The sequence below is a fragment of the Streptosporangium sp. NPDC002544 genome (assembly GCF_040295965.1).
Lineage (GTDB): Bacteria > Actinomycetota > Actinomycetes > Streptosporangiales > Streptosporangiaceae > Streptosporangium.
Window position 1 is genome coordinate 1 of record NZ_JBEOWJ010000053.1, and the last position, 47,388, is coordinate 47,388.

Annotated in this window: 42 protein-coding genes; 33 read left to right on the forward strand and 9 right to left on the reverse strand. The window is 70.0% G+C overall.

Translation table 11 applies throughout. The features are described from left to right. Positions 1-70 precede the first annotated feature (70 nt). Positions 71-1,066: a DUF2889 domain-containing protein gene (locus ABT061_RS45145; RefSeq protein WP_350929858.1), complete on the reverse strand. Its 996-nt coding sequence runs from the start codon at positions 1,064-1,066 to the stop codon at positions 71-73. Between the two features lie 27 nt (positions 1,067-1,093). Next, positions 1,094-1,336 carry a hypothetical protein gene (locus ABT061_RS45150; RefSeq protein ID WP_350929859.1) on the reverse strand — a complete coding sequence of 81 codons (243 nt, stop codon included), beginning with the start codon at positions 1,334-1,336 and terminating at the stop codon, positions 1,094-1,096. A 145-nt stretch (positions 1,337-1,481) separates the two neighbouring features. On the opposite strand from ABT061_RS45150, the gene ABT061_RS45155 reads away from it, so the two are divergent. The 3 genes from ABT061_RS45155 (at position 1,482) to ABT061_RS45165 (ending at position 5,996) form a co-directional block, all read left to right on the forward strand. After that, positions 1,482-2,639, forward strand: coding sequence for an amidohydrolase family protein (locus tag ABT061_RS45155; RefSeq protein ID WP_350929860.1), 1,158 nt, complete (start codon positions 1,482-1,484; stop codon positions 2,637-2,639). A 103-nt stretch (positions 2,640-2,742) separates the two neighbouring features. Further along, positions 2,743-5,160, forward strand: a complete 2,418-nt coding sequence (locus ABT061_RS45160) for a CaiB/BaiF CoA transferase family protein (RefSeq protein WP_350929861.1) — start codon at positions 2,743-2,745, stop codon at positions 5,158-5,160. Further along, positions 5,157-5,996: an SDR family NAD(P)-dependent oxidoreductase gene (locus tag ABT061_RS45165; protein WP_350929862.1), complete on the forward strand. Its 840-nt coding sequence runs from the start codon at positions 5,157-5,159 to the stop codon at positions 5,994-5,996. The genes ABT061_RS45160 and ABT061_RS45165 overlap by 4 nt, the downstream gene beginning before the upstream one ends. Here ABT061_RS45165 and ABT061_RS45170 read toward each other — a convergent pair. Beyond that, positions 5,987-7,000 carry an MBL fold metallo-hydrolase gene (locus ABT061_RS45170; RefSeq protein ID WP_350929863.1) on the reverse strand — a complete coding sequence of 338 codons (1,014 nt, stop codon included), beginning with the start codon at positions 6,998-7,000 and terminating at the stop codon, positions 5,987-5,989. The two genes, ABT061_RS45165 and ABT061_RS45170, sit on opposite strands and share 10 nt — an antisense overlap. An 819-nt stretch (positions 7,001-7,819) precedes the next feature. Here ABT061_RS45170 and ABT061_RS45175 point away from each other — a divergent pair. The 17 genes from ABT061_RS45175 to ABT061_RS45255 all read left to right on the forward strand — a co-directional run bounded on the left by ABT061_RS45175 (position 7,820) and on the right by ABT061_RS45255 (position 27,130). After that, positions 7,820-9,232 (forward strand): ABC transporter substrate-binding protein, encoded by a 1,413-nt coding sequence (locus ABT061_RS45175; protein WP_350929864.1) that lies wholly within the window; start codon positions 7,820-7,822, stop codon positions 9,230-9,232. Between the two features lie 459 nt (positions 9,233-9,691). Further along, entirely contained in the window at positions 9,692-10,540 is an 849-nt protein-coding gene (locus tag ABT061_RS45180) for an ABC transporter ATP-binding protein (RefSeq protein ID WP_350929865.1), read from the forward strand. Between the two features lie 9 nt (positions 10,541-10,549). Continuing rightward, complete coding sequence (locus ABT061_RS45185; protein ID WP_350929866.1) at positions 10,550-11,473, forward strand: ABC transporter permease; 924 nt, start codon at positions 10,550-10,552, stop codon at positions 11,471-11,473. Next, positions 11,470-12,363 (forward strand): ABC transporter permease, encoded by an 894-nt coding sequence (locus ABT061_RS45190; protein ID WP_350929867.1) that lies wholly within the window; start codon positions 11,470-11,472, stop codon positions 12,361-12,363. The genes ABT061_RS45185 and ABT061_RS45190 overlap by 4 nt, the downstream gene beginning before the upstream one ends. 1 nt (position 12,364) lies before the next feature. Beyond that, on the forward strand, positions 12,365-13,369 hold the full coding sequence (locus ABT061_RS45195; protein WP_350929868.1) for an ABC transporter ATP-binding protein: 1,005 nt from the start codon (positions 12,365-12,367) through the stop codon (positions 13,367-13,369). Next, a complete protein-coding gene (locus tag ABT061_RS45200) occupies positions 13,366-14,130 on the forward strand; it encodes an enoyl-CoA hydratase/isomerase family protein (protein ID WP_350929869.1) in 765 nt (254 codons plus the stop codon). Before ABT061_RS45195 ends, ABT061_RS45200 begins: the two co-directional genes overlap by 4 nt. 52 nt (positions 14,131-14,182) lie before the next feature. Further along, a complete protein-coding gene (locus ABT061_RS45205) occupies positions 14,183-15,238 on the forward strand; it encodes an LLM class flavin-dependent oxidoreductase (protein WP_350929870.1) in 1,056 nt (351 codons plus the stop codon). Between the two features lie 8 nt (positions 15,239-15,246). Beyond that, a complete protein-coding gene (locus ABT061_RS45210) occupies positions 15,247-16,785 on the forward strand; it encodes a long-chain-fatty-acid--CoA ligase (RefSeq protein ID WP_350929871.1) in 1,539 nt (512 codons plus the stop codon). A gap of 84 nt (positions 16,786-16,869) precedes the next feature. Beyond that, complete coding sequence (locus tag ABT061_RS45215; RefSeq protein WP_350929872.1) at positions 16,870-17,511, forward strand: TetR-type transcription factor C-terminal domain-containing protein; 642 nt, start codon at positions 16,870-16,872, stop codon at positions 17,509-17,511. 302 nt (positions 17,512-17,813) lie between these two features. Next, the gene (locus tag ABT061_RS45220; RefSeq protein ID WP_350929873.1) at positions 17,814-18,860 is read left to right on the forward strand and encodes an LLM class flavin-dependent oxidoreductase; all 1,047 of its coding nucleotides are present in this window, start codon (positions 17,814-17,816) and stop codon (positions 18,858-18,860) included. Between the two features lie 33 nt (positions 18,861-18,893). Continuing rightward, positions 18,894-19,856: an enoyl-CoA hydratase-related protein gene (locus tag ABT061_RS45225; RefSeq protein WP_350929874.1), complete on the forward strand. Its 963-nt coding sequence runs from the start codon at positions 18,894-18,896 to the stop codon at positions 19,854-19,856. Between the two features lie 26 nt (positions 19,857-19,882). Next, entirely contained in the window at positions 19,883-20,413 is a 531-nt protein-coding gene (locus ABT061_RS45230; protein WP_350929875.1) for a VOC family protein, read from the forward strand. Next, positions 20,413-21,411: an LLM class flavin-dependent oxidoreductase gene (locus tag ABT061_RS45235; protein WP_350929876.1), complete on the forward strand. Its 999-nt coding sequence runs from the start codon at positions 20,413-20,415 to the stop codon at positions 21,409-21,411. The genes ABT061_RS45230 and ABT061_RS45235 overlap by 1 nt, the downstream gene beginning before the upstream one ends. Positions 21,412-21,637: 226 nt before the next feature. Next, a complete protein-coding gene (locus ABT061_RS45240) occupies positions 21,638-23,818 on the forward strand; it encodes an acetate--CoA ligase family protein (protein ID WP_350929877.1) in 2,181 nt (726 codons plus the stop codon). 162 nt (positions 23,819-23,980) lie between these two features. After that, entirely contained in the window at positions 23,981-25,561 is a 1,581-nt protein-coding gene (locus ABT061_RS45245) for a class I adenylate-forming enzyme family protein (RefSeq protein ID WP_350929878.1), read from the forward strand. Then, the gene (locus ABT061_RS45250; RefSeq protein WP_350929879.1) at positions 25,558-26,091 is read left to right on the forward strand and encodes a flavin reductase family protein; all 534 of its coding nucleotides are present in this window, start codon (positions 25,558-25,560) and stop codon (positions 26,089-26,091) included. The genes ABT061_RS45245 and ABT061_RS45250 overlap by 4 nt, the downstream gene beginning before the upstream one ends. After that, a complete protein-coding gene (locus ABT061_RS45255; RefSeq protein WP_350929880.1) occupies positions 26,081-27,130 on the forward strand; it encodes an MBL fold metallo-hydrolase in 1,050 nt (349 codons plus the stop codon). The genes ABT061_RS45250 and ABT061_RS45255 overlap by 11 nt, the downstream gene beginning before the upstream one ends. A gap of 48 nt (positions 27,131-27,178) precedes the next feature. Here the strand turns inward: ABT061_RS45255 and ABT061_RS45260 are convergent, their stop codons facing one another. Then, positions 27,179-27,553, reverse strand: coding sequence for a VOC family protein (locus ABT061_RS45260; protein WP_350929881.1), 375 nt, complete (start codon positions 27,551-27,553; stop codon positions 27,179-27,181). 105 nt (positions 27,554-27,658) lie between these two features. On the opposite strand from ABT061_RS45260, the gene ABT061_RS45265 reads away from it, so the two are divergent. The 3 genes from ABT061_RS45265 (at position 27,659) to ABT061_RS45275 (ending at position 30,424) form a co-directional block, all read left to right on the forward strand. Further along, a complete protein-coding gene (locus ABT061_RS45265) occupies positions 27,659-28,852 on the forward strand; it encodes an acyl-CoA dehydrogenase family protein (RefSeq protein ID WP_350929882.1) in 1,194 nt (397 codons plus the stop codon). Next, on the forward strand, positions 28,849-29,115 hold the full coding sequence (locus tag ABT061_RS45270) for a hypothetical protein (RefSeq protein ID WP_350929883.1): 267 nt from the start codon (positions 28,849-28,851) through the stop codon (positions 29,113-29,115). The genes ABT061_RS45265 and ABT061_RS45270 overlap by 4 nt, the downstream gene beginning before the upstream one ends. A gap of 61 nt (positions 29,116-29,176) precedes the next feature. Next, positions 29,177-30,424 carry an MFS transporter gene (locus ABT061_RS45275; RefSeq protein ID WP_350929884.1) on the forward strand — a complete coding sequence of 416 codons (1,248 nt, stop codon included), beginning with the start codon at positions 29,177-29,179 and terminating at the stop codon, positions 30,422-30,424. A 15-nt stretch (positions 30,425-30,439) separates the two neighbouring features. Here the strand turns inward: ABT061_RS45275 and ABT061_RS45280 are convergent, their stop codons facing one another. Together ABT061_RS45280 and ABT061_RS45285 are read right to left on the reverse strand one after the other, a co-directional pair. Beyond that, on the reverse strand, positions 30,440-31,186 hold the full coding sequence (locus tag ABT061_RS45280; protein WP_350929885.1) for an enoyl-CoA hydratase/isomerase family protein: 747 nt from the start codon (positions 31,184-31,186) through the stop codon (positions 30,440-30,442). After that, complete coding sequence (locus ABT061_RS45285; RefSeq protein WP_350929886.1) at positions 31,183-32,151, reverse strand: zinc-binding dehydrogenase; 969 nt, start codon at positions 32,149-32,151, stop codon at positions 31,183-31,185. The genes ABT061_RS45280 and ABT061_RS45285 overlap by 4 nt, the downstream gene beginning before the upstream one ends. Before the next feature lie 140 nt (positions 32,152-32,291). Here ABT061_RS45285 and ABT061_RS45290 point away from each other — a divergent pair, with 140 nt between their 5' ends. From ABT061_RS45290 to ABT061_RS45325, 8 genes are read left to right on the forward strand one after another with little or no spacing between them, the layout of a single operon-like run. Then, positions 32,292-33,491 carry an acyl-CoA dehydrogenase family protein gene (locus ABT061_RS45290; RefSeq protein WP_350929887.1) on the forward strand — a complete coding sequence of 400 codons (1,200 nt, stop codon included), beginning with the start codon at positions 32,292-32,294 and terminating at the stop codon, positions 33,489-33,491. Position 33,492: 1 nt separating this feature from the next. Further along, positions 33,493-35,658 (forward strand): acetate--CoA ligase family protein, encoded by a 2,166-nt coding sequence (locus tag ABT061_RS45295; protein ID WP_350929888.1) that lies wholly within the window; start codon positions 33,493-33,495, stop codon positions 35,656-35,658. 29 nt (positions 35,659-35,687) lie between these two features. Continuing rightward, a complete protein-coding gene (locus tag ABT061_RS45300; RefSeq protein WP_350929889.1) occupies positions 35,688-36,815 on the forward strand; it encodes an acyl-CoA dehydrogenase family protein in 1,128 nt (375 codons plus the stop codon). Between the two features lies 1 nt (position 36,816). Further along, on the forward strand, positions 36,817-37,239 hold the full coding sequence (locus ABT061_RS45305) for a Zn-ribbon domain-containing OB-fold protein (RefSeq protein ID WP_350929890.1): 423 nt from the start codon (positions 36,817-36,819) through the stop codon (positions 37,237-37,239). Next, entirely contained in the window at positions 37,236-38,390 is a 1,155-nt protein-coding gene (locus tag ABT061_RS45310; RefSeq protein WP_350929891.1) for a thiolase C-terminal domain-containing protein, read from the forward strand. Before ABT061_RS45305 ends, ABT061_RS45310 begins: the two co-directional genes overlap by 4 nt. Positions 38,391-38,430: 40 nt before the next feature. Next, entirely contained in the window at positions 38,431-39,333 is a 903-nt protein-coding gene (locus ABT061_RS45315) for an SDR family oxidoreductase (RefSeq protein ID WP_350929892.1), read from the forward strand. Position 39,334: 1 nt separating this feature from the next. Next, on the forward strand, positions 39,335-40,195 hold the full coding sequence (locus ABT061_RS45320) for a MaoC/PaaZ C-terminal domain-containing protein (protein WP_350929893.1): 861 nt from the start codon (positions 39,335-39,337) through the stop codon (positions 40,193-40,195). A 37-nt stretch (positions 40,196-40,232) separates the two neighbouring features. After that, on the forward strand, positions 40,233-41,411 hold the full coding sequence (locus ABT061_RS45325) for an acyl-CoA dehydrogenase family protein (RefSeq protein ID WP_350929894.1): 1,179 nt from the start codon (positions 40,233-40,235) through the stop codon (positions 41,409-41,411). Between the two features lie 345 nt (positions 41,412-41,756). Here ABT061_RS45325 and pruA read toward each other — a convergent pair whose 3' ends face one another. After that, on the reverse strand, positions 41,757-43,382 hold the full coding sequence (gene pruA / locus ABT061_RS45330; RefSeq protein ID WP_350929895.1) for an L-glutamate gamma-semialdehyde dehydrogenase: 1,626 nt from the start codon (positions 43,380-43,382) through the stop codon (positions 41,757-41,759). Further along, the gene (locus ABT061_RS45335; protein ID WP_350929896.1) at positions 43,382-44,308 is read right to left on the reverse strand and encodes a proline dehydrogenase family protein; all 927 of its coding nucleotides are present in this window, start codon (positions 44,306-44,308) and stop codon (positions 43,382-43,384) included. Before ABT061_RS45335 ends, pruA begins: the two co-directional genes overlap by 1 nt. 94 nt (positions 44,309-44,402) lie before the next feature. Here ABT061_RS45335 and ABT061_RS45340 point away from each other — a divergent pair, with 94 nt between their 5' ends. After that, entirely contained in the window at positions 44,403-45,470 is a 1,068-nt protein-coding gene (locus ABT061_RS45340; RefSeq protein ID WP_350929897.1) for a PucR family transcriptional regulator, read from the forward strand. A gap of 15 nt (positions 45,471-45,485) precedes the next feature. On the opposite strand, the gene ABT061_RS45345 is transcribed toward ABT061_RS45340, so the two are convergent. Then, positions 45,486-46,217 (reverse strand): glycoside hydrolase family 16 protein, encoded by a 732-nt coding sequence (locus ABT061_RS45345; RefSeq protein WP_350929898.1) that lies wholly within the window; start codon positions 46,215-46,217, stop codon positions 45,486-45,488. Positions 46,218-46,328: 111 nt separating this feature from the next. Between ABT061_RS45345 and ABT061_RS45350 the strand changes: the two genes are divergently transcribed. After that, complete coding sequence (locus ABT061_RS45350; protein ID WP_350929899.1) at positions 46,329-47,282, forward strand: hypothetical protein; 954 nt, start codon at positions 46,329-46,331, stop codon at positions 47,280-47,282. Positions 47,283-47,388 lie beyond the last annotated feature (106 nt).

Below are 47,388 nucleotides of genomic sequence, written 5' to 3' on the forward strand. Positions count from 1 at the left end.
GCTCCCCACCCCCCGCGGGGGGTGGGGAGCGAGCCGCTTTCGCCGCCCTGCCGGGCACGGAGGCAGGGCCTCAGAGAAGGGATCGGACCAGGACCGGGACCTCGGCGAGGGCCCGCAGGGCGTCGTTGAGGTGGGTGCATCCGTGGACCCCCCTGAGCTCGTCGAGGACGACGCGGCGCAGCTCCGGCAGGGGTGTCCCCACCAGCCGCTGGACATTGGTCGCCGCCAGCGGGCACTCCCGGTAGGGAAGCACCCGAGGGTCGGCGTGGACCGACAGCAGTGCGCCGGTCGACGGATCGGCCGTGGCCTCCAGACGGTACTCGTGGACGGCGACGCGGCCACCCGCCGGGACCGTCGTGCTGTCCTGGAACATCGATTCGATCTCGATCACCTCGCCGACGCGCACGTCGATGCGACGGGCCCGGCGCGTGGAGACCTCGGTGATGTGTTCGAGACGGTGCCAGCTCAGCGGGTCATCGGGACGCTCCAGCGGAGGGACCGGCATGACCTGCTGTGTGTGGTTCACGCCCCCGTCGCGGGACAGCGCGCTGGATCCCGGCTGGAAACCGATGCAGATGCCCTCCATGCGACGCCGGGGCGCCGGCTGTCCCACGACGGGAGCCGCCCACTCCGTCATCCACTGCGAGTATGCGAAGCCGGAGATGAGCGTGGCGCCGGCGAAGTCGTCGAGGAGCAGGTAGAGAGGGGTGCCCGCCGCTCGTTCCTCGGGCATCGCCTCGTCCAGCGCGTTCCGGTAGCCTCCGCCGCCGCGGGCGCCGACCAGCGCACCGATCGACGGCCGAGGCGGTGTGGCCTCGATGTCCTCGATCGCCCGGTCCAGCGCGACGCCGACGCGCAGCTCGTCCTCCGCCAGCACCCGGGGCGGGCCGCCGTCCGAGGGGGTGAGCAGATCCCGGGAGCGTCCGAGCAGGTGCATGCGGGTGCCCCGGCCGCCCGGCCACCGCATGTCGATGGACGCGGTGCGCCGGACCGATCCCGGCCGTCGCGCGGGTGTGGCTCCGGCCGGTCCTCGTGCTCTCAGTCCGGGAGGAAGTTCGACAGCCACTCCGTCTCCTTCTCTCGTGGCCCGATGTCAGTCCCGCATCGGGGTGAGCACGATGTTGACGCGACCGGTGCGGGAGACGCCGTCGGCGTACCACTCGCTGCCGTCCGTCGCCGTGACCAGGAGCCGGTCTTTTTGGGTGTCGTCCCACGCGGCGGCCCGCACCTCGATGACCGGGTGCATGAAGTAGCAGCCGCTCACGAGTGGCTCGCCGTCACGAAGCCTCAGCTCGAAGCTCGGTTCGCCGAAGACCTCTTCTTCGTCGTCGTGCATGAGGACTCCTCTCGCTGGTAGGGGGGCGGTGTGCGCGGTCACCGGCTGTTGCCGTCGCCGCTCAGAAAGAGCTTAATAGGCTAAATAATTATTCACAACAGCCTTGACGCTTCTTTTATACACCGTATAATAAGATCAACTAAGGGTGCTGGACGCCGGCCCCGCAGCACAGAAGGGCAACTCGATGGAGAAGAAGATCTGGGCGAACTCCGGGGACTCGCACTTCCTTGAGCCGGAGAACCTGTTCCAGCAGATCCTTCCGCCGGCTCTCGCGGAGCGGATGCCGCGCTCCGTCAAGGAGGACGGCTGGGAGACCGTTTACATCGACGGCGAGACCATCCGGCGCCCGTTGCCCAAGCCGATCAGGGACGGGGAGTTCGCCGGCGAGACGATCGCGACGCTCTCCTCCCGTCCCCCGGGTGCCGGCAACACGGTCGAGCGGCTGAAGGACCTTGACCAGGAGGGCATCTGGGGTGAGCTGACCTTCCCCTCGCTCGGGATGTGGGCCAACCAGATCAAGGACCCGCTCCTCATCCGTGAAGGTGCCAAGGCACTCAACGACTGGGCTCTGTCGGAGATCCAGCACGTGGCTCCGAACCGCCTCGTCGTCACGGCCACGCTCCCGCTGCTGCGGGTGGAGGACGCCGTCGCCGAGGTGCACCGCGCGGCCGCCGCCGGTTTCTACGCGGTCTTCCTGCCGACCGTTCCCCCGCAGGGCCTGCCCTCCTACAACAACGACGTCTGGGAGCCGCTCTGGCAGGCGATCGAGGAGACCGGCCTCATCCTGACGATCCATATCGGCACCGACGGTGAGACCGCGCCCTTCCGTGGCCCTGGCGGCGCCGTGCTCAACTACGTCGAGACCACCTACGGCGGGCAGCGGGCGGTGACCCAGCTGATCACGGGTGGCGCGCTGGACCGCCACCCGACCATGAAGGTCCTGGTCTCGGAGGGCGGTGCCGCGTGGGCTCCCTTCCTGGGTGACCGGATGAACGAGGGCTACCGCCAGCACTCGATGTTCGTCCGCCCGGTGCTGTCCATGCTGCCCAAGGAGTTCATCTACCGCCAGGTCTACGTCTCCTTCCAGCACGACGAGACGGCCGTGCAGACCGTGGTCGGCATGGGCTACCAGAACGTCATGTTCGGCAGCGACTACCCGCACCTCGAGGGCACCTACGGGCACACCCAGAAGACGCTGCACGAGCTCTTCGACGACGTCGACCCGGCTGTCCGTCATCGCATCACGGTCGGGGCCTTCGCCGAGCTCTTCCCGCACATCGGAGAGCCTCCCGGCAACCTCTGAGGGGCCGGAGGAGCGGCGGATCGCCCACAGGCGGTCCGCCGTTCCGCTTCCAGGACGCGGTGGTGCGCGGGCACCGTTCGACGAGCAGCGTAGGAGAGCACTGATGGCCGTCGGGATCTGTGCGGACCTCACGGTCCTCGAACTGGGCAGCGGCAGCATCGCCACGTCGCTGGCGGGCATGCTGCTCGCCGACAACGGGGCACGTGTCATCAAGGTGGAGCCTCCCTCGGGCGACCGCCTGCGGCGGCTCTCGCCATCCGGTTTCCTGGCCTGGAACCGGGGGAAGGAGAGCGCGGTCGTCGACCTCCGCACGCCGCGGGGCCGCGCGGAGGCGCGTGCCCTCGCCGAGCGAGTCGACGTGCTCGTCGAGGGGTTCGCCGACTCGGTCGCCGCCGGTTTCGGCCTCGGCTATGACGAGTTGTCAGTCGGAAATCCCGGCCTCGTCTACTGCTCGGTCAGGGGCTTCCCACCGGGCAGTCCCCACTCCCGGTTACGGGCGTACGACGCGGTGGTGGCTGCCAAGACGGGGTGGTTCACCCGGCGCCGCAGCGCCCGCCCTGGCCCGCACCTCCTGGCGCCGCCCCTGGCCAGCCACGGGGCGGGGCAGCTGGCGCTGCAGGCGATCGTCGCGGCGCTCATCGTCCGCGACCGGACGGGGGAGGGGCAACGTGTCGAGACCTCGCTGCTGCAGGGGCTCTCACCGCTGGACTACTTCGGGCTGATGATGCGGCAGTACGAACTGGCTCATCCAGAGCGGCCGTCCGGTGACGGGAAGGTCCGGGCGACGGCGGGTGCCCTGTGCAGTGAGGACGGCCGCTGGGTGCTCTGGACGACGATGCTCCGCGCGGAGAGCGAAGGCCTCACGCGGGCGCTGGGTCTGCGGTGGACCTGGGATGACGAGCGCTTCCGGCACGCGCCGGACTTCGAGAGGGAGGAGGACGCGGCGGCCTTTGGTGACCTGCTGAGGGACAGGTTCCGGAAGCGGACCTGGGCAGAGTGGGAGCCGTTGCTGCTGGCCGAGCCCGATGTCGGCTTCGAACTCGTGGCCACCGGAGAGGAGGGCCTGCGCCACGCGCAGGTTCTGCACAACGGGCACGTGATCGAGGTTCAGGACCCGGTCCTCGGCCCGGTCAAGCAGGTGGGCCCGGTCGCGGCGTTCGAGCTGACACCCTCGGTCGTCCGGGGCAGTGCCCCGGCGCTCGACGACCTCAGGCGAGAGATATCGCTACCGGCGCCCGTACGGCGGGCCGGCTCCGAGGCGCCCCGGCATCCGCTCGAGGGCGTGACGATCCTGGAGTTCGGCAACTTCTACGCGATGCCGTTCGCCTGCACCCTGGCCGCCGCCCTCGGCGCGCGGGTGATCAAGATCGAGGGCGTGGGCGGCGACCCGATGCGGCACAGCTTCGGCGCGGACGAGGTCGGCGGGGCCAAGACGACCGAGGGCAAGGAGAGCCTGGCGGTCGACCTGAAGACGGAGGCGGGCCAGGAGATCGTCCGCCGGCTGGTGCGGCGGGCCGACGCCCTGGTACTCGGCTTCCGCCCCGGTGTCGCCGAGAGGCTCGGCATCGGCCGGGAGACCCTCCGCGACCTCAACCCCAGCCTCGTCTACCTGCACGGCGCCGGTTACGGGCCGTCCGGCCCCTACGCGAGCCGGCCGATCTACGCCTCGATCGCGGCGGCCGTCGCCGGGGCGTTCCCCCGGCAGGCGGGAGCGGCCGTTGACCCGAGCCGGGCGGCCGGTGAGGATCTCCCGACCATCCGGGCGCTGGAGGCGAGGATCAGCGGTGTGGCGGACGGCGACGCCAACGCGGCTCTGGCGCTCTGCTCCGCGCTCCTCCTCGCGCTGCGTCACCAGCGGCGAACGGGCCAGGGCCAGTACGCGTTCACCTCCATGATCGGCGGCAACGCCTACGCGTACTCCGATGACTTCGTCGCCTACGACGGGAAGCCTGCCGCGGCCCGGCCCGACCTGGATCAGTACGGTCTGCACGCCCTGTACCGCCTCTACCCGGCCTCGACCGGCTGGGTGTTCCTCGCGGCGCCGCGACGACGGGAGTGGGAGGCGCTGGCCAGAGGGCTCGGGCGGCCGGATCTGCTGGACGACCCGCGCTTCGCCGGCAAGGACGCGCGCTGTGAGCACGACGCCGAGCTGGTCGCGGTTCTCACCGAGTCGTTCTCGCACGCCCCGGCTGAGGTCTGGGAGGAACGGCTGAGCTCGTGCGGGGTCGGTTGCGCCGCGGTGTACGAGGGAACGCCCTCCGAGTTCACTCTGTCCGACCCCTCGTCGCGCGCGGTCGGAGCGGTCGCCGAGGTCGTTCACCCGCTGTTCGGCGCGGTGCTGCGACACGGCCCGCAGGCCCATTTCACCCGGACGCCGGCGCGGGTCGCGGCAGGGTGCCTGATCGGGCAGCACACCGGGACGATCCTCGCCGAGCTCGGCTACACCGAGCACGAGATCGCCCGGTTGATGCGTGACCATGTCGTCTTCGGTAGTCGTTCACCTCGGGAGGTGGCCGGATGAGCTCTCTCGCCGGTCGGGTCGCCCTGGTCACCGGGGCGGGGCGTGGACTGGGGCGTGCCCACGCGCTGGCGTTGAGCCGCGCGGGCGCGGCGGTGGTCGTCAACGATGTGGGCCGCGGGGTGGACGGCTCGGGGGACGCGGAGGACGTGGGCGCCGCGACCGCGGCGGAGCTGGTCGCCGAGGGCGGAACCGCCGTCGCCGACACCTCGGACGTCTCCACCTTCGAGGGCGCGCAGGCCGCCGTGTCCGCCGCGTTGGACGTCTTCGGCCGGATCGACATCCTGGTGAACAACGCCGGGATCACCGGCGGCGGCCGGCTGCACGGGACGGACACGCGGCTCATCGAGCGGATCTTCGCCGTCCATGTGACGGGGACCCTGGGGACGATCAGGGCCGCCCTGCCCCGCATGCTGGAGAACGGCTGGGGACGGATCGTCAACACCGTCTCCGAGGCGGCTCTGACAGCTGCGCCGGGCGGCGGCGTCGCCTACGGGGCAGCCAAGGCCGCGGTCTGGTCGGCCACGTTGAGCCTCGCCCGCGACTGCGAGGGCACCGGGGTGACCGTCAACGGCCTGTCACCTGGCGCGCGTACCAGGATGTCGGCCGCCGCGATCGACGCCGGATACTCCCCTCGGGCACTCGACCTCGACCCGTCCCACGTCGCCAGGGTGGTGGCCTACCTGTCCTCGGAACAGGCGGCCGACATCAACGGCCACGTGATACACGTCGCCGGGCCCCACATCCGGGAGTATTCGAACGTACGCCGCTCGCGGGACACGGAACTCGTGGCTCGCCTCGAGAGGGAGCTCGGATCCGGCGCGCCCCGTCAGCGGTAGTGCCGGACACCGTCCCGCATCGACATGGACAGGCGACCCTGGGCGACGAGTAGCTCCAGGTGGGCCGTCGTCTCGAACACCGCCATCATCCCGCTGAAGGGGGCGAGTTCGGTCAGCCGCAGTCCCCGGCGGGTCCAGCGCATCGCCTGGGCGATCTCCCCGGGGCTGCCGGCGCCGCTGTCGGCCAGGCGGTGGATCTCGTCCAGGCGCTCGTCATGATGGGCGATCAACTCGTCCACGCGGGCATGCGCGCTCGGGGCGACCGGCCCGTGGGCGGCCAGCAGCATCGCGTCCGGGCGTGACCGGACGACCGCCAGCGAGTTCAGGAAGGCGCCGAGCGGGTTGCCTGACAGTGACGCCTCCAGCCCGATGGAGGGGGTGATGGCGGGCAGCACGTGATCGCCCGCGAACAGCAGACGGTTCTCCAGATCGTGGAAGACCAGGTGTCCCGCGGTGTGGCCGGGGGTGGAGACCGCGTGCAGGACCCGGTCTGCGAAGAGCGGGATGGGCCCCTCTTCCAGCCACTCGTCCGGTGTCTCCCACTCGGTGACGTCGCGTCGCTCACCCTGGGTGGCGCCGAGCCGGCGGGCGAGTTCCGGTGCGCCCAGTTCGGGGAGCGTGGCGATCTGGTTCGTGAGCGGGCTTCGATCGGGCTGCCGCATCAGCTCCAGCGTTGCCCGTTCGCCGTGCCCGAGACCCACCCCGGCGCCGAACTCCCGCCGCATGGCCACGGCCTGGGTGTAGTGATCGCGGTGCACATGGGTGACCAGGAACCGGTGGATGTCGTGGGGAGAGGCACCGAGGTGCGCGAGCGCCTTGATCAACGCATTCCGCCCCTCGGGAACGGCCCACCCGCCGTCGATGAGGACCAGGCCGTCGTCGGAGTACAGGACGTAGACGTTCACCGCGTGCAGACTGTCGCTGGGCATGGGCAACGGGATCCGGTAGACGTTCCTCGCCACCTCGAAGGCGCCAGGCTCTGTCCATTCAAGAGAAGGGGGCATCTATATAATTTAACTAATTAGACATAATATCTCCACTCGAACCTCGCTGCGATCGTGGCGTACCCCCACTCCAACTCCCTGCCCCACCCCGGCCCGTCCAGGCCACCATCGCTCCGCCACTCCCGACGCCCACGGACGCCCCGACGCCGCCGACGGAGACTGGTCGTACCCACGCCCGAGCCGACCCCCACGGTGACCGACACCGTGCCTCCCGGTGCGCCCCCACCCCGACTCCCTGAGCACCCGCTGTCGAAATCGGTCGCACTCGCGAGATGGGATCGGGCCGACCAGTCGTGGTGACCGCCGTCCCGGCTCCGCCGGGTCTGTGACGCGAGGCGCGCTCAGCCGATGCGGCTGAGCGTGCGCCTGGCCGGGTCGGAGGAGCGCGGTTCCGGCCGGAGACCTGCGATGATCCGCCTTTGGCGGCCAGGCGGCGAGTCTCCTTCGTCCCGGTCGCGCACTGCTTCATTCTTCCGGCACTGTTAACGGCGGGTAACGATCCCTTGTCGTTGACATGATCTAGATCACGCGGCTACGGTTACATCCCGACCGGTTGGAACTGAAGTCGCGTAGTGGAGAACGCTCCGCGACCCAACGTCTCCGCGAATCACGCGGTAGACGCGCACGTCCTTCTCTCTCCCCCCCAGCGAGTCGTTCTACAGGAGCGCCATGCGATCTCTTCGGCGTTGTACACGGCAGGTACGTCTACTGTCAGTCCTGTCCATGGCGGTCATCATGTTGACCGCGTGTTCGAGTTCAGCGGGGACCAGCTCTGGTCAGGCGACCGGCGGTTCCGCCTCCGGCGCGCACCCACTGAGAGTGGTGCTCCCGGCGGAGCCGGCTACTTTCAACCCGGCACTCGCGCTCTACAGCACCCTGCGCATCGTGGGGCCGGTATTCGACCCGTTGGTCGGTTTCGACAAGGAGACGCTGGAGCCGAACGACTCCGGTCTGCTCACCTCCTGGGAACGGGTCTCGCCGACCGAGTGGCGATTCAAGGTCCGGGAGGGTGTGAAGTTCCACAATGGCGAGGAGTGGAACGCTACAGCGGCCGCTTTCACCATCGAAAAGTATCGGGACGAGCCGAAAAGCGGTTTCGCCCCGTACTACGCGCGGGTCACGGACGTGAAGGCCGAACCGGATGGTTCGCTGCTGGTGACGACGAACGTTCCCTACATCGCGATGCCGAAGGTGCTGACCACCGCGATGGGCCTGCCGCCGAAGTACTACGCGGAGGTGACCGGGGACAATTTCGGGAACAAGCCGATCGGTACCGGGCCCTTTGAGTTCGATTCGCTCCAGGCCGGCCAGAAATTCTCGGTCAAGGCGTTCAAGGGTTACTGGCGGGGTGCGCCCAAGCTGGAGGGAATCACCTACTCGTGGGCCGCGGACGCGTCCACCCGCGCCGCACTGCTGCAGAGCGGTGGCGCCGACCTGGTCTCCGACCTCCCGAACGAGCTCATCGAGGAAGTCGACAGCGCACCCGGCACCAATGTTCTCTCCGCGCCGTCCCTTTACAAGATGGCGCTCAGCATGAACTCGAATGACGGCACGCTGAAGGATCCGAACCTCCGGAAGGCCGTGCAGGCGGCGATCGACTACGACGCCATCGTCAAGACGCTCTTCGGAGACGTCGGAGCACGGAAGTCGCCCTACTTCATCGGAGACCTGCTTCCGGAGAAGCCCGAGATCGGCTACCAGAAGTACGACCAGGCCAAGGCGAAGGCACTGGTCGGCGCCAGTGGCGGGACGCCCAGGCTCCGGTACCTGTACACGACGGGTTTCTACCCGAAGGACAAGCAGGTCGGCGAGGCGGTCTCGGCGATGCTGGAGGCGGTGGGCTTCCAGGTCGAGCAGGTTCCGATGGAGAACGCCGCGCTCCGCAAGGAGCGCAACACCGGGAACTACTCGATGTACATGGTGCAGAACTTCCCCGTCTTCGCCCACCCGGACTCGTTCATCGCCTTCTTCACCGGGAAGAACGCGGCGGTGAAGTACTGCACCGACCCGGCGGGCTATGACGCTCTCACCGCGGAGGCGCTCTCGGCGAAGGAGCAGGAGGCGAGTGACCAGGTTTACGACCGGGTCGAGAAGAAGGTCCTGGACTCCGACGCCTGCAACGCGGTGCTCTACGACCAGGTGATCTCCTACGGCATGACCGACAAGGTCAAGGGGTTCAAGTCCGCGCTCGACGCGGTCCCCTCGATGTACGAGGTCACGCTTGACAGCTGATTCGGGGCACCGGGGGTCTTCCGTCGAAACGGCGGAGGACCCCCACCTTCGCGTGGCGGAGCGGCCGGTGGGGGATTCTGGCGCGAACCCTGGTCTTTGACTGGTCGAGAGTGGATCCGGCCACCGCGCCCTACTGGGAAGGAGATTGGCGGACTCCCGTTCGGGCGCCCAGCCGCAGACGATCCGCTGTACGACTTCGTCCCACGATCGACTGATAGGTAAGTGATTGATGGGACATATGTCTTCTTGTATAAGGAATGTCTTGACCGTCCAGATCGGCTTCACTACGGTAAACATACCGACCGGCCGTTATCCATACCGTGAGTTTGAGATCACCGACCTGAGCCGGAGTGGCGATTCCATGGCCGTCGGGAGTCGGTGCCCGCGCTCACCATCGGGTTCTCACCTTCTCGGGGAACCGTTTTCTGTCACAGGCGCTGTCCGTCAAGGGAGGTCCGGATGACTGAGGAACGACGCATACTCGACGTCGACCGCCTGTCCGTCGTGCACCGCGCTCGGGGCCGCAGAGGCCATCCCGTCGTCGCGGTCGACGACGTCTCACTCGGCGTCGGCGCCGGCGAGATCGTCGGAGTCGTCGGCGAGTCGGGATCGGGGAAGACCTCGCTGGCGATGGCGGTCGCCGGCCTGGGGAAGATCTCCACCGGTAAGGTCACGGTCTCCGGCATCGAGGTCGGCAAGCGGCTCTCGCGGAGCGCCAGGGCGGAGATCCAGGTGATCCTGCAGGATCCGCACGGCTCTCTCGACCCCCGCCAGAGCGTGCGTCGTGGGCTGCGGGAGCTGCGCGGCATCCATTCCGCGCGGACCGCCTGGGTGACGGACGAGGAACTGCTCGCCAAGGTCGGGTTGACCGCCGACCTGCTCGACAGGCTGCCTCATCAGATGAGTGGTGGCCAGGCACAGCGAGTCTCGATCGCCCGCGCTCTGCTGCTCCGCCCGAGCCTGCTGCTCGCCGACGAACCGACGTCGGCTCTCGACGTGTCGGTCCAGGCGCAGATCCTCCGGCTGCTCCTGGAGCTGCGTCGCACCGAGGGACTGGCGATCCTGTTCATCAGTCACGACCTCGCCGTGGTGCGCGCCGTCTGCGATCAGGTGCACGTGATGCTGCGCGGCCAGGTCGTCGAGCACGGGGTCACCGCGGAGGTCTTCGACCGTCCCGCGCACGAGTACACCCGCAGGCTACTGGCGGCGATTCCCGGCAGGCAGACGGTGAACTCGGCGGAGCAGGCTCATGTGTCAGACGACTCGATCCCCGGTGACGGTCATCGATCTCCCACCCCCGTTCTTTGAGAGGCCGACGTGATTAGGTTCCTCGCGGGCAAGGCGGTGCAGGGTATCGCCACCCTGATCATCGCGGTGTCCGTCGCCTTCTTCCTCGCCCGTGGTACCGGCAACCCGGTGAGGGAGATGCTCGGTGATCTCGCCAGCGCCGAGCAGGTCGCCCAGCTCAACGCCCAGCTCGGTCTTGACCGGCCGCTCTCCGTCCAGTACCTCCATTTTCTGGGGGACCTCGTGACCGGGAACCTGGGCGACTCGCTCCGATACGGCTCCAGCAACCTGGAGCTCATCCAGAGCCGGCTGCCGGCGTCGATCCAGCTGGCGGCGGCCGCGATGTTCATCGCAGTGCTCTTCGGCGTGCCCCTGGGTATCTGGGCCGCGCTGCGGGAAGGCCGGCTGGCGGACCGGCTGGCCTCGGCCGTGGCGCTGATAGGCCAGTCGATCCCGCTGTTCTGGCTCGGTCTGATGCTGATCCTGCTGTTCGCGGTGAGCCTCGGCTGGCTACCCGCCGGGCAGTCCACCGGGTTCAGCTCGCTGATCCTGCCCGCCGTGACACTGTCCACGTTACCGATGGCACAGATCGCGCGTCTCACCAGATCGAGCATGTCCGAGGTACTGGGCGAGGCGTTTCTCTCCGCCGCCCAGGCCCGGGGCATTCCCCGGTGGCGGATCGTGCTGATCCACGCCCTCCAGAACGCCTCGCTCCCGGTGATCACGATCATCGCCCTTCAGGCGGGAACCCTGCTCTCCGGGGCGATCACGGTCGAGTTCGTCTTCGCCTGGCCCGGACTCGGCACCCTTGCCACCCAGGCGGTTCAGACGAGGGACTTCTCCCTGATCCAGGCGATCGTGGTCTTTGGAGCCGCGGTGTTCGTGGTCGTGAACCTGATCGTCGACCTCCTCTACGGCGTCCTGGACCCGCGAATTCGGGACGGTGTCGCATGACCACGATCAACACGATCCAGAAGTCCCCGCGGACCACGCGGAAGCCCTCGGTGGCGCGGGCCCGCGGTACGGGCTCCGTGCTGGCCTTCGGGCTGCCGTTGGCGGTGATAGGTCTCATCTGCCTCGCCGCACCGCTGCTGCCGCTGCCGGACCCGGCGCTGCAGACACTCGGAGACGCGCTCCAGCCACCGGTCTGGATGGACGGCGGCAACTGGTCGCATCCGCTGGGCACCGATCACCTCGGGCGTGACGTCCTGTCCCGGATCGTCCACGGCGGCCAGCTCACCTTCGTCATCGCGATCGTCGGCATGCTGGCCGGGGCCATCCCCGGCACGCTGGCCGGACTGGTGAGCGGGTTCTACCGGGGAGCGGCCGACGCGGTGATCTCCCGGTTCGTCGAGGCGCAGCTCGCCCTGCCGTTCATCCTGCTGGCCATCGCGATCATCGCCAGCCGCGGACGTTCTCTCGCCGTTCTGATCCTCGTACTGGCTCTGATCGGCTGGGCGCAGTACGCCCGGGTGGTCCGCGCCGAGACGCTGTCGCTACGGGAGCGTCCGTTCGTACTCGGCCTGCGCTGCGCCGGTGTGCCGACCCTGCGGATCCTGCTCCGGCACATGCTGCCCAACCTCGCCGGCACCGTTCTCGTCCTCACCACCCTGCAGATAGGAACGGTGATCCTGGCGGAGAGCGCGCTCAGCTTCCTGGGCCTGGGCGTGGTGTCACCGCAGATCAGCTGGGGCGCGATGCTCGCGGACGGGCGTGACCAGCTCTCGCACGCCTGGTGGGTCGCGGCCTTCCCCGGCCTGGCGATCACGATCGTCGTACTGCTGGTGAACCTGCTCGGTGACGCCATGCGCTCCTGGCTCGACCCGAAGAAGCGGAGGTACTGACATGGGTACGGTTCTCGAACTCCGTGATCTCACCATTGAGGCGGCGACCGCCCGAGGCACGCAGGTGCTGGTGGACGCCGTGGACCTGACCCTCGAAGGGGGAGAGATCCTCGGTCTCATCGGGGAGTCGGGCAGCGGCAAGACGACCACGGTGCGGAGCGTCCTGGGCCTGCTGGACCGCAATGTCTCGGTGGCCTCAGGCGAGGTCGTCGTGCTGGGTGAGCAGGTCCAGGCGCCGGGAAGGCAGAACGTCGACAAGGTCCGCGGACGTCATGTCGGAATGGTCTTCCAGGGGGCGTCGTTCTCGCTCAACCCCCTGATGAGGGTACGGCGCCAGCTCCGTGAGGTGGTCCGCACCCACCTGCCGAAGCTCTCTCCCGAGGAACGGGACGCGCGGATCGCTCATGTGATCAGCCGGATGGGCTTCACCGAGGTGGATCGGGTGCTCGACTCCTTCCCCCATCAGCTCTCCGGGGGAATGCGCCAGCGGATCGCCATCGCACTCGCGGTGGTCACGGAGCCGGAGGTGCTGATCACCGACGAGTGCACCTCGGCGCTGGACGTGACCACCCAGGCGGAGGTCGTCGGCCTGCTCGGCTCGCTGACAGCCGGATCCGGGATGGGCACGGTGTTCGTGACCCACGACCTCATGCTGGCGAGCGAGATCTGTAACCGGATAGCGGTGATGTACGCCGGTCAGATCGTGGAGATGGGCACGGCGAAGGACGTCGTCCACCGTCCCCGGCACCCCTACACGCGGGCCCTGCTGGCGGCCATCCCGAGCTGGGACGGCGGCGAGATCAAGGCGATCGACGGGGCCGCTCCCAGGATCACCGAGGACTGGACGGGATGCCGGTTCGCCCCGCGCTGCCCCCGCGCCGAGCAGATCTGCACGGCCGGTCAGGTCCCGTGGGTCGAGGTCCCGGGTGGTGACCACGCGCGATGTCACTTCGCGCTGGAGAACGACCGGGGCGAGGCGTTCCTGCCCGCCTCGTCCCAGGCATGAGCGCCCTGACCGCGCCCGAGAGCCGGCCCGAGAGCCGGTTCGTCGTCTCGGTGGTCGACGGCCCGGTGGCGACGGTGACCTGGTCCCGGCCCGAGCGGCGCAACGCCATCGGACAGGAGGTCTGCGACGAACTGGTCGCCGCCCTCGAATGGCTGGCATCCCGGCCGGAGATCGGCGTCGTGGTGCTCCGGGCCGCCGGCCGGCCGTTCTGCGCCGGATGGGACGTCACCGACTTCGAGCGGCTGGCCGGTGCCGGTCCCGAGGCGCTGGCGTCGTTCTTCCGGCATGGCCGACGGCTGCTCGCGGCGATCAGCGCACTGCCACAGGTGACCGTGGCCGCTCCGGCGGGCCTGGTTCTCGGATTCGGCTGCGCCCTGCTGACCCGCTGCGACCTGGTGATAGCGGCGGACGACAGCCGTTTCGGGCTTCCGGAGATCAGGCTCGGCATGCCGCCCGCCACCGTGATCCCGGAACTGCTCTCCGTCATGACGCGCCGCGCGGTGCTGGAGTGGGCGGTGACCGGGGAGCGGTTCGACGCGCGCCGGGCGATGGCGGACGGGCTGGTGACCTCGGTCGTCCCGGCCTCGGAGCACGACGAGGAGACGGTGCGGGTCGCCGGCCTGCTCTCCGGTCATCCGGACGGGGCGATACGCGCCACCAAGGAACTCGTGGGGCGGCTCGCCGCGGCCGACGAGGGGGAGCGGGTGGCACTCGGGGTCGAATCGGCTCTGCGCCGTTTCGCCGGCCAGGCGCCCGCATGACACAGGCAGACGCGGCCGTGCGAACGGCACGGACCGACGAGGAGGAACGACGATGACCGAGACGAGACCCACCCGTCGCATCCGGGTCGGGATGTCACTCTCCGCGCACTACACGCCCGAGGCATCGGTCCGCGAGGGGCTGCGCGACACGATGGAGCAGGTGGCGCTGGCCGAGGAGATGGGCCTCGACACCATCCTGCTCGGGCACCATTACCTGACCCGCTCGCAGTTCCTGCAACCACTGTCGACGGTGGCCTACCTGGCCGCGCGCACCGAGCGGATCCGGCTGGGGTTCGGCGTCTACCTGCTGCCGCTGCACAACCCGCTGGCGCTCGCCGAGGAGTTCGCGACCATCGACCAGCTCTCCGGAGGTCGTCTGATCCTCGGACTCGGCGCGGGCTACCGCAGCGTGGAGTTCCGCGCGTTCGGGATCCCCCTGGAGGAGCGGTTCAAACGGATGGAGGAGTACGTCGAGGTCCTCCGAGCCCTGTGGTCGGGGGAGCCGGTCACCAGGTCGGGCTCCTTCGGCGAACTGGACGGCGCCCGGGTGCTGCTGAAACCGGTCGAGCCCTCGGGGCCGCCGCTCTGGCTGGGGGCCTTCGGCCCGGTGGGCATGCGCCGGGTGGCCAGACTCGACGCCGCCTGGGCCGTCGCCCCCAACGGAACGGTCGAGGAGGTGGCCGAGCGGATGGCGATGTTCCGGGAGGCACTGGTCCAGCACGGGCGCTCCCTCGACCGTGACTACCCGCTGCTGCGAGAGGGTTGTGTCGCCCCGACACGACAGGCCGCCGTCGACGCGGCCGGCGCCTTCCTCGCGGAGCAGTACGAGAACTACCGCGGCTGGAAGCACGGTGCCTCGCTGGACGACCTGATCAGCGGCCATGCCGTGATCGGCTCACCCGAGGACGTCATCGAGAGGCTGAGCCGCTACGCGGAGATCGGCTACACCGACGTGGTGCTCCGGCTGCAGTGGACCGGGATGCCCCAGGCCGACGTGCTGCGCTCGATCCGGCTGCTCGGCGAGGAGGTCATCCCCGCGCTGGCGGAGGTGCCGGTTGGCGAAACTTCTGAAGTCCTCCGGAAATCGATAGGAGAGGTCCGAATTTAATGACCGCGATGAACTTTGGGCGACTGGTCGATCTTCAGAGGGTACGCAGGGAGGCGGAGCCCGCGCTCATCACCGATGAGGACGTCTGGACGTACGGGCGTCTCGCCGACTCGGTCCACGCCACCGCCGCGTTCCTCGCCGAACGCGGTGTCGGGAAGGGCGACCGGGTCGCCGTACTCGGCATGAACTCGCCGGAGTACGTCTGCGCGGTGCTGGCCGTTTACCGGCTCGGGGCCATCGCGGTCCCGCTGAACTACCGGCTCCAGCGGGTGGAGCTCGAGTTCCTGGTTCGCGACTCGGGAGCGGTCGCGGTGATCTGTGAGACCGAGTTCGTGGAGGTCATGCACGAGATCTGCGAGGATCTGCGCCTGCGGGCGTCGGTGCAGCTCGACGGGGACGGTTGCGGTTCTCCCGGCTGGTCGCTCTTCGCCCAGGTGCTGGCGGACTACTCGGGCCGGGAGGTCCCGCCGGCGGAGGTCGCCTTCGACGACCCGCAACGGATCATGTACACCTCGGGAACCACCAGCCGTCCAAAGGGCGTGATCATCACGCACGGCATGGCCGCGCTGAACGTCATCGCCCAGACGAGCGAGCTCGGGCTCTCCTCGGCCGACCGGCTCCTCATCTCGTCCCCGCTGTACCACGTCGCGGCCTGGGACTCACCCGGCGTCGGCGCGCTCTTCAACGGCGGGGCGCTGGTGATAATGCGAAAGTTCGACGCGCCACTGGCACTCAGGCTCATCGAGGAGCACCAGGTCACCGGTGGTATCTTCGTGCAGGCGATTCTGCACAGCCTGCGGTCGGCCTCGGACGGCTCGCGGGACCTCTCCTCGCTCAAGTGGATCGTCTTCGGCGCGGCCGCCGGAGAGCTGTACCGCGAGGTCCGGGAGATGTTGCCGACGACCCGCCTGGTCCAGGCCTACGGCATGACGGAGGCGTGCAGCTCCATCGCCTACATGGACGTCGCACACGTCGTGTCGAAGCGTGGTTCCGTCGGCACGGCCGTGCCCTTCGTGGAGTATCGGGTGGTCGATGAGAACGAGAACGACGCCGGTCCGGGTGTTCAGGGTGAGGTGGTGCTCCGCGGCCCGAAGGTGACGCCCGGCTACTGGGGTGACGAGGAGCTGACCGCTCAGGCGTGGCGGGGTGGCTGGTTCCACACGGGTGACGTCGGAATGGTGGACGAGGACGGTTTCCTCTACATCACGGATCGGCTCAAGGACATGATCCGTTCCGGCGGGGAGAACGTCGCGAGCCAGGAGATCGAGCGGGTGATCTACACTCATCCTCTCGTGTCCGAGACGGCGGTGATCGGTGTGCCGCATCCGCGCTGGCAGGAGGTGCCAAAGGCGTACGTCGTGCTGAAGGCCGGCGCGACGCTGGCGGAGGACGATCTGCTCGGCTACTGCCGTGAACGTCTCGCGTCCTTCAAAACGCCGAAATCCGTGGCTTTCGTGGACAAGCTCCCCCGTAATCCCTCGGGAAAGGTGCTCAAGCGGGTGCTACGGGAATCCTCGGAGAAAACCGACTCGATGCTCCTCTCCTGACCTCGCGCACTGTGACGGCGGACGCCCTACCCTGTGTGGCAGATAACCACTGAGAAACCGTTCTAGGTAAGGGGGACGAGAACCATGGCACGTACCGCATCACGAGGTGGCCCCCGGGGCACCTATTCTCCCGCGGAGACGCGGCGGGCGCTGCTGGCAAGTGCACTGAAGCTGTTCGAGGTCGGCGGTTACCACGCGACGTCCGTGGAGGACATCGTGAAGGAGGCCAACCTGACCAAGGGGGCCTTGTATCATCACTTCTCCGGTAAGGAGGAGATCCTTCAGCAGATACAGGAGGAATACATCGACGACCGGCTCCGGAACTGCCGTCGCATTCTTGAGTCATTCGAGACCCCGGTCGAACGGTTGCGGCAGCTCATCCTTGAGTCATTGGTCGCCATCGACCAGTTCCGCGCCCATGTCACCGTGTTTACTCAGGAGCGCCGCTTCCTTACCGAGGAACGCTTCGCCGCGATAAAGAAAAAGCGCGACGAGCTCGACGCGATGTACGAGTTGGTGATCCGTCAAGGTATCGAAGAAGGGGTTTTCAACTCGGCCCTGCAACCACGTATCGCCAGCTTCGGAGTCCTGGGCATGCTGACCTCGGCGTACAACTGGTACCGCCCTGACGGCCTGCTGGCCGTCTCCGAAGTGGCCGACCAGCTCTCCGAGCTGGTTCTCGGAGGACTGATCTCGCCGACGAGCGGGGCTTCTTCCAGCCAGTAACGTCCCGACCGGTCGGTGTGAGAAAACGGGCACCGTCGCGTGCCCGGTTACTCGCCGGGCCCGGGGTGTCCGTCGTAGGCGGAGAACCTGGGGGCGCGCTCGGACGACCGCGCCTCTGAGGATGCCCTGTGATGCTGCTGACCTCGGCGTTGACGCCGTTCGGTGGAGGCCGTGGAACGGTCCCCGAACGCTGATGCGTCCGCCGGGGAAGTACCGGGAGTCCAGACATCCGGCACCTTGACGATCTCAGTTTGATACCCGTACCATACCTACTGGTCGGAATGTAACGAGGGGGTTGAAGCATGAAATTTGGCGTGATGAATCTGTTTCCGGCCGAGGGTGACGGAGACGACGCGCAGGTGCTGCGAGACACCATCGAGGAAATCCAGATCGCCGACGAACTGGGATTCGACTCGTGCTGGCTGGCGGAGCACCATTTCTCGCGCTACGGGATCCTCGGTAATCCGCTGATGCTGGGCACGGCGATCGCCGAGCGGACGCGCAACATCACCATTGGCACCGCAGTGGTCGTCGTCCCACTGCACGACCCGCTTCGCATCGCCGAGGACGCCGCGCTGCTTGACATCCTGTCCGACGGCCGTCTCGTGCTCGGCATCGGACGCGGCTACCAGCCGAGCGAGTTCCGAGGTTTCGGCAAGGACCGCGACGCCAACAAGGAGCTGTACGCGGAGATCGTCGACATCCTGAAGCTGGCGTGGACTCAGGAGAACTGGTCGTACGAGGGCAAGCACTTCCAGTACAGCGACATGAACGTCTTCCCGAAGCCCGTGACTCCGGGAGGGCCGCCGATCCTGCACGGCACGTCGTCACCGGAGACCTTCCGGCAGCGCGGGCTGGCCGGCGACCACATCATCGTGTCGTCCAGCTTCACGCCCATGCAGCGGATCAAGGAGAACTACGACTCCTACCGTGAGGCGCTCGTCGAAGGCGGGCACGAGAGCGGTGGTTTCGACCTCCCCTTCATGCAGCAGGTGTGGGTCGGCGGGAGTGCGGACGGTCTGCAGGCGGCGGCAGGGGCCGCGCTGAACTACTACCGCAGCGTCGGCAAGGTGATTCCCGGCTCCGACGAGGCGATCGAGTCGGAGCGGGCGTACTACGACAAGGTTCAGCGGAACATCGGTCTGCTCACCGTGGAGAAGACCCTGACCCACGGCGGCACCTTCGGGTCGGTGGACCGGGTGGTCGACACCCTCGGCCGGATCCGGGACGAACTGGGTGTCACCCACTACATCGGCTGGTTCCACATTCCCTCACTTGACCGCAGGCGTGCCATCGAGTCGATGGAGACCTTCGCCGCGAAGGTGATTCCCCAGCTCACCTCGGTCTGACGGTCGGCCCATTCCCAGTTCCTGGAGAGTTTGATGAAGAAGAGCGAGTACGAACTCCTGGCCTCTCAGTGGGACGCCGAAGGCATGGCGATCGACGAGAAGGCCATCGAGAACTCGGTGCTGTACGAGAAGGACCCGGAGAAGGCGGTCGCCTACATCATCTTCAATGTCCCGGAGAAGCTGAACGGCATCCCGGTGGCGGCTTTCGAGAGGGTCGGCGACCTGATCCGGGAGGCCGAGGTGGACGACGACGTGAAGACGATCGTCTTCAAGGGCAACGGCGACTGCTTCGGCTCCGGTGCGGACGCCGCCGAGCTGGGCTACTACATCGGCTACGGCAAGAACAAGAAGGGCGAGCGGGCGGGGCGTCCGGCGCAGCGCCAGCGCATTCTCCCGGACAGGAACCTCCTTTCCGAGAGCCTTGGAAACAAGGTCACGAACTGCCTGAAGGCGACGATCTGCCAGGTGCACGGTTACTGCTACGGCGGCCACATGAAGATCGCACTGGGTGCCGACATGATCGTCGCCTCGCCGGACGCCCAGTTCACCCATCCGGCCTTCCGCTACCTCGGCTCCGCCCCGCAGGACATGTACCTGTGGATCGAGAACCTGGGGCTGAAGAAGATGAAGGAGATCATGCTGACGATGCGGCCCCTCACCGCGGAGGAGGGGGAGCGCATCGGCTTCGTCAACCAGGTGGTGCCCAGAGAGGAGCTGGACGCCGCCGTCGACGAGTACGTCACGGCCATCTCGTTCATGCCGCTGGACGGCCTGATGATCGGCAAGTCGATGATGCGCATCGCCATGGAGGCTCGCGGCAAGGGCGTCGGCGAGGTGGGCAACTGGATCGGGCACGCTTGGGCCACGAACCTTTCGCTGGCGGAGGGCGAGTACAACTTCGTCAAGGAGCGGCGGGACAAGGGCCTTGCCCAGGCGCTCAGGGACCGGGACGCCGCGGTCGCGCCGAGGTTCCGGCTCGGAGGAAAGCTCGGCTGACGTCCACTATCGAAGGAGAGTTGCCGATGGTCGGCGAGATCCACCACATCGCGGTCAGTGTTCGCGATCTTGAGAAGTCCATCCCGTTCTATCGCGACGGGCTCGGGCTGCGCATGACCTTGGACATGCGGGTGGGCAACGAGACGATGCACAAGCGGCTGCGGACACCTCCGGGCGCCGGTGGCAGGGCGGTGTACTTCCAGGGGCCGACGAAGATCGGGCAGCTGGAGCTGATCCAGTGGGACCTGCCGGTGCCGGAGGACTCCCGCCCCAAGCGGCCGGGAGACCCGGGCGTCTTCTCCATATGTTTCCCGGTACCGGCCGACGAGATCCAGGACGTGTACGACCGTCTGGTCGGCATGGGGGTGGACTGCTACCACCCCCCGGCGACCAGCGTCCTGGACAACTACGGTCCGATCACCATGTTCATGTGCGAGGACCCGGATCAGATCCAGGTCGAGTTCGTCAGCCTGCCCACCCCGGAGCAGGTCCGTGCCTTCAGGGCCGCACAGCGAGCGGAAACGGCGTCAGCGGGCACGCCGGAACAGGAGCGATAATGAAGTTCGGCATCTTGGCGTCGCATCAGTACCTGCCGGAGGACGACCTGCGCCAGCGGCTCTACGAGCTGTGGGACCTGACCGAGCTGGCCGCCGAGCAGGGGTTTGACTCGATCTTCGCCATCAACCACTTTCTCGCGAACCTGCAGACACCGCAGACCATCTCGGTCGTCGCGAAACTGATCCAGCACTCCGGCAACATGACCGTCGGGACCAGCCTGGTGATCCTGCCCGCCTACCACGCCGTGCACATCGCGGAGGAGTTCGCGACCCTCGACCACATGGCCGGGGGAAGGCTGGTCCTGGGGGTGGGGGCGGGCTACCGGAACAACGAGTTCGCCGCCATGAACATCGACAAGCCCAACCGTTTCCGGAAGATGCACGAGCAGATCCGGTTGATCCGCGCGCTGTGGACCGGCGAAAGGGTGGACTTCGACGGCGAGTTCTACAGCGTCCACGACAGCATCTGCGTGAAGCCGTTCCAGCAGGGAGGTCCGCCGATCTGGGTCGGGGCCGGAGGCCCGATCTCGGTGCGGAAGGCCGCGGAGCTGGGCGATGCCTGGATCATTCCGGGTAACTCGCCGAAGCCCGGCTGGCACGTGAAGGCCATGGCCAATCACGACGACGCATTGGCCAAGGCCGGCAAGTCGCGTGAGGGCCGCGAGTACCCGATGATCGTGAACGTGTTCTGCGCCCCCACCACACAGCTGGCCAGGGACACCGTGCGATCGAACGTCGAGCGGGAGTACTTCAACTACGCCGAGTACCCGCAGCTCGCCTTCCAGAAGGAAAAGTTCGAGTACATGTGGGAGAACCTGTTCATGGTGGGTGACCCTGACTTCGTGGCCGAGCGCATCGCGCGCCTGGAGGAGGCCGGTGTGAACCACATCATCGCCCGGCCGTACTGGCTCGGGACGTCGCACGAACGAACGGTCGAGTCCGTCAAGCTGTTCGCGAAAGAGGTCATGCCGCGGTTCGCCGGTCTGGCCAGCGTCTGAGGGCGGACGGTGCCTCGCAGCACGGAGACCACGTTCGCCGTGGCTGCCCACCTGGTCGGTGCGGCTCTCGTTCCCCTGAGTCTCCCGCCTGCGGAACGACGGAGCCGCGCGACCCGGTCGGCCCCGGCGAGCGGGGAACCTCTCCCGGGCGCCCTCTTCGACCGGAAGAGCATACCGACCGGACGGTACTAAAATGGGGAATCCACTGATTCGAAGGAAGAGCGGAATGAGCGCTACCAAGGATGTACCGACCGCGGCGCCGACGCGTGACCTCGGCGGTTTCTTCGCGCCACGGCGGGTGGCGTTGATCGGTGCGAGCGAGTCCTCCGGCTGGACCCGGCTCGTTCTCGCGGGCACGGACCTCTCGGCGGGACTCGACGACGTCGTCCTGGTGAACCCGCGACGCGGCATGGTGCACGGGCGACGGACCGTGCCGGGCCTGGACGCGCTGGACGAGCCGGTCGACCTCGCCTTCGTCATGGTCGGACCGGACCACGTGGCGGACCTCGTCGAGCAGGCGCTGGCGGCCGGTACCGGGGACTTCGTCGTGCTCTCGGCCGGTCTCGGTGAGGCGGGCCCCAAGGGCGCGGAACGACAGCGACGTCTGGTGGAGCTCTGCGCGGCCGGGGGCGCCCGGTTGCTCGGCCCGAACGTCAGCGGGTTCGTGAACGCCACAGACGGAGTGCGGCTGTTCGGCCTGCCGGTTCCGGACGGTCTGCCGACCGGCCGCGTGGGGGTCGTCATGCAGTCCGGGGGATTGGCCACCCACGTGCTCAGCCTGGCGCGGAGCTGGGGCACGGGCCTGAGCCTGCTCGCCACCACCGGGAACGAGGCGGTGATCACCGCCACCGACGTGATCGACCACCTCGTCGACGACGAGGCCACGGATGTCATCGCGGTGTTCCTGGAGTCGGTGCGCGACCCCGCGGCGTTCAGGGCGGCCGCGCTGCGGGCGGCGGAGCGGGGCAAGCCGATCGTCGCACTGCACGTCGGCAGCTCGTCACTGGGACGCGAGGCGGCCCTGTCGCACACCGGGGCCCTGGTGGGCGACCACGCCTCCACGGTGGCGGCCCTGGAGGACCTTGGTGTCGTCCCGGTGCGTTCGATAGAGGACCTGGTGGCGACGGCGGCACTGCTCGGCCGCCACCCCCGGGGGCTGCGTGGACGCCGGCTCGCCGTCGTCGCCGCGTCGGGGGGAGCGTGCGAACTGATCGCCGACGCGGCCGAGCCGCTGGACTTCACGCTGCCTCCCTTCGCCGGTCCCCTGGCCAAGGCGCTGGTCGAGGAGATGCCCGCCTTCGCCGACGTCCAGAACCCCCTGGATGTGACGGGGTTCGTGGTCAAGGCGGCCGACCTTCCCTTCGCCGCGACACGACTGGTGGCGGAGCACGGCGCCGACGACTACGACGTGACGATCCTGCAGTCCGTGGTGCTGCCGGCGGCGCCTGGACCGGACGAGGACGTGGTTCGGGCCCGGTTCGGGAGGCTCGCCCAGGCGATCAGGGACAGTCAGGTACCGGTGGTGCTCCAGACCGGTGCGGTCTTCGCGTTGAGCCCGTTCGCGCTGGAGATCGTCCGTGAGAACGACCTGGTCATCCTGCCGGGGATCGCGGCGGGGATGACCGCGCTCGACAGGTCCGCCAGGTACGCGGAGCTGCTGCCGCGCGCGCTGCGGGACCGGAGCCCCGCCGCGCCGGTGACCGGCGGCACCGCGGGCGCCGCCGCTTTCGAGCCGGAGAGGCTTCTGGTCGAGTACGGAGTGCCGGTACCCCCCAGCCGCCTGGCCCGCACGGCCGACGAGGCCGCGGAGGCGGCCGCCGAGCTGGGCTTCCCCGTGGTGCTCAAGGTGATCAGTGAGGACGTACCCCACAAATCCGATGTGGGGGGTGTGGTGCTCGATCTCCGCGATTCCGATGCCGTGCGGTCCGCCTTCGAGAAGATGCTGGCCGAGGTGGCGAGCCGGCTACCGGGCGCGGCGCTGGACGGAGCGCTGGTCGCCCCGATGCGTCCGGCGGGCGTGGAACTGCTGGTCAGCGTGATCAACGATCCGAACTGGGGTCCGCTGCTGACCGTGGGGTCCGGTGGGGTGCTGACCGAGTTGCTGGAGGACGTCGTGGTCAGGCCGCTTCCAGTGCCTGAGCGGGACATCCCGGGCCTGCTGTCGGAGTTGCGCGTCTCGCGGCTGCTCGGCGGCTTTCGCGGTTCGGCGCCCGCCGACCTGGCAAGGGTGGCGGCCGCCGTGCACGGAGTGCAGCGACTCGCGACCGCCCTCGGCCCCGAGTTGCGGGCTGTCGAGGTGAACCCGCTGTGGGTCCGCGGAGACCGGGTGGAGGCGCTGGACCTGCTGGTCGAGTGGGCCACTCGGCCAGAGGTGGAGAAGGTGGACAGCGAGTCCGGCACGCAGTAATATTCCGACTAGTCGGTATCAAAATAATGGGCGCCGGAAGTGGGCCGCGGCTCACCCGAAGCGCCGGAGGGGCCCCGAGGGCAGGCGCGATGGGCGCGGCCGATCCGCCGGGAGAACGGAATCACGATGTTGGGCCACCGTGCCAACAGCCGAGGAGGACAGTTGAGGCGTAACCTCGTACACGACCTGGAGGCGCGGGCGAGCAGGTCGCCACACCGCATCGGACTCATTCATGAGGATGGCCGGACCTGGACGTACCGGCAGATCGACCAGGCCGCCTCGGCGGTCGCCCGCGCCCTCGTCGAGCATGGATCGACGCCGGGCAGCCGGGTGGGCCTCTACCTCGCCAACAGCCCCGAGCTGGTCTTCGGTCTCGCCGGCTGCTGGAAGGCCGGTCTCGTTCCGGTCCCGATGAGCGGGCTCTACAACTCCGACGAGGTCCGATCGTGCATCGCCAAGACCGGGCCCGGCATGGTGGTCGCCGACCCGGCGAGGCTCCCCGAAGACGGCGTCGGCGTCCCGGTGCTCTCCCTTGACGTGGTCCGGACGGCGGGGGAGGCGGCTCGTGGTTCCGCCGAGAGCGACTCGCCGCCGGTCAGGGCCCCCGAGCCGGCCGACGAGGACGAGGGACTGCTGCTGTTCACCGGTGGTTCCACCGGAATGCCGAAGGCCGTGGCCGTCACCCACTCCGGCACGTACGCCTCGATGTCGACCCTCGCCCGGGCGCAGAAGGGGGGGCGGCAGCCGGAGGAGGGGCTGTACGCGCCGGCGGACGAGTCCGTGCCGCCGAACCTGGTGCTGCTGCCGCTCTTCCACGGCGGCGGCATCCAGTCCCTGCTGTTCGGCTGGCACGTCGGCAGGGCGGTGCTGCTGGTCGAGCGATTCTCCGTCGACCGGATCGCGCGGCTGGTGCCGCGCTACCGCGTCGACAATCTGTTCCTGCTGCCGACCATGGTGTACGACCTGACGCACACCGCCGAGCAGCTGGACATCTCCTCGGTACGCAAGGTGCTCGTCGCGGGGCAGCGGCTGGACCCCGAGCTGAAGGCCCTGTTCGAGCAGAGGTTCGGCGTCATCGTGATGTCCAACTACGGTTCGGCCGAGCTCGGCCACGTCGCGGGGTGGAATGCCCGGGACGTTCGTGAGGGGCGCTGGAAGCCGGGGTCGGTCGGCCGGATCTACGACGGTGTCGAGCTTGAGATCCGGGACGAGGGCGGCGCCTCCCGGGAGGCCGGGGAACAGGGCGAGATCTGGGTCAAGTCCACGCGCACCAAGGGCTACGTCGACGCGGACGGTGACGGGGCCTCGCTCGTGGAGAACGGCTGGGTCCGGTCCGGCGACATCGGCTACGTCGACGCCGACCGGGTGCTGTATCTCGTGGGGCGTAGCAGGGAGGTCATCAAGACCGGAGGTTTCCAGGTGTGGCCGGGGGAACTGGAGGCGGTCCTACGCCGGCATCCCGCGGTGGCCGACGTCGCGGTGGTCGGCGTGGCGGACGATCGCCTCGGCGAGGTGCCCAGGGCGTTCGTCGTCCCCACGGCGGGGACGGCGGTGGGAACGGCGATGGCCGACGAGCTGATCGCCTGGTGCCGTGAGCGGCTCGCCCACTTCAAGAGCGTGCGGCAGGTGGCCTTCGTGGACGCGCTGCCCCGGAGCGAGGCAGGAAAGGTCCAGCGCGCGGCGCTTGTCGCCTCGGACGCGTCCCGGTCCTCCGGGGCGAACGACATCAAGGAGTCGGCATGACGACTGTTCCGATGACCGGATCGTCGCGCCAGGCCGGATCCTCCGGCGCGTCCGCGACGATCCCGGGAGCGCACTTCCGGCGGGTGCTGGGAAACGTGCCGACCAGTGTCGCGGTGGTCGCCGGTATCGGGCCGGACGGGCAGCCGGTCGGACTGGCGATCGGCACGTTCACCTCCGTGTCCATGAATCCCCCGCTGATAGCCTTCTGCCCCGGTGAGAGCTCCACGAGCTGGCCCAAGATCCGGATGGCGAGGCGTTTCTGCGTGAACGTCCTCGCGGCCGGCCAGGAGGACGTCTGCGCGGCCTTCGCGAGCAAGCAGCCCGACAAGTTCCGCGGACTCTCCTGGGCGGCGGCGGGCAACGGCGCGCCGCGATTGGAGAACGTGGTCGCCTGGGTGGAATGCGACCTGGAGGCCGAGTACCAGGCGGGCGACCACAGCATCGCCGTCGGCAGGGTGACGCACCTTGAGACGGGGGCCGGAGAGATGCCGCTGGTCTTTCTCGGCGGGCGGTACCTCAGTGTCGACTGAGGCCGATCTGGCCTCGGCGGCTCGGCGGCCGATCGACTGGCGACCGGTTGAGATCCGTCCCGGCCTGTGGTCGATACCGGTCGCGATACCGATCACCTCGCTCCAGGCGGTCAACGTCTATGTCCTCGAACTGGCGGGCGGTGGCATCGCGCTCGTGGACGCGGGCTGGGACAGCGAGGAGTCCTGGCGGAGCCTGCGAGACGGACTGACCTTACTGGGACGGCGTCTTGACGAGGTGCGCAAGGTGGTCGTCACCCATGCCCATCCCGACCATCTCGGCCTCGCCTACCGGGTGGCGGGCGCGTCGGGGGCCGGCGTGCTGGTGCACGAGCTGGAGGCGGGACGGCTGCGGGGCGGCAGGAGCGGCCCGCTGAACTTCCGGCGAGCGCTCGAGGCCACCTATCCCCGCTGGGGCGTGCCTTCGGCGCGGGTCGAGGAGATGCTGGCCGCCAGCGCCCCCTCATCCGAGGAGTCCTGGACCGCTCCGGTCACGGGAGTGCCCGACGGGGCGATGCTGGATCTGCCCGGGTGGTCGGTGCGGGCGGTGTGGACCCCCGGTCACACGCAGGGGCATCTCTGCCTGTACGACACCGGGCACCGGCTGCTGTTCTCCGGTGATCACGTGCTGCCGCGGATCACGCCGGGTGTCGGTGTGCACCCGGCCGAGGAGTCGGACGTCCTGGGGGACTTCCTGGCCTCCCTGCGAAAGGTGGCCGCGCTCGACGTCGAGGAGGTGCTGCCGGGGCATGAGAACCGGTTCTCCGGACTGCGCGAGAGGACCGACTTCCTGGCCGGCCACCACGACCTGCGCCTCGACGAGGTGGAGTCGGTGGTCCGCGCGGACCCCGGGGTGTCCGGTTGGCAGGTGACGCGGCGCATCGGCTGGTCACGGCCCCTGGAGCGGTTCGGTTCCGCGATGGTCCGGGCCGCCGTCGCGGAGACCATGTCGCACCTCGTCCATCTCGAGACGCTCGGCCGCCTGGCGCGACTCGATCGGAACGGGGTGTCCACCGAGAGCTGGGTGCCTCGGGACTCCTGAGGCCGAGGCCGGTGCGGGCCGGGAGTGACCCGGCCCCGGGCCCGCCGGTCAGGCCTGCCGGGGGAGCGACCGGTAGATCGAGAGCACCACGGAGTCGCCGAGCCGGACCGCGGCCCGTTCCTCGTGCGCGGTCAGGGCCGGCGCCAGGACGGACAGCGCGCCGGCGGCGATCAGCAGGTCGTGCGCGGCCGCGACATCGGCGACCTTGACGTTGAGGCTCACCGCCGCGCCGCCGGGCAACTCCTCGGCCACGGTCAGGGCCACGGTGACCCCACCCGCGTCCAGTGCGGTCCAGCGGGCGCCGTCCCTGACGGTGACCGGGAGGTCCGTCACGCGGCCCAGCAGCCTCTCGGCGGCGGCGGTGTCCTGGACCGCGACGGCGATGCCGCGGAGCACGCCACTCTGCTGGGGGGCCACGGTCATGATGGTCTCCTTCTCGGCCTGACGGCCGCCCGGCCGCTCACGACCCGGACGTTGACGGGGATGTGCACCCGATCATACCATCTGGTCGGTATCTAAGGACAGGTGATGATGTTCCAAGACTTCGGCTCCTTCCGTGACCGCCTTCATGAGATCGCCGTGGACGCGGTCCGACCACGGGCCGCCGAGATCGACGCCGACGGCCTTTATCCCGAGGACGTCCACCGGAGATTCGCCGCGGAAGGGCTGCTGGCTCTCAGCCTGCCGCCCGAGCTCGGCGGCCCCGACGGCCACGCCCCCCGGGGGGTCGTCGCGCTCACTCACGCCACCGAGGTGATGGCGCAGTACTCGAGCGCGGCGGGCCTGATGCTGCTGCTGTCCCGGTTGCCCGCGGCGCCCCTGCTCCTTGGGGGGACGCCGGAGCAGCGACGGGAGCGGTTGATCCCCCTGGGGCGGGGCCGGAGCAGAGGCTCGTTCTGCATGTCCGAGCCGCAGGCCGGTAGCGATGTGCTGGGTGTGTCCACCCGCGCCGAGCCGGACGGCGACGGCTGGCTGCTCTCGGGTCACAAGAGCTGGGTCTCCGGCGCGGAGGAGGCCGACTGGTACGTGGTGGTCGCGACCACGGCCGACCCCGCCGAACGACGGCCGGACGCGCTGCGCGCCTTCATCGTGGACCGGGACGTCCCGGGGCTGAGCCTCCGGCTCCATCCCCGCTCGTCGGTCCGGGGAATGAGCCTGGGGGACATCGGGCTCGAACGCGTGCGCGTCCCCGGCGACGCCATGCTGCCGGGTATCACCGGGCTCGGTCCTTTGCTGCGCTCGCTGGCGACCATGCGCCCCGTCGTCGCCGCGCGCGGGCTCGGCCTCGCCGAGGCGGCCCTGATGCACGCGGTGCGCTACGCGGAAACGCGCCAGGTCAACGGGGTGGCGCTGATCCGGCAACAGGGGATCCAGTGGGAACTGGCCCGGGCGGCCGCCGATGTCGAGGCGGCCAGGCTGCTGACCTACCGGGCCGCGGCCCTGGTGGAGAGCGGCGACAGCGGGCCGGATTCGGCCGGGCAACTGGCCGTGGCGAAACTGCACGCCACCGAGTGCGCGGTACGGGTGTCCGGGTTGGCCACGCAGATCTTCGGTGCCGCGGGAAGCGTCGCCGGACACCCGGCGGAACGGTTCTACCGCGACGCGCGGAACCTGACCGTGGTGGAGGGGACGTCGGAGATCCAGCTCGGCATCATCGCCCGCGGACTCCAGGACCGGCATATGTGGTGGGGATCAGCGAAGAAGAGGACGGTGCGTCAGTGAGCACGTGCGCGGGCCGGGTGGCCATCATCAGCGGTGCCGGACGAGGACGGGGAAGGTGCCACGCCGTCGCGCCGGTCGCCTGCACGCGGATGACCTCGGATCCGGTGACGGACCCGCGCGCGGTCGACGAGCCGGCGCCCGAGCAGGTCTCGCCGGTGGTCACCTGGCTCGCCGGTGCCGACTCCTTCCGCCCCGCGGTGCGCAGGCCGGTGGAGGACGTCGTGTTCGCCGACGGGTGGAACCAGCCGCCGGCCGGGGAGTGAGCGCGATGCGGAACGCGGTGACGGCCAGCGCCCCTGCCGGCGCGGTACGGTGCGTGCCGCCGTGGCGCCGGGCGTCGTGATGGCCGAACGCAGGTCCCCTTTCCAGGCACTCGCCGTGGTGAGCTATCGCTGGTTCGTCCTCGCCCAGGTGCTGGGCAACGGCGCGATGTGGATGCACCGCACCGCCCACGTGTGGCTCGTCGTCCAGATCTCCGGTGGTGACGGCGTGGCGGTCGGCGTGGTGACCGGCCTGCAGTACATCTCGATGATCCTGCTGGGGCTGAGCGGCGGCGCGCTCGGCGACCGGTTCGACAAGCGCCGGATCATGCTGATGACGCAGAGCGTCGTCGTGCTGGCCAGTGTCGTCCTCGCGGTGCTGATCGCCGGTGACGCCGTGACGCTGCCGATCGCCTACGTCTTCGCCGTCCTGCTGGGCGTTCCGGGAGCGCTGGACGCGCCCGTGCGGCTGGCCTACCCCCGGCAGCTCGTCCCGTACCGGTTCCTGGCCGCGGCGGTCGGGCTGAACGGCGCCGTCTTCCAGCTCGCGCGCGTCGCCGGGCCCGCCCTGGCCGGCGGCGTCATCGCCTTCTCCGGCACCGCCGCGGTGTTCGCCGTCGTCGCGCTGTTCGGCCTGGTCTCCTGCCTCGCGCTGGTGAGGGTGCGCCCGCTGCCCGGTGGTGAGAAGGCGGAGGCGGAGGAGCCCGCGGGCGGTCGCCGGGGTCTCGCGGACCTGCGTGCGCCGGCCTATCTCGTGCCGCTGCTGGGAGGGCTGATGCTCGGCATCGGCATGACCCACCTGCAACTGGCCATCCCGCTGCTGGTGGACTCCACGGAGAAGGACGCGGCGGGGAGCTTCGGCGCGTTGACGGCGATGATCGGGGCCGGCGGCATCGTGGGGGCGGGGCTGGCGGCGTCGCTGAGGTCCGAGCCGACCAACCGGATCCTGCTCGCCTGGTCGGCGCTCTTCGCCACGGTGACGGTGCTGGTGTCCACGCTCCCGTCAGGGCTCATCCTGGCCGCCGGGCTGTTCGTCGCGGGTGTGACGATGCAGGTGTTCGGCACCTCGGCCATCTCGGCGCTGCAACTGCGCTCACCCGCGAACGTCCAGGGGCGCATGATGGCGCTGTACGTGATCGCCTTCTTCGTCTGGGTCCCGGCGGGGGCGCCGATCTTCGGCTGGTTCGCCAACCTGGTCGGAGCACGGCAGGCCCTGGGTGTCTCCGGACTCGTCTGCCTTGCCGTGGTCGGGCTGCTCGCGCTGTCCTTTCTGACCGGCCGCGCCGTGACGCGCGAGCAGCACCGGGAGTGACCGCGGCCCGGCCGCTCAGCGACGGATCGTGACGGCTCCGGGGTCGCCGTGGCCGGTGAAGTGCCGCTGGAAGTGCGCCCACTCGGTTTGGAGCGCCTCCGGCGGTGTCTGCCGGCGGACCGACCGGATGAGCGCGGTCATCTCCGCCACGGCGGTCCGGTCGTATCCGGCCAGCACCTGTGCCGCCTCGTCGACGGTCTGCACCAGCAGGCTTCCCTGAACCGTCCGGCTCACCAGGCCGAACTCGGTCATCTCGGCGGCGCTGAACCGTTCGCCGAGGAGCAGCATCCGGGTCGCGCGCGCGGCTCCCACCGCGCGGACCAGCCGCGCGGAGCCGCCCCAGGCCGGGATTCGCCCGTGTGGCAGGTGCAGGTCCCCGAAGACCGCGTCCTGTGACGCGATCACGAGGTCGCACGCGAGGACCAGCTCCAGCCCGCCGGCGAACGCGGCCCCGTTCACCGCGGCGATCACCGGCAGCGGTGACTCCTCGATCGCCGCCATCAGATCGCGTCCGCTCTCCAGGAAGGCCAGGCGGGAGTCCGCGTCCCGCAGGGCGGCGGAGGCCCGGACGTCGGCTCCGGGGCAGAACGCCCTGCCGGTTCCGGTGACGACCAGGGTCCGCACCGCCGGGTCGGCCGCTCCGTCGGCGAGCCACCGGGTCAGCCCGGCGACGATCTCAGGGCCGAGGGCGTTCGCCCGCTCCGGCCGGTCCAGGCGTGCCCACAACGCCGAACCCCGGCGGCTGACCTGAACGTAGCTCATGGCTCGACCACGACCTTGCCGAACACCTGGCCGGAGAGCAGCCGGGAGAACTGCTCACGAGCCGAGTCAAGCGGCGCCACCGAGTCCACCAGCGGCCGGACGCCGCCGGCGACGAGGAACCCGATGAGGTCATCGAGTTCGGCCCGGGTGCCCATCGTCGAGCCGAGCACGTTGATCTGCCGGGAGAAGAGCCGGGCCAGGTTGGTCGGCGCGTCGAAGCCGGTGGTCGCGCCGGAGAGCACCACGGTGCCGCCCGGGCGTACCGCGGCGAGAGAGGACTTCCAGGTGGCCTGCCCCACGGTGTCGAGGACGACGTCGCAGTCGGACGGCAGCCGCGCCCCGGACATGACGACCTCGTGCGCGCCGAGCTCGGCGGCTCGTCCGGCCTTGGCGGGGTCCCGCGTGACCACGCGCACCCACAGTCCCGCGGCGCGGGCCAGCAGGATCGCGGCCGTGGCCACCCCGCCTCCGGCGCCCTGCACCAGCACCCGGTCACCGGGCCGTGCCCGAGCCTTGGTGAACAGCATGCGGTAGGCGGTCAGCCACGCGGTGGGCAGGCAGGCCGCCTCGGCCCAGGAGAGCGCGGCGGGTTTCGGGACCAGGTTGCGGCGCGGGACGACGATCCGCGCGGCCAGGGTCCCGTACCCCGCGTCCGAGAGCACGGACCGTTCCGGGTCGAGGGTCTCGTCACCACGGCCGCGCGCGGGGTCGCCGAGGACTGCGTGGATCACGTACTCGTTGCCGTCGTCGTCCACTCCGGCCGCGTCGGTGCCCAGTACGCAGGGAAGGCCTCCTGCCGGAGTGACGGCGCCGCGCAGCGTCCACACGTCGTGGTGGTTGAGCGAGGCGGCCCGCACCGTGATCGGCACCCAGCCGTCCGGCGGTACCGGTTCGGGGCGCTCTCCGACGGACAGGGCACTGACGGGGTCGTCGGCCGACGTGGCGTGCGCGAATGCGGCGAGCATCGGGGGGCTCCCTGGGCGGTCGAGGAGAAAGTTCTCGACATCATACCAACTGGCCGGTACGATTCTGGATATTCAACGCCTCGAATGTTCGAGGGATTCCACACCATCGCTGTGTGAGCGTCTGTGCTGAGGAGGATTGGATGACGACCGACTTCGGCGATAAACGGCTCGAGGACTTCCGCGCCGAACTGCGACAGTGGTTGAGTGAGCATCGGCGGCCGGCACTCGCGTCGATGGGCGAGTACGAGCTGGAACGCGAAGCCTGGCGGAACCCTGAGTCGCCGCTCTACGAGGACTTCCTCGCCTGGGAGAAGGCGTCGCTGGAAGCCGGGCTGGTCTGTCCGCACTGGCCCGTGGAGTACGGCGGCCGTGGACTGGACGACCTGGAGATGGCCGTCCTCGCCGAGGAGTTCGCACACGCGGACATGCCGCGCGTGACCCGGGGGATGGGGGAGCGCCTCGCCGGTCCGGCCATCCTCGCGCACGGCACCCCCGAGCAGAAGGCGTACTTCCTGCCGCGTGTCGTCAGCGGCGAGGACAGGTACTGCCAGGGTTTCTCCGAGCCCGATGCCGGCTCGGACCTGGCCGCCGTCGCCACCCAGGGGGTCGTGGAGGGTGACGAGATCGTCATCACCGGGCAGAAGATCTGGACATCCCGCGCACATCTCGCCGACACGCTGTTCCTGCTGTGCCGGACCGACCCGCACGCCCCCAAGCACAAGGGCATCTCCTACGTGCTCGTCCCCATGAAGGACAACGGGATCACGGTGCGGCCGCTGATCACCATGTCGGGTGAGGACGCGTTCTCCCAGGAGTACATCGACGGCGCCCGAGCTCCCCTGTTCAACGTCATCGGGGGTCTCAACAACGGGTGGCGGTCCGCGATGACCACCCTCGGCAGCGAGCGTGGCGCGGTGGCCGCGGTCCAGCACCTGGAGTACGAGAAGGAGTGGGAGGCCCTGGTCGAGCGGGCCAGGGAACTCGGCAGGGACGCCGATCCGCTCATCCGCCAGAAGCTGGCCTGGGCCTACTGTCAGGTGCACGTCATGAAGGCCACCGGCCAGCGGGTTCTCGCCACCCTCGCCTCCGGCGGGGAACTGGGCGCCGAGGCGTCGCTGACCAAGCTGGTCTGGAGCGAGTACCACCGGAAACTGGGCGAGATCGCCATCGACATCGAGGGCGCGGAGGCGCTGGTGCGTCCCTCGGGCGACGGCTACCGGGTGGGGCGCTGGCAGAAGACGTTCCTCACCAGCCGCGCTGAGACGATCTTCGCGGGAACGAGCGAGGTCCAGCGCCGGATCGTCGCCGAACGGGTGCTCGGCCTGCCGAGGTCGTCCTAGCGTGGCGATCCTCGACAACGTGACCGGTGGCGCGCGGTCGGAGGCGGCGCGGGCGACGTCGGACCTGAGCACGCTCTTCCGGCCGCGCTCGGTCGCCCTCGTCGGTGCGACGGAACGTTCCATGTGGTCGGTCAACGCCTTCGAGAACCTGCGTCGCTACTCGCCGCGGATCGCGGTGCACTGCGTCAGCCCTACGCGGGCGACCGTGCACGGTGTCACGGCGGCGGCCTCCCTCAGCGCGCTGGGAGAGGCGGTCGACCTGGCCTACATCATGTCCCCGCGCGACACCGTTCCCGACATCCTGCGCGAGGCGGCCGCGAACGGGATCGGCGGCGCCATCGTGCTCACCGCGGGATTCGGGGAGACGGACGACGGCCGAGCGCTCCAGCGCGAGCTCGTCGCGGCGGTGGAGGAGACCGGCATCCACCTGCTGGGGCCGAACGGCAGCGGGTACGTGGACGTGCGGCACCAGGTCGTACCGTTCGGCCTCGCGCTGCCGAACCTGCCCGACCCCGGCGGCGCCTCGTTCGTCCTGCAGTCGGGCGGCCTGATGAAGCCGTTGCTCTCCCTGGCCAGAGCCTGGGGTGTGGGGGTCGGCATGCTGGCGGGCACCGGGAACGAGGCCACGCTCTCGTCCACCGATGTGGCGCGGTATCTCATCGAGAGCGAGGAGACCGGGGCGATCGGCCTGTTCCTCGAGGCGTTCAGGGACGCCGAGGGCTTCCGGTCGCTGGCGGAGCGCGCGCTCGAACTCGACCGGCCGGTCGTGGTGCTCCCGGTCGGGCGCAGTGAGGTGGCCCGGCGAACGGCGATGTCGCACACCGGGGCGCTGGCGGGAGACGCCGCGGTGACGTCCGCGGTGCTGCGGGAGCTCGGCGTGGTCGAGGTCTCCTCGATGGAGGAGTTCGTCGCGACGACCGAGCTGCTCTCCCGCGGGGTGCGGCCGCGCGGTGGCCGCCTCGGCGTGGTCTCGGCGTCCGGCGGAAGCTGTGAGCTGGTGGCGGACAAGGCCGCCGACGAGGGGATGACCCTGCCGCGGCTGCCATCCGCGGCGCTGGAGGAGCTCCGCTCCCTGCTGCCGGCCTTCTCCCACGTGCAGAACCCTCTCGATGTCACCGGTTACGCGACGGTGAACCCGAGCCTGCCGGTGGACGCGGCCGCCATCATGGGCAGGACCGGGGCGGAGCACTACGACCTGCTGCTGTTCCAGGCGTTCGTCGCGCCCCCCGGGCGACCCGCCGACCCCGACCTCACCCGCGCCCACTTCGCGGCGATCGCGGACACCGTCAAGGGGCTCGACGTCCCGGTGCTGCTCCAGGACGAGGTGGGTGTCGGGCTCAGCGACTTCGCCCGGGAGCTGTTCGCGGAACTCGGCCTCGTCAGGTTGCCGGGAGTCGAGGTCGGGTTGCGCGCCGTCGCCAACGCGATGCGCTACACGGGCAGCAGGGAGCGGCTGCGCGGGGCGGAGCGGACCGCCGCCCGGCCGACGTCGTCCGCACCTCTGCCGGAGGGCCCGCTGTCGGAGGCACGGGCGCTGGAGTTGCTGGGTGGCCACGGCGTCCCGGTGATGCCCCACCGCCTCGTCTCGGACGCGGCGGGCGCGGTGGAGGCCGCACGGCTGCTCGGTGGCCGGGTGGTGTTGAAGATCTGCTCGCCGGACATCGCCCACAAGTCCGATGTCGGTGGCGTCGTCCTCGACGTCGAGGGTGACGACACGGTGGCCGAGGCGTACACCGGCCTGATGGCCACGGTCACCGCCCGGGTACCGGAGGCGCGCCTGGACGGCGTGCTCGTCGCGCCCTTCCGCCCCGGTGGCGTCGAGCTGATCGTCGGCATCAACCGCGACCCCGTCTGGGGGCCCGTTCTCGTCCTCGGGTTCGGCGGTGTGCTGGTGGAGGTACTGGCGGACGTGGCGATACGGCCGCTGCCGGTCAGCGCGCGAGACGTCACCGAGATGCTCGACGGGCTCCGGGGGGCGGCGCTCCTGCGGGGAGCACGAGGCCGTGCGGCCGGCGATGTCGACGCCGTGGTCGCGGCGGTCCTGGCATTGGCGGACGCGGCACTCGGCTGGGGTGACGGCTGGGATTCAGTGGAGGTCAACCCGATGCGGGTCGACGGGACGGTGGTCGAGGCCCTCGACGCCCTCGTGGTCGGTAGGTCGGCGTGACACTCACCAGGAAGCGTAAGGAGACGGCAATGAGGCTTGGATTCACGGCTGAGCAGGAGGAACTGCGCACCGGCGTGCGTCGCCTGCTCACCGAGCACGCGAGCACCGACAGGCTGCGGGCGGAGTTGGAGTCCGAGGAGCCCTACGACGCGGGGCTCTGGAAGCTGATGGCGGAGAGCCTCGGACTGCACGCGATGGCGATTCCCGAGGAGTACGGCGGCGCGGGCTACGGCTTCCGCGAGCAGTCGGTGGTGCTGGAGGAGATGGGCCGGGTGCTGCTGCGCTCGCCCTACCTGTCCACCGTGGTCGTGGCGGCCAACGCCCTGCTGCTCGGCGACGACGAGGAACTGCGCCGCGAGTGGCTGCCCCGCATCGCCGCCGGCGACGCGATCGCGAGCCTGGCCCACGTCGAGGCGGACGGGGACTGGCGGGCCACCCGCCCCCGGGTGAGCGCGGTACGCGACGGCGAGGGCTGGCGCGTCACCGGGACCAAGTCGTTCGTGATGGACGGCGTCCAGGCGGACCTGCTCCTCGTCCTGGCCTCGGTCGCGGGCGGCGAGGAGGGCGAGACCGTGCTGCTCGCCGTGGACACCCGCGAGGCGGGCGTCGTCGCCGAGGACGTACCCGTGCTGGACATGACACGGCGGCTGGCGACGGTGACGTTCGCCGACGCCCGCGGCCGGGCGGTCGCCCTGGGAGCCCGCGCCCGGCGGGTGCTGGACGCGACCCTCGGCATCGCGGCCGCAGGCCTGGCGTGCGAGCAGGTGGGCGGTGCCGCGCGGTCCCTGGAGGTGGCCGTGGAGTACGCCAAGGTCCGCGAGCAGTTCGGCGTCCCCATCGGCAGCTTCCAGGCCATCAAGTTCAAGTGCGCCGACATGCTGCTCGACCTGGAGGCGGCGCGCTCCGCGGCGTACTACGCGGCGGCCGCGGTCGCCGACGACGCGGAGGACCTGCCCATCGCGACCTCCGTGGCGAAGGCGGTCTGCTCGGACGCCTACACGGCCATCACCGGAGAGATGATCCAGGTACTCGGCGGGATCGGCTACACCTGGGAGCACGACGCCCACCTCTACTTCAAGAGGGCGAAGGCCTCCCAGCACCTTTTCGGAGACTCCGACCTGCACCGCGAGCAGCTCGCCGTCCGGGTGGGGGTCTGACGTGGCCCGCAACGAGGGGAAGCAGGCGCCGAAGCCCACCCCCGAGACCCGGCCCTACTGGGACGGCGCCGCGGCCGGTGAGCTGCGGCTGCCGCGGTGCGTCCCGTGCGGCAAGGCGTTTCTCTACCCGCGCTCGGCCTGCCCCTTCTGCTCGTCGCCGGACATCGAGTGGTTCACCGCCACCGGCAGGGGCAAGCTGCACTCCTACCTGATCGCCCACCGGCCGTCGCCCGGCTTCGAGAACGAGGGACCGTACGCCGTGGCGGTGGTGGAGCTCGAGGAGGGTCCAAGACTCATGTCCAACATCGTCGGGGTTCCCAACGACCCGGAGCACCTTGTCCTCGACATGGATCTCGAGGTCGTCTTCGACAAGCACGGTGACGTCGCCGTTCCGAAGTTCCAGCCGGCGGGCGGTGGCCGATGAGCATCCGAGGCAGGGTCGCGATCGTCGGAGCCGCCGAGTCCGAGCAGCTCGGGCGCATCCCCGACAAGTCCGCGCTGCAGCTGCACGCCGAGTCCGGGCTGGCCGCGCTGCGCGACGCGGGGCTCACCGTCGCGGACGTCGACGGGGTGGCCTGCGCGGGGGAGAGCCCGCTGGACGTCGCCGACTACCTGGGTATCAACCCCTCCTACCTGGACGGGACGATGGTCGGCGGGACGTCGTTCATGCTGCACGTCCGGCACGCCGCCGCCGCGATCATGGCCGGGCTCTGCGAGACGGTCCTGATCACCCACGGCGAGTCCGGCAGGTCCCGGGTCGGCATGCAGCCGTGGGCCCCCGCGCCGCAGTCGATGCGCGGGCAGTTCGAGGTGCCCTACGGCGGGGTCTTCGCACCGTCGACGTTCCCCATCGGGGTACTGCGCTACATGAAGCAGTACGGCATGACGCCGGAACAGCTGGCGATGGTGCCGGTCGTCCAGCGGAAGTGGGCCGCCCTCAACCCGCGGGCGAAGCTGCGGGACGAGATCACCGTCGACGACGTGCTGTCCTCCAAGATGATCTCCTACCCGCTCCACCTGCTGGAGTGCTGCCTGGTCACCGATGGCGGCGCCGCGGTGGTGGTCACCTCCGCCCGGCGGGCCGCCGACGGGCCGAAACCTCCCGTGTACCTGCTGGGGGCCGGTGAGGCGGGAGAGTCGTCGGCCATCTCGCAGATGGCGGACCTGACGTCGTCCCGCGCGTTCCGGGATGCCGGCCGCGCGGCGTTCGCGGAGGCCGGGGTCTCGCACTCCGAGGTGGACCACCTGATGATCTACGACGCCTTCGCGCACGTCCCGCTGTACGGGCTGGAGGATCTGGGCTTCGTGGGCCGCGGGGAGTCCTTCGGATTCGTCGAGGAGGGGCACACGGCCCCCGGCGGGCGGCTTCCGATGAACACCAACGGTGGTGGTCTCGCGTACACGCACACCGGGATGTACGGCATGTTCGCCATCTGCGAGTCCGTACGCCAGGTACGCGGGGAGGCCGCGGCCCAGGTGGACGGGGTGCGGACCAGCGTCGTGCTGGGGAACGGTGGCTCGTTCATGAGCGCGGGCGTCCTGGTGCTCGGCGCGGAAGAGGTCGCCGCCGCCTGAGGCGCCACCCCATTGTCGAAACATGTGAACAGGAGGACGGATGTCGCGGTTGTGTGAGGGACGCGTGGTGATCGTGACCGGTGCGGGCAACGGCATCGGCCGCTTCCACGCGCTGGAGTTCGCCCGCCAGGGGGCCAAGGTGGTCGTCAACGACCGGGGTGTCGAGCGTGGCGGCGCGGGTGGCTCGCGCACGCCGGCCGACGCGGTCGTCGCGGAGATCGAGGCGATGGGAGGCGAGGCCGTCGCCGACCACGGCGACATCGCCGACATGGCCTCGGCCGAGGCCATGGTGCAGACCGCCGTCGACCGGTTCGGCACCCTGGACGTGCTGGTGAACAACGCCGGCATCGTGCGTGACCGCACGCTGACCAACATGACGGAGGAGGAGTGGGACGACGTCATCAGGGTCCACCTGAAGGGAACCTTCGCGCCGTCCCGCGCCGCCGCCCGGTACTGGAAGGCGCGTGCCAAGGCGGGCGAGAAGCCGTCCGCGCGCCTGGTCAACACCTCGTCCTCGTCCGGCCTGCTCGGTAACATCGGCCAGACCAACTACGGGGCGGCCAAGGCGGGCATCGCCGGCTTCACCGTGATCGCGGCCATGGAACTCGCTCCGTACGGGATCACCGTCAACGCGGTCGCTCCCGGAGCGCGAACCCGGATGACCGAGGGGCTGATGGCCGAGCCCGAGGGGGACTTCGACCCCTACGACCCGGCCGCCATCTCGCCGCTGGTCGCCTGGCTGGGCAGCGAGCGGTCCGCCGGCGTCACCGGACAGGTCTTCGGGTCCAGCGGAGGACTGCTCAGCGTGTACGAGGGCTGGAACGTCGGCCCCACCGCGGAGCTGCCCCGGCTGTGGCGCGCCGAGGAGATCGACGGAGCGGTCCGCAAGCTGCTGGCCCAGTCCGTGCAGAACCCCCGGCTGCCCCAGCTGGACGGGGCCTGACATGGCCCTCGACCTCGACGCGGTCGGCCGGATCAGCGAGCCGGTGGACATCTCGTGGGGATCCGACGAGGCGCTGCTCTACGCCGTCTCGGTCGGCGCCGGGCAGGATCCGGGCGCCGAGCTGTCGGTGACCACGGAGAACAGCGAGAACCTGCGCCAGCGGGTGCTGCCGACCTTCGGCGCGCTGCTCAGCCAGCGGGTGTCCAGGCCGGACATCGGTTCGTACGACAGGAGCCGGCTGCTCCACGCCGAGCAGCACCTGGAGCTGGCGGCCCCGACGGCGGTCTCCGGCCGGGCGAGACTGACCGCCGAAGTGCTGGCGATCCATGACAAGGGCAGCGGGGCGATCGTGTGGACCGGCGTCCGCGCGGTCGACCCCATCTCCGGCGCGCCGATGTTCTCCACCCGGTCGGCCGCCTTCATCCGGGGTGCGGGAGGCTTCGGCGGCCCCCGGGGGGCCGCCGACGACTGGAAGCGGCCGGCGCGTTCTCCGGACGAGATCGTGCGCTACCAGACCCGTCCGGAACAGGCGCTGCTCTACCGCCTGACCGGTGACCGCAACCCCCTGCACTCGGATCCCGCGTTCGCGGCCCGTGGCGGGTTCGACCGGCCGATCCTGCACGGGATGTGCACGTACGGCTTCACCGGCAGGGCCGTCGTGGCGGCCGCCTGCGGCGGCGATCCGGATCTGCTCACCGCCATCGGCGGCCGGTTCCGCGGCATCGTCGTCCCCGGGGAGGCTCTGGAGGTCCGCCTGTGGCTGGACGGGGCCGACGTGATGTTCCAGACCGTCCGGGCGGACGGGACCGTGGTGATCGACCGAGGTGTCGCGCGGATCGACGCGTCCCGTCGCTCCTGGTAGATGACACCTTTCGACTTGGCAACATGTGAGGCACGAAGTGAACAAACGTTCCGCCGGACTTGATCCGTACGACTTCCTCGACATCGACTCGCTGCTCGACACCGAGGAGAGGGAGATCCGCGACACGGTCCGCCGTTTCGTCAGGGAGCGGGTGTTGCCGGAGATCGGCGACTGGTACGAGAGGGGGGTGTTCCCGCGCGAGATCGCCAAGGAACTCGGCTCCCTGGGGCTGCTCGGCATGCACCTGGACGGCTACGGCTGTGCCGGTACCAACGCGGTCTCCTACGGCCTGGCCTGCCTGGAGGTGGAGGCGGGTGACAGCGGCCTGCGCAGTTTCGTGTCCGTGCAGGGTTCCCTGGCGATGTTCCCGATTCGCGCCTACGGATCGGAGGAGCAGCGGGAGACCTGGCTGCCGCGGATGGCGGCGGGGGAGGCCATCGGGTGCTTCGGGCTGACCGAGCCGGACTCCGGCAGCGACCCCGGCAGCATGCGGACGACGGCCCGCCGGGACGGTTCCGACTGGGTTCTCAACGGGACCAAGATGTGGATCACCAACGGTGGCATCGCGGATGTGGCCGTGGTGTGGGCCCGAGCCGAGGAAGGCGTGCGGGGCTTCGTGGTCCCCACCGACACGCCGGGGTTCAGCACCAGGGACGTTCACGGGAAGCTCTCCATGCGGGCCTCGGTGACCTCCGAACTGGTGCTGGAGGACGTGCGGCTGCCCGAGGACGCGGTGCTGCCCGGCGTCGTGGGGCTGAAGGGCCCGCTGTCCTGCCTGAACGAGGCGAGGTTCGGGATCCTGTTCGGCGCGGTCGGCGCGGCACGGGCGTGCTACGAGGCGGCGGTGGAGTACAGCGTCTCCCGCACGCAGTTCGGCAAGCCGGTGGCCGGTTTCCAGCTGGTGCAGCGGAAGCTGGCCGAGATGGCGGTCAGCGTCAACCGGTCGAGCCTGCTGGCGATTCACCTGGGGCGGCTCAAGGACGCGGGCAGGCTGGTGCCGGCTCAGGTGAGCTTCGGCAAGCTGGACAACGTCCGGCAGGCCCTCGACGTCGCGCGCGAGGCGCGCGGCTGTCTCGGCGCGAACGGGATCACGCTGGAGTACCCGGTGATCCGGCACATGACCAACCTGGAGTCGGTCTCCACCTACGAGGGCACGCACGAGATCCACACCCTGGTACTCGGTGAGGCGATCACCGGGATGCCCGCCTACCGGTGATCGCCTCGTCGAACGCGACGAGCAGGTGACGGGGCCGCGCGTGGCACGACCGAGCCGGATCAGAAGCCGGTACTGCTCATCGTCACCACCGGACTGCGGGCCTGACACGAATATCCGCACCGGCTACCGCCGGTGCTCCGTTTCCTCACAGGGGAGAACACGCGGCGCCCGGGTCTCGATGTTCGAGACCCGGGCGCCGTGCTCTTCGCGCTCGGGCCGTCCTGATCGGGGCGCTTCGCGTCTCACATGTCGCCGAGGGGCGTCTCCGGCGGCCGGGGCAGCGGATCCTGGCAAGCGTCGGCAGGCCGTCGACCGTCCGGGATGGCGCGTCCGGCTCGCCGGATGTCAGCCCATGTGCGGGTAGCGGTGGTCGGTCGGCGGGACGAACGTCTCCTTGATCGTCCGGGCGTTGACCCAGCGGGTGAGGTTGAGGATCGACCCGGCCTTGTCGTTGGTGCCCGAGGCGCGGGCCCCGCCGAAGGGCTGCTGGCCGACGACCGCGCCGGTCGGCTTGTCGTTGATGTAGAGGTTGCCCGCCGCGAAGCGCAGCCGCTCCGACGCCGAGGTGATCGCGTAGCGGTCCTGGGCGATGATCGAGCCGGTCAGCGCGTACGGGGAGACACCCTCCATCTGGTCGAGCACCGCGTCGAAGTCCGCGTCGTCGTAGACGTGCACGCCGAGGATCGGGCCGAAGTACTCCTTGACGAAGATCTCGTCGGTGGGATCGGCCGACTCCAGGATGGTCGGCCTCACGAAGTAGCCGGTCGAGTCGTCGTACGAGCCGGTCAGCACGTTGATCGAGTCGAGCGAGCGGGCCCGGTCGATCGCGGCCCTGTGCTTGGCGAACGCCCGCCCGTCGATGACCGCGCCCATGAAGGTCGACAGGTCGGCGGCCACGTCGCCGACGGTCAGCGACTCGGCGGTGCCCACCAGCTCGTCGCGGATCACCGACCAGACCGAGCGCGGCACGTAGGCCCGGGAGGCGGCCGAGCATTTCTGCCCCTGGTACTCGAAGGCGCCGCGGACCAGCGCGGTGGCGAGCACACCGGGATCGGCGGAGGGGTGGGCCAGCACGAAGTCCTTGCCGCCGGTCTCGCCGACCAGACGCGGGTAGGACCGGTAGGAGGTGATGTTGGCGCCGACCGTGGACCACAGGTGCTGGAAGGTCGCCGTGGAGCCGGTGAAGTGGATGCCCGCCAGGTCGGGGTGGGTCGTCGCGACCTCGGAGACGGCGGCGCCGTTGCCGGTCACCATGTTGATGACGCCCGGCGGAAGCCCGGCCTCCTCCAGCAGGCGCATGGTGAAGTGCGCGGCGAACTGCTGGGTGGGGGAGGGCTTCCAGACGACCACGTTGCCCATCAGGGCCGGAGCCGACGGCAGGTTCCCGGCGATGGCCGTGAAGTTGAACGGGGTGATCGCCAGGACGAAGCCCTCCAGCGGCCGGTACTCCATCCGGTTCCACACGCCGGACGACGAGATCGGCTGGTCACTGAGGAGCCTGCGGGCGAAGTCCACGTTGAAGCGCAGGAAGTCGATCAGCTCGCAGGCCGAGTCGATCTCCGCCTGCTGCGCGGACTTGGACTGGCCCAGGATCGTCGCGCCGTTCAGCGTCTGCCGGTAGGGGCCGGCCAGCAGGTCGGCGGCCCGCAGGAAGATCGCGGCCCGCTCGTCGAACGGCATGGCGCGCCACGCGGGCGCCGCCCGCAGCGCGGCGTCGATCGCCGCGCGCACGTCGCCGGCGGTGGCGTCGGCCGTACGGCCGAGCACGGAGGCGTGGTTGTGCGGCTGGACCACGTCGATCGGGGCGCCGCCGCCCATCCGCTGCTCGCCGCCGATCGTCATCGTCAGATCCAGCTGGGCCCCGGCCAGCTCCTTGACGCGGTTCTCCAGCGCGGTGCGCTCGGCACTGCCCGGCGCGTAGCCGAGTACCGGCTCGTTGATCGGGGCGGGAACTGTGGAGATGGCATCCATCACTTGCCTCCAAGGGCACGAAGAAAGAAGGCGATGTTCGCCGGACGCTCGGCCAGCCGGCGCATGAAGTAGCCGTACCAGTCGTCGCCGTAGGGGACGTAGACGCGCATGACATGGCCGGCGCCCGCCAGGGCCTGCTGCCGGTCCGTCCTGATTCCGTAGAGCATCTGGTACTCGTAGTCACCGGGGGAGCGGCCGAACCGGTCGGCGAGCGTCTCGGTGATGGAGATCAGCCGGTCGTCGTGCGTCGCCACCATCGGGTAGCCGGCACCCGACATGAGAATGCGCAGGCAGCGCACGTAGGCTCGGTCGACCTCGTTCTTGTTCCGGTGGGCCACCGAGGCCGGTTCGGCGTAGGCGCCCTTGACCAGGCGGACCCGGGAGCCCTGGTAGGCCAGGTCGCGGCAGTCGGCCTCGCTGCGGAACAGGTAGGACTGCACCGCGACGCCGACGGAGGGGAAGTCCTCGCGCAGGGCCCGCAGCGTCTCCAGCGTGGAGTCGACGGTGGTGTGGTCCTCCATGTCGAGGGTCACGTTCGCCCCGCAGGCGCGGGCGGCCTCGCAGATCTGCCGCGCGTTCTCCAAAGCGATCTTGTCACCGTCGGCGCCCAGCGCCTGGCCGACCGCCGAGAGCTTCACCGAAACCTCGGCGCGGTCGCCGAGCCCCAGCTCGCCCAGGGGGCTGAGCAGGGTGGCGTACGCCCTGGCCGTCTGGGCGGCGGCAGCGGCGTCCTTCGTCTCCTCACCCAGGTGGTCGACGCTGACGGCCAGGCCCGCGGCGGCGAGGCGACGGATCACCTCGACCGCGTCCTGGGGCGTCTCGCCCGCGACGAAGCGGTCGACGACCTTGCGTGTCAGTGGTACGCCGGAGACCGCGCGCCGTACCAGCGGCAGCCGGGATGCGCCGAGAAGGAGGGAACCGAGCATGTATTCACCCTAAAACCCTGCTCAGGCCGACCATCATGTGCATCTGCCACGACCGGCGGGAAAAGTGTTCATACACATGTACAACAATGGTGAGGTGTTACAGGAGACAGTCGACGAGATCGCCGCCAGGCTCGGTGCCTCCGCCACCCTGGAGGACCGCTCGTTCCAGCTCCTGGCCTATGCCGCGCAGAGCGGTGACATCGACATGGTGCGCCAGGAGTCCATTCTGCGGCGCCGCGCGACCGACCAGGTGCGGGCCTACTTCGAGGGATACGGCATCGCCGGCGCCCACGGGCCGGTGCGCATCCCCGCCGACGCCGACCTGGGGGTGCTCGCCCGGGTGTGCGTGCCGCTGCGGCACCGCGAGGTGACCTACGGTTACCTGTGGCTGCTCGACGACGGCACGCTCGGCGACGACGTCCTGGCCTCGGTCGGCGATCTGGTCTCCCGGGCCGCCGCGGTCCTCGCGCAGGAGGCCCGCAGCCGCCAGGACATGGGGGCGAGCCTGCGAGGACTGTTCTCCTCCGACACCGAGGAGCGTTCCTGGGCGCTGTCGAGGCTGGACCTGCGCGGTCCGGTGGCGGCGATCGCCGCCCGCAGCTCGCCGGACCGGGTCGCCGCCCTCTGGACGCTCCCGCGCGGCGTGCTCGCCGATCCGGCGTTCCCCGCCGGGGACGAGCCGCTGGTCGCGCTGCTGGTCCCGGCCGGCCAGGCGGGGGAGTTGGCGGGCCGGATCCAGGGCATGTACGGCACGGTGGTGGGTGTCGGCGCCACCCGGGACGATCCCGCCCAGGCCTGGCGGAGCTGGCGGGAGGCCGTGCACGCGCTCGGTGTCGCCGGCCGGGTGCCCGCGCTGGGGCCCGTCGCCGCCTGGTCGGGGCTGGGGGTCTACCGGCTGCTCGCCCGCATGTCCCAGGCCGGGCTGCGGGAACTGGCGGAGGAGGTCGCCGGGCTGGCCCGGGACCCGGAACTGGTCAGGACCGTGGAGAGCTATCTCGACCGCGCGGGTCACGTCCAGGAGACCGCCACCGCGCTCGGCGTGCACCGCCAGACGCTCTACTACCGGCTGGCCAAGGCCGAGCGGCTCACCGGCCGCGACCTCGCCGACGGCGAGAACCGCCTGCTGGTCCACCTCGCCCTCAAGGCGATCCGCCTGCTCTAAAAGGCCCCGGCCACGCTAAACGGCGGCCCGGTAGATCTTTACCCAGTCCACGTACATGCTGACCGTCGGCGGAGTGGAGCGGTTGCGGCACGGCGACCACTCGTTGCACGTCACGTCGTTCTGCAGCGCCAGGTGCATGGAGCGGCCCCTCGGCACGTTCGGCCCCCGGTAGTCCCACACCTTCGCGCCGTCCAGCCAGAACGTCAGCCGTCCGGGCAGCCAGTCGACCGCGACCGTGTGCCACCGGGTGAAGTCGGCCCGCATCTGCCGCTGGGCCTGGGGGCCGTCGCCGCGGTGCACGAAGATCCCGCCCGATCTGCGGGCCGGATCGATGATCTCGGCGAAGTCGATCTCCGCGTACTCCCCACGGCCCTGGTCGGACGGCCAGAGCAGGGCCACCGGGGTGTAGCCGGCGCCGCGCTCGGCCCGCAGCCGCACCTCCCAGCGCCCGTACCGCTGCGCCGAGCGGGTCGCGATGCCACCGGACAGGTCCCTGCCTGCCACGATGCCGCCCTTGAGCCGCAGGGCGCCGCCGCCCACGCTCGTGGCCCGCCCGGTGCGCGGGTTGGTCTCGGCGTTGGGGGAGTGGTAGACGACCCACCTGCGGCCGTCGACCCGGGTGCCGTCGAAGTTCTCCACCAGGACGGGGGCGCCCCACCCGCGCTCGGCGGACGCGCTCTGTGCCGGCAGCGCGGAGAGCGCCAGGGCGGCGGCCAGGATGCCCAGTAACGTGCCACGAATTGACATGGGCCCATCAAAGCAACGATCGCACTCCAGTAACAGTGGTATTCCATTTTCGCATCCGTCCCACGAATCCGGAGGGTGCTACTTCGAGCAGGTTGTGCCACGATTTCGGACATGAGCGACATTGACGCCATACGGCGGGCACTGGCCAGGCTGGTGGAGTCCGGTGAGCTCCAGGCGGAGCAGGTGGAGCCGGTCACCCTCGCCGTGGGCGAGGCGCTGCGCGACCGGGGCGCCGGGGACCGGGTCAGATGGAGCGAGATCCTCGCCTACGTCGGCGGGGGACTCGTCCTGGCCGGCGCCGCCGCATTCGTCGCGCTGGGCTGGGAGCGGATGACCCAGCCGACGAAGATCACGGCGCTCGCCGTGGTCACCCTCCTGCTGCTGGCGGTGGCCACCGGGCTCGGCCGGGCCGCGCGGTCCGCGACCGGCAGGACGGCCGCGGTACAGGGCAGGGTCGCCGCCACGCTCGCCGCGCTGGGCTCGGGTACGGCCGCCCTCTGCGCGGGGGTCGCCGCCGACCGCCACGAGGGACTCGTCGCCGGCCTGGCCGGGCTGGTGGTCGCGGCGGTGGCCTACGTGCTGCTGCCCACCGCGATCGGCCTGCTGGCCTGCGGCGGGTTCGCCCTGCTCACGGTGACCGGCCTGCTGGACCTCTTCGTCAGGCAGGAGGGCGCCGGCTGGGGCCTCGCCTACGTCGCACTGGGCGTGCTCATCCTGGCGCTCGCCCTCGCCGGGCTGCTCGCCCCCGGCGGCCTGGGGCTGGGCATGGGCGCCGCCATCGCGCTCTTCGGCGGGCAGTGGCCCGTCCTGTGGGACGGGGAGGCCTGGGGGTACTGGCTGACCGCGGTGATCGCGCTGGCCTGCCTGGCGCTGTACGGGCGCCGGCGTACCTGGGTGCTGATCGTCAGCGGAGTGGCCGGGTTGACGCTCGCCGTTCCCGAGGCGGTCTGGGACTGGACCGACGGGGCCGTGGGCGGCGCGGTGATCCTGGTCCTGGCCGGGGCCGTCCTGCTGGCCGCGAGCGGCCTCGGGGTCGTGCTGCACCGCCGCGCGTCCCAGCCGTAGGGCCGCCTTCCGGCACGGACCCGTCACAGGTGAGAAGACCGGGACTCCCGCGGGCGAGCTGGTCGACGTCGTCGATGCCGAGCACGATCCGCCGGGCCGGATCCCC

Coding starts and splice junctions, on each gene's coding strand:
- ABT061_RS45230 (WP_350929875.1), top strand. CDS start 19,883: ATGGTCGGCGAGATCCACCACATCGCGGTCAGTGTTCGCGATCTTGAG.
- ABT061_RS45310 (WP_350929891.1), top strand. CDS start 37,236: ATGAGCATCCGAGGCAGGGTCGCGATCGTCGGAGCCGCCGAGTCCGAG.
- ABT061_RS45225 (WP_350929874.1), top strand. CDS start 18,894: ATGAAGAAGAGCGAGTACGAACTCCTGGCCTCTCAGTGGGACGCCGAA.
- ABT061_RS45205 (WP_350929870.1), top strand. CDS start 14,183: ATGACCGAGACGAGACCCACCCGTCGCATCCGGGTCGGGATGTCACTC.
- ABT061_RS45165 (WP_350929862.1), top strand. CDS start 5,157: ATGAGCTCTCTCGCCGGTCGGGTCGCCCTGGTCACCGGGGCGGGGCGT.
- ABT061_RS45315 (WP_350929892.1), top strand. CDS start 38,431: ATGTCGCGGTTGTGTGAGGGACGCGTGGTGATCGTGACCGGTGCGGGC.
- ABT061_RS45265 (WP_350929882.1), top strand. CDS start 27,659: ATGATGTTCCAAGACTTCGGCTCCTTCCGTGACCGCCTTCATGAGATC.
- ABT061_RS45210 (WP_350929871.1), top strand. CDS start 15,247: ATGAACTTTGGGCGACTGGTCGATCTTCAGAGGGTACGCAGGGAGGCG.
- ABT061_RS45180 (WP_350929865.1), top strand. CDS start 9,692: ATGACTGAGGAACGACGCATACTCGACGTCGACCGCCTGTCCGTCGTG.
- ABT061_RS45280 (WP_350929885.1), bottom strand. CDS start 31,186: ATGAGCTACGTTCAGGTCAGCCGCCGGGGTTCGGCGTTGTGGGCACGC.
- ABT061_RS45235 (WP_350929876.1), top strand. CDS start 20,413: ATGAAGTTCGGCATCTTGGCGTCGCATCAGTACCTGCCGGAGGACGAC.
- ABT061_RS45300 (WP_350929889.1), top strand. CDS start 35,688: ATGAGGCTTGGATTCACGGCTGAGCAGGAGGAACTGCGCACCGGCGTG.
- ABT061_RS45215 (WP_350929872.1), top strand. CDS start 16,870: ATGGCACGTACCGCATCACGAGGTGGCCCCCGGGGCACCTATTCTCCC.
- ABT061_RS45350 (WP_350929899.1), top strand. CDS start 46,329: ATGAGCGACATTGACGCCATACGGCGGGCACTGGCCAGGCTGGTGGAG.
- ABT061_RS45260 (WP_350929881.1), bottom strand. CDS start 27,553: ATGACCGTGGCCCCCCAGCAGAGTGGCGTGCTCCGCGGCATCGCCGTC.
- ABT061_RS45190 (WP_350929867.1), top strand. CDS start 11,470: ATGACCACGATCAACACGATCCAGAAGTCCCCGCGGACCACGCGGAAG.
- ABT061_RS45240 (WP_350929877.1), top strand. CDS start 21,638: ATGAGCGCTACCAAGGATGTACCGACCGCGGCGCCGACGCGTGACCTC.
- ABT061_RS45285 (WP_350929886.1), bottom strand. CDS start 32,151: ATGCTCGCCGCATTCGCGCACGCCACGTCGGCCGACGACCCCGTCAGT.
- ABT061_RS45160 (WP_350929861.1), top strand. CDS start 2,743: ATGGCCGTCGGGATCTGTGCGGACCTCACGGTCCTCGAACTGGGCAGC.
- ABT061_RS45320 (WP_350929893.1), top strand. CDS start 39,335: ATGGCCCTCGACCTCGACGCGGTCGGCCGGATCAGCGAGCCGGTGGAC.
- ABT061_RS45195 (WP_350929868.1), top strand. CDS start 12,365: ATGGGTACGGTTCTCGAACTCCGTGATCTCACCATTGAGGCGGCGACC.
- ABT061_RS45345 (WP_350929898.1), bottom strand. CDS start 46,217: ATGTCAATTCGTGGCACGTTACTGGGCATCCTGGCCGCCGCCCTGGCG.
- ABT061_RS45290 (WP_350929887.1), top strand. CDS start 32,292: ATGACGACCGACTTCGGCGATAAACGGCTCGAGGACTTCCGCGCCGAA.
- ABT061_RS45200 (WP_350929869.1), top strand. CDS start 13,366: ATGAGCGCCCTGACCGCGCCCGAGAGCCGGCCCGAGAGCCGGTTCGTC.
- ABT061_RS45150 (WP_350929859.1), bottom strand. CDS start 1,336: ATGCACGACGACGAAGAAGAGGTCTTCGGCGAACCGAGCTTCGAGCTG.
- ABT061_RS45220 (WP_350929873.1), top strand. CDS start 17,814: ATGAAATTTGGCGTGATGAATCTGTTTCCGGCCGAGGGTGACGGAGAC.
- ABT061_RS45170 (WP_350929863.1), bottom strand. CDS start 7,000: ATGCCCCCTTCTCTTGAATGGACAGAGCCTGGCGCCTTCGAGGTGGCG.
- ABT061_RS45250 (WP_350929879.1), top strand. CDS start 25,558: ATGACGACTGTTCCGATGACCGGATCGTCGCGCCAGGCCGGATCCTCC.
- ABT061_RS45335 (WP_350929896.1), bottom strand. CDS start 44,308: ATGCTCGGTTCCCTCCTTCTCGGCGCATCCCGGCTGCCGCTGGTACGG.
- pruA (WP_350929895.1), bottom strand. CDS start 43,382: ATGGATGCCATCTCCACAGTTCCCGCCCCGATCAACGAGCCGGTACTC.